This window comes from Mucilaginibacter paludis DSM 18603, assembly GCF_000166195.2.
Taxonomy (GTDB): domain Bacteria; phylum Bacteroidota; class Bacteroidia; order Sphingobacteriales; family Sphingobacteriaceae; genus Mucilaginibacter; species Mucilaginibacter paludis.
This window is the reverse complement of sequence record NZ_CM001403.1, coordinates 1,440,772-1,498,442: the sequence shown is the minus strand read 5'-3', so window position 1 is coordinate 1,498,442 and position 57,671 is coordinate 1,440,772. Positions and strand designations below refer to the sequence as shown.

Genomic DNA, 57,671 nt, shown 5'->3' with positions numbered 1-57,671 from the left:
AACAACAGCCGGGCCGGCGTTTTTAGTATAATACCAATCGCCAACGGAAAGCATTGCATTTAAATAAACGCCTTTAACCGGTTTTGATTTTACTTCTATTTCTACTCCCTGGTGCATCTCGTTAACACCGGAAACGCTGGCGCTGTAAAGTGCATTGCTAATCAGTACAGAATTGGTGTAAGCCTCGTTCATGTACATCGATCTGTAAAGGTTTACATTCGCGCTAAATAAGCGGCTCTTATAGCCGTAGCCTAACTCGTAGCTAAACAGTGCTTCGTTAATGTTAGAGGTGTTAATGGTATTGGTGAATCTTAAGAATACGTTATCGTAATACGGTGGTTTAGTAATATAACCTATGTTGGCAAAAATATTCGATTGGTTGTCGATGTTGTAGTTAGCGCCTGTTTTTGCCTGGAATGTAAAAAACTTAACATACGGGCTTGACTGGCGCGGATCGGTATTTAAGTAGTTGTAAAAATCCTTACGCTGATAGCCGGTTCCGTTTGCAGATAATGTTCCAAATACCGATAAATCATTTTTAGAGTATTCAACCTGTGTAAATCCGCCGCCTGATATAACGGCATCTTTATTATAAAAACCTATTTTATCACCAACTTTTGCCTGGTGGTTAGGGTTGTTGATATCGCCTGATGCCGAACCGGCTGCCGCCGCGCTCGGGTTACTTGTAAATTTATCTAATACGTAGCTGGCGCCTAAAAGGTCGGCAACTTGGTAGTAATGTATACCTTCGTAATACCTGCCATCCACGCCCGCAGAAAGGTTTACGCCGGAACTGAAATTTTTATTGTAAGTGCTTCTTATACCTGCCCAGTAATGATCGTTGCGAGAGGTGCGGATGTAATTCAGGGCTGAACCGTCGGCGCTTGACATGTTTGCTTTTTCGGCCGCGGTTAAATCAAGCGGAGAATATTGATTGCTGATTTTGTATCTTGTACCTACGTATGCGCCGGTACCCCCGCTTCCCGAGGTTGCGTACAAGATAGTTGAGATGTCGGATGTTTCGTTTAACGTCCAATGATGGGTTAACGATGCCAGGGGCTTGCTATAGTTATTCGTAACCGGATTAACGATTTGCCCGTCTTTGATACCCCAGTTGCCATTATAACGCGTTCCTTGCGGCGCATTTCTAAAGGTATCGATAGGAAGGTTATAGCGTTGCCCATGTGTTTGATTGGCGCCCATAAAATTTAACGATAACGAGTGGTTTTTATTGAAAACCTTGGTGATATTTGCAAAATAGCTATATACGTTAAACTGTAGGCCATCTGCATTTCCGTTACCTATAGTTTTTCCTCCCGAAAATGTTGCGGCCCATCCGTTTTTGTTTAACCCTGAAGAAACTGAAAATACTGTTTTTGAAAATCCATCGCTGCCAATAATTTGTTGGATACTGCCGCCTTTTTCAATATCTGTATTACGCGTAGTTATATTTATAGTACCGCCAAACGAAGGGACAACGATTTTGGATGCGCCTAAACCTCTTTGAATTTGCATTGAAGAAGTAACATCGCCAAGGCCCGACCAGTTTGACCAGAAAATTGAGCCGTTTTCCATATCATTAACCGGGATACCGTTAATAGTTAAAGCTACGTTACCATTTTTACTGCCGCTTTTAAAACCACGGATATTGATACGCGAATCGCCGTAACCGCCGCCCTGTTGCGTTACCTGCACACTTGGCGTGCCCGAAAGCAGCTCGGGCAAATCCTGGTTACCCAGATTTTCTTCAATAAACTGGGAGTTGATAGTGGTTACCGCTATGGGGGTTTTACGATCAATGGCTACGTCGCTGGTTACGGTAACCTCACCCAACGACGATGAATTTGCTTCGAGGTATACGGTTCCAATACTTTTAGTTTCAGAAACCGTGATTTCTTTGCTAACATACCCAATATACGTAAAAACCAATACACCAGTTCCGGGAGCTGGAATAGTGATTTTAAATGAACCATCTAAAGCAGCCGAAGCGGCAATAGTTGTCCCCTTAACCATAACGGTAGCCCCAATTAAAGACTCTTTAGTTTTAGAATCGAGTATTTTACCCATAATTCGGCTTTGGGCAAATAGTTGAGCCCCGTTGAACAGCAGAGCTAAAAAAAACAGTAGAATTATTCTCATATAAATATGTTTGGATAAAAAATAAAGATTTGCGAAAGTATGACAAGTTTTGGTTTAAATTATTGCGTCAATATTAGCTGTTTTTTAAGTGATTGTTAATTATCCGGTAAGTATATAAAAAAAAACAGATAGCTTAAATTTTTTTGTTTAAAATAGGGGTTAAAAACAACGAATAATGCATGTTTTTTGCTTTTTTGAAAAAAAATCGCACGAAAGGGCTATTGTTACCCTGTTTTTTTGTTAATTAGTACTTTATTTAAAATTTTAACGTGGAGTTAACATGTTAACTATTTATTTGTGAACAAATTATTTTCGATAGATGAAATTAAAACACTTACTCATTTTTGCTTTTTTTACTATTGTTGTTTCATCGTGTTCCAAGAACGCGGGCGACAACTTTACCTTCACACCACCGCCTGTTGTTGATACGGTTGGTTCGGGATCAGCTACGCCCCCGGCAACAGTTACACCAGGTTCCGATGCGCCACCATTAAGTGGTGACAATAGTAATTTGTTATTCGGCAACCCTTCAGGCGCGGGAACCAGCGTAGTTAATGATAAGGATAACTTTCTGATTAATACCGGCTATTATGTAGAGAGTTACAACTCAACTAAATTAGAGCCCAATTGGGTTAGTTGGCATTTAGACGCTACCAATACTACTAATGTAACCAAACGGCTTGATAATTTTGCAGCTTATGCCGGGTTAGCAGCCTGGGGTTTTACTGCAGTGCAAAGCAACAGTTATTCGCCTGCTACCACTTATGGGTTTGATAGGGGGCACAATTGCCCTTCAGCAGACCGTACAAGTTCAATCGCTGCCAACACGGCTACATTTTTTATGATTAATATGATACCGCAGGCACCTAACAATAATCAACAAACATGGGGTAACCTTGAAGATTATTTACGTGGGTTAACCGCAACAGGTTATGAAATATATATTGTAATGGGAAGTTACGGTACTGGCGGCACAGGTTCGCAAGGAGCAATGAATAAGATCGGTACCTTAGGTATCAATGTACCAAGTAATGTTTGGAAAATAGCCCTTATTTTGCCTGTCGGCGATGGAGACATTACCCGGGTAACCGCTTCTACAAGGCTTATTTGTGTAAATACCCCTAATATTAACAGCATCAACTCCAATTGGAAGTTATATATCACCAGTTTAGCTGATATAGAAGCCAAAACAGGTTATAAGTTGTTATCACAGCTACCTCAGTCGGTACATGATGCGTTGGCAACCAAGGTTGATTCGGGTATTTGATAAATCCAATTAAACGTAAGGATTAAAAGATGCTTAATTAATCCGCATAAACTCAATTTGCCCGAGTTTGTGTTTATTCAAAATTGAAAAATTTATTTAATAATAACAGTGTATGAAAAAAAGGCTACTCTATCTTATTTATTCTATATTATTCTTTCTTCCGGCAAGCGTGCTGGCGCAAACGCCGGTTACTCTGGGTACAAGCCCATATACTGAAAGTTTCGACAATATCGGTACTGCGCTACCGGATGGTTTTGGTGCTTTTTTAAGCGCCACGTCCAGCAGCATGGGGACGGCGGTTACTGCTCCTATATTAACACCGGGCACAACTACTTATTGGAGCGCGACTGGTGCCGGATTTAAAAATTTCGCCTCTGCTGATGGGCAGCCAACAGCCGGAACAACGTCCACCGCTGACCAAACAACGGCTACCAATCGTGCTTTTGGCGTACGGCAGACCTCGAGCGCCGGATATGATCCCGGTGCTTCGTTTGTTTTCCTGGTAGCAAATACAACCGGTAAAAAGAATTTTAAATTAAGTTTTGCCTTACAGTCGCTTGATATTTCAACCGTAGTAACACGAACTACAACATGGGTAGTTGATTATGGCTTTGGTGCTTCGCCAACCTCTTTTACAACAGTTACACCAACTGGTACCTTAACTACCGGGAATATGGTATTTAGCAACAACACTATCACCGTTGATTTTGGAAGTGCCCTGGATAATCAGTCCGGAGTGGTAACAATCAGGGTGAGCGCCTTAGCAGCATCAACTGGTGGGGGAAGCAGGGCATCAACCGCTATCGACGATTGGTCGTTGTCATGGACCAGCGCAACAGCTACACCCACATTTGTAGCAACCCCGACTTCTCTGGATTTTGGAACAAACCAAGCTGTTAACACAACGTCGGCCGCAAAAAGCTTTGTTTTGTCGGGTACCAACGTAACAGCCGCTACTACCTTAGCTGTTACCGGCCCTTACACCATATCTTCAACAAGTGGTGGGACTTATGGCACTTCACTTACGTTTACAGCCACAGACCTTGCCGCGTCGCCAAGTGTGTTTGTTAAATTTACGCCAACTGTCGCAAGCGCCTCGCCAGGCTCAATCGCTATTACATCCGGTACGGCAAGTACCAGCATTGCATTAACGGGCACGGGGGCTTCGGTTGCTAATCCAGCAACTTTAACGGTTACCCCGGCAACGTTAACATTTGCCAGCCAGGTTATCAACACATCGTCAGCTGCACAATTTTTCAATTTTTCTGCAACTAATTTGTCCGATGTGGTAACAGCTACTGCAACAGCTCAATATCTGGTTTCGAAAGATGGATTAGCATTTAGCCCCTCAGTATCATTTACAACTGCCGAAGCCGCTGCGAGTCCGAAGGTTTATGTACAGTTTACACCAACAACCATAGGCACGGCAACCGGAACGGTTACTATAGCCAGTACAACCGCAACATCAAAAACGGTAGCTTTAAGTGGCACCGCAGTAGCGGTACCGGCTCCGCCGACAGGTACAGCCAGCCACGTTGTAATTAGTGAAGTATATGGAGCAGGCGGCAACTCTGGCGCAACGTATACTAATGATTATGTGGAATTATACAACCCAACTACAACAGATGTAGTTATGACGGGCTGGTCGCTGCAATATCAATCAGCAGGTGGTACAGTCGCTTACTCTGGCTTATGTCCTCTTCCGGATGGGGCTACTATTAAGGCTCATGGCTATTATTTAGTCCAATTAGCTGGTGGCACCAATGGAACTGCTTTACCCGTAACTGCTGATTATATACCGCCTGCTGCCAACACCACTCAATCTTTCAATATGGCAGCAGGTGCTGGTAAAGTAGCTTTATGCAACACTGTTACTTCTCTGGCTGGTACACCCGCGAGTACAGCGGCCACACCTCCTGCACTTTTGGTTACGACAAGCATTGTTGACTTTGTAGCTTATGGAGCTGTAAATTACAGTTCGGGTTTTGCTCTTTTCAATCCGGCAACTCCGGCAACAACGTCGGTTACCTTGGGGGCACCTTCGCCAAGTGCGACAACTTCAATTGAAAGAAAAGCATTGTCAACCTCAACTGCTGCTACTATGGCAGCTGGCGGAGCCGACGATTTGAAGGGGAACGGGTATGACACAAACACCGATCCTACAGACTTTTTTGTAGCATCTGCACTTAATCCGCAGAATTCCGCTTCAACAGTTGAACCTGCACTTGTACCTGCTTATACAGTAACTCCTAATACTTTAACTTTTAGCCAAAATATTAACACTACATCAGGAATACAAACTTTTGCTATCACAGGCGTAGGAACCTTACCTGTTACCTCGGTAGGTACTACTGCTCCATACCTCATCTCAAAAAGCGGCGCTAACAATTTCAGTACTGCGCTATCTTTTTCGGCAGCCGAAATGGCATCGAACCCTAAAGTTGACGTGACGTTTGCACCAACTGCTCTTGGCGCGGCAAACAGCACCATTAATATTACCGGAGTTGGAGCAACCCAACAAACAGTAACTTTAACCGGCACCGGCACAGCGCAGCCTGTACCAACATTAACAGCTTCTCAAGCAAAGCTAACTTTCTTGTCTGCTGTCGGTGTGGCTTCTGATGTCCAATTCTATACGCTATCGGGTACAAATATCACTCAACCAACCCTTGTGTCTGTAACTGGGCCGTATACCATATCAACAGATGGTACCACCTTTACAACATCGGTTACTTTTGCGACAACTGATTTAAATGCAGGGCAAACGCCAAAGGTATATGTTAAGTTCACGCCAACTGCCATAGGATCAAACAGCGGCGCTGTAGTGCAAACTACCACCGGTGGCGGAACCGCCACGGCCACAGTTGCTTTAGACGGTACCGGCGCTAATTCGGCGCCTACTCTTGCCGCAATTGCCGATCAAACAGTTTGTTATACAACAACGCAACAAAGCATAGCGCTTAGCGGTATAACACCCGGAGCCGAAACTTCCCAGTCGGTTATTCTTTCGGTAACTACCAATAACTCGTCGTTATTCTCGTCAATTGGTTTACTGCCGGTAGTAAGCGGTGCCAGTACCCTTAATTATACGGTTGCCAACGGAAAAAGCGGGACAGCCTTAATCACCCTTAAAATAAAAGATAACGGAGGCATTGCCAACGGAGGTGTTGATACGCTTATCCGCACTTTTAACCTGACTATTGGCCCATTGGCTACCATCAGCATCGCTATTGACAGGCCTAACAATATTGTTGAAAAAGGAAGCACAGCTACTTTAACAGCTTCAGGAGGCGGCACAGGAGCGGTATATACCTGGACGGCTACAGTAGCAGCCAATGTTACCAGCTTATTAACCGGCCCAAGCATAACTATACGCCCAAGCTCGTTTGCCACTTATACGGTAACTGTAACCAATGCATGCGCTACCGCAACAAGCAAGGCCTCTTTGGGTGTTGAAGTAAGTAGCGCTTTTAAATTAGAAACCAGCAACGTTTTAACACCTAACGGTGATGGTAAAAATGATTACTGGGTTATAAGGAATATTGATCTATATCCCGGTAACACGGTTAAAGTGTTTAGTAAGGCTGGTAAACTGCTCTACTCAAAAACTGGTTATAATAACGATTGGAACGGGTACTATAACGGATCGCCATTAAGCCAGGGCACTTACTATTATGTAGTTGACCTTGGTACAGGTTTGCCGTACCGGGGTGTTATAAGCGTTGTTAGAGACTAATTCAAATTTCAGGAAAAACAGATGAGATCATATACATATTCAACTTATAAATTTAAAGCGTTAGCGGCCCTGGTAATCAGCATCGCCACTTGTGGTGTAAGTACCGTTAAGGCGCAGCTAAACCCATTGGCATCGCAATATTTTCAAAATCAATACTTATTTAACCCGGCTATGGCGGGGTTAAATAAAGGTTTAAATGTTAACCTGGCTTACAGTAAGCAAGGTTTCGGCATTGATGGCGCACAAAACACGCAATCTGCCTCGGCCGACTATCAGATGGATAAGGTGGGTTTGGGTGTTAATGTTTATAACCAGTATTCGGGCATTTTCAGGCAAACAAGGGCTATGGTAACTTATGCTTATCACTTGCCTTTAGCCGGCGATAACCAGAAATTAAATTTTGGCTTGTCGGCCGGGGTGATGAATAATCATATCAACATCGGTGATGTGTACGGCGATCAAAGCGATCAAACCCTGGCCAACTATAATGCTAACAAAGGAACATCATTTGATGGCGATTTTGGGGTAGCTTATACCGATAACAAATTAACCATACAAGGTGCTTTGCCTAATTTACGGTACCTGTTTAAAGACAATGGCAGCACTGTTGAACGCGAAGTGTTTTTTACAGCAGCGAGTTATAAATTTTTCGACCCGGCAGATGTTAGCGTTGAGCCCAAAGTTGCTTACCGCAAAGTAAAAGGGTACGATAATATTTTTGATGCTGGGGCAAACGTTGCATTCAATGATAGCCAGTTTAGCCTACAAGGCCTTTATCATAGCTCTAAAAGCGCTACGTTTGGTGCAGGTGTTAATTTGTCGGGATATTCTGTAATGGCTTTCTATACTACCAACACATCGTCATTAAACTCATACAGTAACGGCGATTTTGAGATCAGCCTCAAGTTTAACCTATCCAAAAAATAAACGCTGGTTTTTACTAAACTAAAATAGTTTTGCCAAATAAAAAAATCCCGGTTTCATTAAGTTACCGGGATTTTTTTATTTATGAATACTTAAATCAATGTCTTTTAGTTAAGCACCGTGTTGCAAAGTTCGTAGCGTGGTGAACACACCCCAGGCAGCCGCACTACCGAACCCGCCCCCTCGAGAGGAGAGTTAGGAAATGTGCTCATTATTAATATGTTGTAGAAGAAAAAAGCGGCGGCCCGTGCGATTCCCCTCTCGAGAGCAGGGCTGTTGCATTCTAAGTGAGTAATTGTTTCAATCTGCCGATGTCATTGCAAACGAGTCTTTGTGCTTGTGCTATATTTTGAAAGCCATGAGCTCTGAAAACGTTAATAGCGATGTTTCTAAACACCGATATATTTTCTGGTGCATGAGAAGTTCTAATGCGGGAGGCATCCTCTTTAAACGTGACATCCTTTACCCAATGTAGCTTATTCTCTATCCCCCAATGACTTCTGATTCCATAGCATAACAATTGTGCATTTTCCCTCACACTGCTGATATAGAATGCGCAATCCTCACTGATCTTATTTTTGTCTTTTACCCAACGCTCTACCTTGATTACCTGACTGGCGCCTATCCAGGCTTTACTGATTTCTTCTGGCGCCGGGCATATACATACCGATCTGCGCTCTGTACGTCCTTTATTTTTCTCCAATTCAACGAACTTGCTGCAAACCTTTGCTGTATCCGATGTCAGCGCCGCTATTTTTTCATAAAGGCCCTTTTGATTCTTTTTTACGCCTATCATATAATCATTATTCGTACCTATTATCAGCTCAACTGTTTTTTTTGGCAATGTAAGGCGTCAAGCGTAAACGTTACCCCTTCCAATCCCAGTTCAGCAATAAGCTTGCGTACCACCGGAATTTCACTTTCCTTTGAATTGTCTACAAGACCCTGGGCTAATACTTGACCACGGCTCCCATTATAGATACTCACCAAATTTACAAATCGCTGTTTTTCAAGCGCATAATCACTCATTGTCCCTTTGATCGCTTTGCCATCTATATTCATCCATTCATTTTTATTGATTTCTGTATACTGACTGGCCCATTGATAAAAAACTTCGCTTAAACTTTCAAAATCTAAATTCTGCAGTACACGCCTCACGGTATAAAACGTAGGCAAACGGGATTTTTTCGGAGTGAAATAAGTCAAAAGATCTTTTTGATTACGCTTTATAAAATCACCCAGAGCACGATAGCCGTAATAACCACTCATCGTCCCCATCACAAATAATAACAAAATAAACGTTTGGTCATGCCGCTGACCAGCCTTTCTACGCACGTCTGGCAACTTCTGCAAATAGGTTATGATGCCCTTGTCCATACTCTTTTTTCTGCAAATTTAAATCCTTCTTCTTTTAAATGCAACAGCCCTGCTCTTGAGAGGGGTGGAGGGGTGTGTTTTATGCGAGCGATTATAAATCGCAATCTTATTATTAAAGGGAGCGCTAATAACGCGGCTTTCGAGCCCCGGCCTTACTCTTTAATAGCTGCCTTAACCAAATACGGTAAAATTTCCTTTTGGAAGGATACGAAGTTTTTACGTACGTCCGAATCGCTTACAGATGTAAATGCAAAGCTGAATACGATGCTTTTACTCGATTTGATCAGGAAACGAAGACGTTGCGGATATGTATCGTCGCGGCGAAAATCACTTACTTTGGTGAACGAACTGATCAGCAGCTCTTCTAACTCGTTAGACAGGCTTTTTAAAAAATCCTGCGAATTGGTTGATTCACGGATGAAGTCCCAACCTATAAACTCATTACAAACCGTGTACGATAAACGGCTCGTTTTCATGATCAGGTTAGTTAAGTGCGTCTCCTCATCCATCTCATTGTTATAGTTATGGATGATCTCGTCAACGCTAACCTTGATATAATCCATCAGCAGGGCATGCAAAACATCCTCCTTGCTTTCAAAATATTTATAAATAGTAGCTTTTGCTATCTTGGCCCTTTTAGCAATTTCGTTTACGCTGGTTTTGTGGTATCCAAACTTACGGAACAGTTCCTGCGCGGCGCGCTTAATACTTTCTTTTATTTTATCAACTTCCATTTTTAGTTGGATACAAATATCTCATTATTACTAACATTTACGCTATACGATTTTAGCGAGCGGGTAGCAGGTGCTTTTACCGGCGAGCCATCGTTAAGCGAAAACTTTGAGCCGCTGCAAGGGTCGGTTACGGTTAAAGCTGGATCGTCTAACGTAACGGCGCATCTTTTTTCGGGTTGGTAACTGCTGCAACGGTCATAGGCTACATATCCGCTGGCGCTGCGGTAAATAATTAAGCCCGAAACGCCATAGCCGCTAATTAAAACGGCACCGCCAGCCGCGGTTAATTTACTTAAACGGGGATCAGATAGTGGGGCACTGAAATTAACGGCCACATCCGGAACATAGTCCGAGGATTTACCGCACGAAAAGCAGACGAAACATAAAATCAACAGGCAAAATCTTTTCATCATATCATGTTTATTCAACTACGTACCTTATCTGCATTTTCTGCTTTAAACAATCTCTGTTTGAAACTGATTTAAAAAGCGTACATCGTTCTCTGAGAACAAACGCAGATCACGGATAACATATTTTAAATTGGCAATACGCTCTATACCCATTCCGAAAGCAAATCCAGTGAATTTTTTACTGTCGATGCCGCAATTTTCAAGCACGTTAGGGTCAACCATACCGCAGCCTAAAATTTCAACCCAACCTGTATGTTTACACATATTGCAGCCTGCGCCTTTGCAAATGGTGCACGAGATATCCATCTCGGCCGAAGGCTCGGTGAAAGGGAAATAGGATGGGCGGAAACGCACCTGCGTACCATCGCCATAAAGCTCCTGCACAAAGTGGTAAAGCGTTTGTTTTAAATCGGAGAAAGATACATTCTCGTCGATATACAAACCTTCAACCTGGTGAAAAAAGCAATGTGCACGGGCTGAGATAGCCTCGTTGCGGTATACCCGGCCCGGCATAATAGCGCGGAAAGGCGGCTTGCCAGCTTCCATCATGCGGACTTGTACGGATGAGGTATGTGTGCGCAAAGCGATATCATCCTTACCCGAATTCTTTTTAATGAAAAAGGTATCCTGCATATCACGTGCCGGGTGCTCTTCGGGGAAGTTGAGCGCCGAGAAATTATGCCAGTCGTCTTCAATTTCCGGCCCTTCGGCAACTACAAAGCCTAAACGCTTAAAAATATCGATGATCTCGTTCCTGATCAGCGACAGCGGATGGCGCGAGCCAAGCTCAAAACCTTCGCCCGGAAGGGTAAGGTCGGCTTCTGATTTTGTGCTGCCGGTTTCGGTACCTAAACTTTCTTTAAGCTCGTTATATTTGGCTTCGGCTAATTGTTTAAACTCATTTAATACCTTGCCGAATACACGCTTTTCTTCGGGGCTAACGGTTTTAAAATCTTCAAACAGATCTTTAATAAGCCCTTTGGTGCCCAGGTATTTGATACGGAATGCTTCCAGTTCATCAGCCTGGGTTGTGATGAAAGCGTTGATATCGGCAGTGTATTGATTTATTTTATCTTGCATAACAACTACAATGTTCTTAAAAATTGTTCGGTGGTTAAAACCGGCAAATGTGATTTTTTATAATGTTTTAAATTGCGGCTAATAATAGCATCGCATTGAAATTTTTGAGCGATATAATATTGAATGGCATCTTCAAAATCTGTAAATTCGCTATTAACGGCCAGGTTAATGGCATCAATATCAAACGGTAAAACGTTCAGGTTATTAATTAATGATCTTACACTATCCCTTGCCAGTTCTTTACCGATGTTTCTTGCCAAAATATAGTGAATGTTAGCAATTACCAGGGATGATGTGCTGATCTTTATGGTTTTGTTTTTACTCTTAGCTAATAAAGTTTGGCTAAAGGTGAAAAAAGGTTCGCGCATCAATAATAAATCAAGCAAAACATCACTGTCTATAAAGGCATTTTTATAAATCATACTTCTCCTTCAGGTACTCATATTTGGCATCCCATACATCCAGGTCGCCGGGTACTTTTCCTTTTAAAATCCCTGTAAGTTTTAAAATATCATCAGGTATTTCATTTTCTGGAGTTACATAGCCAGTATTTTCTTTTTGATCTATTCCTTTCAAATAGTTCTGTACCAATTTAGATAAGCTGACGTGTTTTTCACGGGCATATTTTTTTGCCCTTTCAATCACCTCCGGTTCAATGCTTAAAGTTAATTTTGAAGCAGCCATGCTGTTTAATTTATACGTACAAATATAATCAAGTTATACGTATTAATACGTAACCTGCCTGATTAGCTTTTTATAGCTTCGCAAATTATTTTATTACGCCCAATTCTTTACCCACTTTGGTAAACGCGGCAATGGCCTTATCTAAATGTTGCTGGTTATGCGCTGCAGATATCTGTACCCTGATGCGTGCCTTGCCTTGCGGTACCACCGGGTAATAAAAGCCAATTACATAAATCCCTTCGGTTAGCAACCTGGCAGCAAACTCCTGCGATAGTTTGGCTTCATACAACATGATGGGCACAATGGGGTGTACGCCGGGCTTAATATCGAAACCAGCCTCAGTCATGGCCTTGCGGAAATACTGGGTATTGCTTTCCAGCTTGTCGCGCAGCTCGGTAGTTTCGCTCAGCATATCAATTACCGCGATGGATGCCCCGGTGATGGATGGAGCAAGGGTATTTGAAAACAGATATGGCCTTGAACGTTGCCTCAGCATATCAATAATTTCCTGCTTGCCCGATGTAAACCCGCCTGATGCGCCGCCCAACGCTTTGCCCAGGGTGCCGGTAATAATGTCTATCTTATCCATTACGCCGCAATGTTCGTGAGTACCGCGGCCGGTTTTGCCCATAAAACCCGAGCAGTGGCTTTCGTCTATCATGACCAGTGCATTATATTTTTCAGCAAGGGCGCAAATTTTATCTAACTGAGCAATGGTGCCATCCATCGAGAATGCTCCATCGGTAACGATAATACGGTGGCGCAAGTTGGCGCTGGCCTGTAGCTTCTCCTCCAGGTCGGCCATGTCATCGTGCTTGTAGCGGTAGCGCTGCGCCTTGCACAAACGCACCCCGTCTATAATAGAGGCATGGTTCAGTTCGTCGGAGATGATGGCGTCCTGCTCGTTAAATAAAGGTTCAAACACACCGCCGTTTGCATCAAATGCGGCCGCATATAAAATGGTATCCTCGGTACCTAAAAACTCCGAAATCTTTTTTTCCAGTTGTTTATGGATATCCTGTGTTCCACAAATAAAACGTACCGACGACATGCCGTAACCATGGCTATCAATAGCGGCCTTTGCAGCCTCAATTACTTTTGGATGCGATGAAAGCCCCAGGTAGTTGTTGGCGCAGAAATTGATTACTTCCTGCCCGCCTGCTACTTTAATATCAGCACCCTGCGGCGATATGATGACGCGTTCTTTTTTATATAATCCGGCTTTTTCAATTTCTGCCAATTCCTGCTGTAATACAGGCTGCAAAGTTTTATACATAGTTTTTAGTTTTATTTGTTGGCAAAATTACGCATTAGCCGCCATTTTGTTGTACGCTATTGCTATTTCCCAAATAATATCATGTTAAATTCAAACTTTTTAATCAAATACTTCTTTACAAAATAATTGTAAACTATGATGAGGTATCTTATTTTATTTTTTGCTGTTTTGTCGCTACATGCAGCTGGGCAGCAAGTGATACTGTCGGGAAAGATAACCGATAGTCAGGGCAATCCAATAGCATTTGCATCCCTTTATATACAGGGAACAACCATAGGTACCAGCGCTAACGAGTATGGTCAATATCAAATCAGGTTAAAGCCCGGAAAGTATGGCATTGATTTTCGTTCGGTTGGTTTTAAACAGCAAACCGAACAGGTTGAGCTTGTCGCCGATAGCTTTGCTCATAATGTTGAGTTAACTTATGAAGATTATCAGCTCAAACAAACAGCAGGGCAGGGGGAAGAAGATCCGGCTTTTGAGATTATCCGGAATGTGATCAAAAAGCGTCAATATCATTTAACCGAAATCAACCAGTATGCCTGCGATGTGTATATCCGTGGCATACAAAAATTAATAAGTGCTCCCAAGGGGCGTTTGATCAGGGGCGTGGCACATGAGCTTCAACTTAATCTGGATAATAATAGTATCCTTTACATGTCCGAATCTGAATCGCGCTTTAACTTTCAGCAGCCCAACAACTTTAAGGAAGTGATGATGTCGTCAAAAGTTACTGGTAACTACAATGCCTTTGATTTTAACAGGGCAGCTAAGTTACAGTTGAACTTTTATAGAAACATGCTCGACATTGAGGGGTTAAATCCCCGTGGATTTGTATCGCCCATTGCCGATAATGCCATGAAATACTATACCTATAAATTGTTGGGTAGCACCGTTGAAAGCGGGCAGGTGATTGATAAGATACAGGTAATTCCGCTGGATGATCGCGACCCGATTTTTAAGGGCAATATTTATATTATGGAGAACGACTGGCGCGTGTACAAAGCGCACTTGTATGTTACTAACCGGTCAAATCTCAACTTTGTTGATACTTTAAACATTAACCAGCAATACATCCCGGTTAACGATGGTAAATGGCAGCCTGCATCAGTATCGTTTACCTATAGTGGCAATGTTTTGGGTTTTAGATACAAAGGCTATATTTTAGGTAACTACAGTAACTATGATTTAGCTCCTCAGTTTCCGCCGCATTATTTTAATGGCGAAACGATGCTGATCACACAGCAAACCACCAAGAAAGATTCTGTTTATTGGCGAAAAAAACGTCCCGTACCGTTAACGCCACAAGAGCAACAAAACTACAACCTAAAGGATAGCATCCTTAAAAAACATGAAACGGCCGCATACCTCGATTCTACCGAAAGGGCGAATAATAAGTTTAGCCCCGCCAGCTATGCGTTTTTTGGAGATACAGTTAAGCACCGCTATAAAAATGAGGTGCTTACGCTCAACCCCTTGTATGAGACTATCATTTATAATACTGTTGAAGGTTGGGCCGTTGATTTAAAACCAACCTACACAAAAAAATTTGGCTTCGGAAGGCAATATACCATATCGCCCGAAGTTCGGTATGGTTTTGAAAACAAAATATTCAGTATAAACACTGGTTTTAATTACGCTTACGACCCTACTAACCAAGGTGTTTTTTATGGCCGGGTAGGCACTGGCATAGTAGACCTGAACAGCGAAGGTTCTGTAGGTATATTTTTAAACGGCTTATCGAGCTTGTTTTTTAAAGATAATTTTTTAAAGTTATACAGGTCAAAGTATTTGATGGCCGGTATGCAGCGGGAGGTAGCGCGAGGCTTATTGTTAGATGGAAGCATGGAGTATGCCCGGCGAAATGCTTTGCAAAATACCTCCAACCGAACCGTTTGGAAATTTCCTAACAAGGAATATACGTCAAACAACCCTTTAAACAGCAATTTAAATGCCCCGCTGTTATTCCCCGAGAGTAACGCGTTAACGTTTAAGATATCGGCCATTTATACTTTCGATGAGGAATATACCACTCGCCCTGAAGGGAGGGTTTACGATCAGTCTAAGTATCCTAAAATACGGCTTAGTTACCGCAAAGGCATCAAAAACTGGTTAGGGTCTGATGTGGATTACGATTATGCCGATATACAGGTATTTCACAATCACATTAACTTGGGTATGTATGGTTATTCATCGTTTTTAATTACGGCTGGTAATTTTTTTAACGATAAGGCGGTTTCTTATCCCGATTACAAATGGTTTAAAGGCAACCAGGGAATTACTTTTACCCCTGGCATAAGCCAGTACCACTTTCTTCCGTATTATACTTACAGCCCTGCCTCGTTTTTTGAGGCCCATTACGAACATAATTTCTCGGGGTTTTTGTTCAATAAAATCCCCGGTTTGCGCAAGCTCAAATTAGAAGAAATTGTAGGTGGCAACTATTTAACGCAGAAGCTTAACCCGGCTTACACTGAGTTTTACATCGGCGTGCAACGCTTTTTCTTTAGGTTTGATTACGGCTTTGTTTACCGCGGCGCCGGACATTTTGACCAGGGGATTAAGTTGTATTACGGGATTTGACAGGCGTGTTGTTGGTTTGTTGAGTGATGTAGTTTTAATGGTTTTGGGTGATGAGTAAAATTAACTGGTGCTTGCCATAATTAGACATTCGTCGTCAAATATGATCCCCCAACTGCGCAATCCATGGGCATGATTTCTTAATGGACTATAGGTAACCAACTACGACCAACTTGCGATCAATCATCCAAAAAAAATAATTATCTTTGCGGCTCATTAAACGCTGTTTGCAGCAGTATCAATGCCATCATGACAAAGTATCAAACATTACTGTATTATTGTTATTCAACAATAACCGATGCGGAGCAATTCACCGCAGATCATCTTAAATTTTGTAAATCTTTAAACCTGGTTGGGCGTATTATTGTAGCCGATGAGGGCCTGAACGGTACGGTATCTGGTACGGTTGAATCTTGCCAGGCGTACATGGACACGCTTCACGCGGACCCACGATTTGCCGGGATCGATTTTAAAGTTGACGATGTGGAAGAGCCATCATTTGTAAAAATGCACGTGCGCTATAAGACAGAGATCGTCCATTCGGGCCTGCGCGACCCCAATATCATCAACCCCCAGCAAAAAACGGGTATCCACCTGGAAGCGAAAGATTTTTTGGCGATGAAGGATCGTGATGATGTGGTGGTTTTGGATGTACGGTCTAACTACGAGCACTCGGTAGGTAAATTTAAAAATGCTATTACTTTAGATATTGAAAACTTTCGCGATTTTCCGTCCAAAATCAATGAGCTGGCCCAATACAAGGATAAAAAAATAATTACCTATTGCACCGGTGGCATTAAGTGCGAAAAGGCATCCGCTTTGTTGCTTCACGAAGGTTTTAGCGATGTATACCAGTTGCATGGCGGCATTATTAAGTACGGGAAGGAGGCCGGAGGTGAGGATTTTGAAGGTAAGTGTTATGTATTTGATAACCGCTTAACGGTTGATGTAAACGCTGTTAACCCCGTAGTGATATCTACCTGTTATAACTGTGGCACTACAACGGCAAAAATGATTAACTGCGCCAACCCCGAGTGCAACGAACACTTTACCCAATGTGATGCCTGCGGCGAGGCCCTGGAGGGATGTTGCTCCGAGGAATGTAAACAACACCCGCGTAAGCGTGTATATGATGGTACAGGGTATTATGTAAAGGTTCCTCAACCCGTTAGCGCCCTTAAATTATCCCGTAAGGTTACAGAAACAACGAACTTAGAAAACGCTGGCTAAGCTATATGCCCAAGCCCAAAGCCATTGTGATAGGTGCCGGTATTGCCGGGATAGCCGCAGCCATCCGCTTAGCGGTTAAAGGCTATGAAGTGGAAGTTTTTGAGGCCAACAGCTACCCCGGAGGCAAACTTTCGGAAATTACTTTGGGCGCTTACCGTTTTGATGCCGGGCCAAGCTTGTTTACCATGCCGCAGTACGTGGACGAGTTGTTTGAGCTTGCCGGGAAAACTAAAGGCTTGAGTTACCAAAATTTGGATGTTGTTTGCAAGTATTTTTATGAAGACGGCACCAAACTGAGCGCCTATGCCGACGAGGATAGGTTTGCAGGGGAAGTAGCCGGTTTAACCGGCGAAGATCCGGCAAACGTTAAACGCTATTTTAAAAACAGCCGCAACATTTATCAAATCACCAATCATGTTTTTTTAGAACGATCACTACATCGCCTGAAAACGTTTTTGCGTTGGGATACACTGAAGTCGGTATTTCGCTTTCCGCAGATTGACGCTTTCAGAACGATGCACCGGGCTAACAAGGGCTTTTTTAGGGATAAGCGCCTGATTCAGTTTTTCGACCGGTATGCTACATACAACGGCTCCAACCCTTACCAGGCACCGGCTACCTTAAATGTTATCCCACATTTGGAGCAATATTTCGGTGCGTATTTCCCCGATGGGGGGATGTATAGCATCACCACCAGTTTAGTTAAGCTGGGAGAGAAACTGGGCGTGAAATTTAACTACACCTGTGTGGTTGATGAAATAGTTTTGCAGAAGCAGGAAGTTAAAGGTATCAGAGTTAAGGGTGAGTTACAAGCTGCCGATGTGGTGATATCCAACATGGATGTTTATTTTACGTATAGCAAGTTGCTCAAATCGCATCCAGAACTTCAACCCGCAAAATTATTAAAGCAGGAGCGGAGCAGTTCGGCACTGATATTTTATTGGGGTATAAAAAAGAGCTTTCAGGAGCTTGATCTGCACAATGTATTTTTCAGCGGCGATTATGAGGCTGAGTTTAAAGCCATCTGGGAAAAACAAGGCCTATACCATGACCCTACCGTATACATCAACATCAGCTCGAAATATAAGCCGGATGATGCGCCAATGGACTGCGAAAACTGGTTTGTGATGATTAACGTTCCGGCAAATAAGGGCCAGGATTGGGATGAGCTGATTGCTGAAGCGCGCAAAAATATCATAGCCAAATTGTCACGCATCCTGGGCGAAGACGTAAGCAGCCTGATCACATGCGAGTCAATTTTAGATCCGCGAAGCATCGAAAGCAAAACCTCATCTTACCAGGGCTCGCTATATGGTACCAGTTCCAACAACCAGTTTGCCGCGTTTTTACGGCAGGCTAACCGTTCATCAAAAATTAAAGGCTTGTACTTTTGCGGCGGCAGCGTACACCCTGGCGGGGGTATTCCGCTGGCCCTGCTTTCCGCCAAGATTGTAAGCGACTGGATGTGATTTGGTGTATTGGTTATTTGTGTTTTAGTTATTGGGTGTATTAAGTTATTGGGTTATTGAGTGTATTAAGTTATTGAGTTTGTCTCAGGTTATTGATCGCTTTATGTAGCCAATTCAATTTGATAGACTAAAAAGTAACTTACCTCGATAATCAAGTAAATCAACAATCAAGTAACCAGTAGCTTAATAATCAAGTAAATAATAACTAAGTATCCAATATCCAGGTAACCAACAACTCAATAACGAAGTAACCCAATAACAAATAACCAATACACCAATAACCACCAACCAAATGGGCTTTCTGCATCTACCTGATCTTGGAACTGTACATTACCATGAATATGGTACAGGTAATAAGCCGCTATTGGCTTTTCATGGTTACGGCATGACGGGGAAACAATTCCATGTGCTCCAAAAATCCTTGTTAGGCAAATATCATGTTTATGGATTCGATCATTTTTTTCATGGAGAAAGTAAATTGGAGGGCTGGACTGAGCAACAGATACTGGCCGGGATGAATAAAACTATGGTGCGTGCCTATTTGGAAGCCTGGTTTAAAGTATTCGGGCGGCAGCGTATCTCGTTGATGGCTTATTCCATCGGGGCCAATTTTGCGTTGATATTGCTTGAAGATTATGCCGATATGGTTGACGAAGTGATACTGATGGCACCCGATGGCTTGGCCGGATACGAGGGATTTAAATTTTTACAGCACCATAGCATAGGGCGCGCGATATTTAAAACCATTAGCAAAAGTAACTGGCTGGCGCCGAAGCTGCTAAAAGCCTTGAAAAAAATCAGGGTGATCGACCAAAGTTTATACACCATTGCTTATAACGAAGTAGATACGCCCAAAAAGCGCGAAGATGTATTTTATACGCTCAACCTGATACGGCATTTGAAACCCGATATAAAAAAAGTGGCCGAACAGGTTAACCGTTACAACATAAAATGTGTATTGATATTTGGCCGGGATGATTTGCTTTTCCCCAAAAAGCCCGCTATGCAGGCGATTGAATTGCTGGACGGGCTTGAAGTACACGAAGTACCGATGGGGCATTGGCTGGTAACAGCCGCCCTGGATGCTTATCTGTGCGATGCTGCGCAAAAGCTTGCCAATAATCAAAGTCGACATAAGTAAAGGCTCAATAATTTTCTTGCTGCACTAACTTTAACTCTTCAATTACGTTATTATATATTTGCCAGCATGATACCCGCACGCCGAAATAAAACCCTGAGCAACCTTTTTGCTTTATACATGCGTTACCGCATGCGCAAGGCATTTAAAGTGATAGAGGTGATGCCCTTTGAGGTTAAGCCGGGGCACTCCATATTATTGCTTTGCAACCATTTTAGCTGGTGGGACGGCTTTTTTGGCAACTACCTGGCCTATTGGACATTTAAGCGAAAGTTGTTTATTATGATGCAGCACGATCACCTGGAGAAACGGATGCTGTTTAATTTGTTCGGCGGTTTTTCCATTGAAAGGGGCACGCGCGAAATGCTCAAGTCGTTGTGGTACGCTGCCGATTTGCTCAATGACCCGGAAAATCTGGTGGTTGTTTTCCCGCAGGGCGAGCTGATCTCGAATCATACGACCAATATCAGTATCGAGAAAGGTATTGAACGGATGATCAAACACATTAAAGGCCCCTGCCAGGTTGTTTATTGTGCCACCCTGATTGATTACTTTGAAAGTTTAAAGCCGTCGGCTTACATCCATTTGTTTGATTGCGGGATAGCTAACCAGATGCCATTTGATGAGTTGGTTAAAAATATCAATACCTTCCATCAAAAAGCGCTTAAAGATCAGGTAGATGTTGCTCATTAAAGTGTTTAAAATTGCCGCCGGATGGTAGCGACTTTCAATCTCAATACTTATCTTGCGTTTGGATGTTAAAGCCAAAAAAAAACTTATTAATTACGGGTTTCTTTAATCTGTACATCAACTGGATCATCAAACGCCATTTTCAGCAAGTGCAGTTTAATCGCCCTGATTTTAAATCAGATCGTTCGGTTTTACTAATTGCCAATCATTTTAGCTGGTGGGATGGCTTTTTGCTTTATCATGTTAACCAATTGGTGTTCAACAAAAAGTTCCACATTATGGTGTTGGAAGATACGATGCAAAAATTAAGTTTTTTAAAGTACTTGGGCTCGTTTTCGGTCGCTAAAAATTCCCGGCAAATACTTCAGTCGCTGGATTATGCTGCAGATCTGTTAAATGATCCAGATAATATGGTGGTTATTTTCCCGCAAGGTAAATTGTATTCTAATTTTGTTGACGACGTTCATTTTGAAAAAGGAGTAACACACATAGCGCGGAAGGCAAAGGCTAACTTTCAGTATGTTTTAGCAGCCACCTTTATAGAAAACTTTCAATATAAAAAGCCGGCCGTAAATGTTTATTTAAAGGTTTTTAACGTTGATAATATAGCACCTGATCAGCTGCAACAGCAATATCAGCAACATTATCAAAAATCCAAGCAGCAACAAACCGCAATTACAGTATAAATGATTCTTATTATCTATTTTGTGTTATTCTTTTTGATACTGCGGTTTGTAGTAACGCTGTTCAACTTCTTATCCGATCCTAAGCTAAGGCGGGTAGCAAAACACTATCATGATTTTGTTTCTATCCTAATCCCCGTAAGGGATGAAGAGGATAATATCATTCATTTGTTAAAATCTATTCAAGGGCAGGATTATAGCAACTACGAAGTGATTGTATTAGACGATCAATCCAAAGACGGAACCTTGAAAATTTGTACTGATTTTTGTAATACAGATAAGCGATTCAAAGTATTAAAAGGTAATAACCTTCCTAACGACTGGTTAGGTAAAAACTATGCCTGCCATCAATTGGCGCTGGAGGCTAAGGGGCAATACCTGATGTTTGTAGATGCCGATGAACAAATTAATAACGGGCTCATTAATAGTTCGGTTCACCGGATGAAAGCGAATAATCTAACCTTGTTAAGCCTTTTTACCAACCAGGTGATGATCACATTAGGCGAGAAGCTGGTTATACCCTTGATGCATTTTATTCTGCTTAATTTGCTGCCGCTCAAGCTTGTTTTGTTGGTGAAAAATCCATCGGTGGCTGCAGCGAGCGGCCAGTTTATGTTTTTTAATGCGGATGACTACCGGCGCTATCACTGGCACCAGTTGGTAAAGAGCCGCGTTGTTGAGGATGTTGAAATTATGCGCCAGGTAAAAGCCAGCAACCTGAATGGTGAAACCCTGCTGGCCAACGGGATGATTAGTTGCCGGATGTATACTTCATTTGAAGAATGCTTAAATGGCTTTAGCAAAAATTTTTTAGCGGCATTTAATTACAGCATCCCCGGGTTTTTGTTTTTCTTGTTGCTGCTCATCGCCGGGCCTATGATGGTTGTATTAACCACCAATTTTTCGTTAATATTTTTCACTATCGGCCTTATTGTTCTAACCCGCGTTATGATATCATTGTCGTCGGGCCAAAATGTGCTTCATAATGTGGTGCTCCATCCTCTTCAAATGCTGAGCCTTACTGTTATCTCGTTTATGGCTATTCAAAAACATCTTACCAAAACCAATGTGTGGAAAGGCAGAAAGGTTTGAAACTTAATAAAATTACTATAGCCATCCTTATTATTGTGGTATTCCACATCGTTGGCCTTATTGGTTTTTTTATCCCGGCGCTGCAACCTTTGTTTTTAAAAATAGTACCATTCCATTTGTTGTTGATGTTGGCGGTGATTATTTACAGTCATGAGGCACGTAGTTTTAAATTTTTAATTTTTTTCATTGTTGTTTTCGTATTGGGCTTGTTAGTGGAGTGGGTAGGGGTGCATGAGCATGTTATTTTTGGGCGATATGTTTATGGTAAAACGCTTGGTATCAAGTTAAGTGATATTCCGTTGATGATAGGCGTTAACTGGTTCTTGCTTGTCTATTCGGCAGGGGTTTTAGTACAGTGGTCGCCGTTTAAAAATCCCTTCATCAAAGTGGTATTGGGGGCCGCAGTTCTGGTTCTGCTTGATATGGTTATTGAGCCTGTAGCGGTTAGGTTTGATTATTGGGCCTGGCTAAGCGCGGGCTCCTATTTAACGGCGCCGCTTAAAAATTATGTTGACTGGTTTTTAGTTAGCCTGGCTATGTTGGTCGTATTTGAACTATTTCAATTTAAAAAGCAAAGCCAGGTAGCCGCCGTGTTAATGCTAACGCAGTTTGTTTTTTTTATATTGATGCGATGGGCTTAACGCAGAGCAAGGCAATTTTCTATAATACATTATTCACCTTTTATCTATAAATTTGCAATATGGGAGCGCATCAGTTACAGGTAACTATTGACCAGGATTCGGGCTTTTGCTTCGGTGTTGTTTACGCTATTGATATGGCCGAGGAAATTTTGGCCGAGGATGGCTATTTGTATTGCCTGGGCGATATAGTGCATAACGACGAAGAGGTTGACCGTTTAAAAGCTAAAGGTTTACGTATTATATCACACGATGAACTTGCCGGTTTAGCTAACGAAAAAGTACTGATACGCGCACATGGTGAAGCGCCGGAAACATACAAAACTGCCCTCGAGAATAATATTACCCTGATAGATGCCTCATGTCCGGTAGTATTAAAACTACAAAACCGGATTAAAACATCATTTGATGCCGACGAAAAGATTGTGATTTTTGGCAAGCACGGGCATGCAGAAGTAATAGGTTTACAAGGACAGACTAATGGAGATGCACTTGTTTTTCAGGATATTGCCGAACTGGATGATGTGCAGCTGCCAGAGCGGTTTACACTTTACAGCCAAACCACCAAAAGCACCGCCAAATTTTACCAGATTAAGGAAGAGTTGATTAATCGTGGTTACGATGTTAAGGCTAACGATACCATTTGCCGCCAGGTTTCAAACCGGGATAAAGATCTGCATAAGTTTGTAGTCAACTTTGATAAAATATTGTTTGTATCGGGCAAAAAATCGTCAAACGGAAAGGTGCTTTACGAGGTTTGTAAAAAGTATAACCCCAATACTTATTTCATTTCCTCCACAGACGAATTGGATATGTCTATCTTTCAGCCGGGCGATAAAATAGGCATAGCCGGTGCAACATCAACCCCGATGTGGCTGATGCAGGAATTTAAAACTGAATTGGAGAAATATTGATCCCCGCAGAGCGTTAATTAAGTATGCACAAACCCGCGCCTTATACCGGTACACTGATATCCCTGGTAGTTTTAGGCAGCTGGTTAACAGCCATCATATTCTTAATGCGTTGGCAGGTTAACTGGGCAAATCCATTATTATATCTTTTTGTTTTAGTGCAAATGCATTTGTACACTGGCTTGTTTATTACCGCGCATGATGCTATGCACGGAACTATTTCATCAAACAAAACCATTAACAATGCTTTAGGCTATACGGCAACTTTTTTTTACGCCGCATTCTGGTATCCGCAATTGTATACTAAACATCACCGGCATCATAGCCACGTACATACAGATGAAGATCCCGACTATCACCTGGGAAGCTTCCTGGCATGGTATTATACTTTTATCCGTAACTATTTGTCTATCTGGCAAATTGTGGTTATGGCCCTTGTTTTTAATGTATTGAAAATTTGGATACCGCAGGTCAATCTTCTTTTATTCTGGGTATTGCCCTCGTTGTTAAGTACACTGCAATTGTTTTACTTCGGCACATATTTGCCTCACAAAGGCGAACATGATAATAAACATCAATCGCGCAGCTTAGCTAAAAATCATTTCCTGGCTTTTATTTCGTGCTACTTTTTTGGCTACCACTATGAACACCATAATTCGCCCGGGACACCCTGGTGGTTGTTATGGAAAATGAAATAAGTTTGAATGATTACAAATAACACCCTGCTGACATTTTAAATTTAGTTAGCCCAAACTTCCATATTATCTTTGCGACCGCAAGTGCGGTTATCTATTTGAGCAGATAAAGCCGTTTGTAAACTGAATATGAGCAAAAAAGGAGTTTTACTAATTAACCTGGGTACGCCCGATAGCCCATCGGTAAGCGATGTGCGTAAATATCTTGATGAGTTTTTAATGGACCCAAGGGTGATTGACGTAAACCCCGTGTTGCGTACTTTTTTGGTTAAAGGGATTATTGTACCCTTCCGCAGCCCCAAATCGGCCAAATTATATCAACATATATGGGATGATAAAACGGGTTCTCCTTTATTGCACTATAGCATTTTGCAGCACCAGCAGCTGAAGGATGAGTTAGGCGACGAATACCAGGTTGAACTGGCTATGCGCTACCAAAGCCCTTCTATCGAGTCGGCATTAAACAGGTTGAAAGAAGCATTGGTGCAAAGTATCCTGGTGATAGCATTGTTTCCGCAATATGCATCGGCCAGTAGCGGCTCCGTGCACGAGAAGGTGATGGATATTGTAGGCAATTGGCAAACCATCCCCGATATTTCGTTTATAAACTCCTTCCATGATAACGAGCTGATGATTGAAACCTTTGCCGACAATGGCCGAAAATACCAGCCCGAAACTTACGATCATATTTTATTCAGTTTCCACGGTTTGCCACAACGCCAGCTAATTAAGTGCGACCATACGGGTCAGTACTGCCTTAAAGTAAATGGCTGTTGCGATACTTTAAACGATACCAACAAACTTTGCTACTCTGCCCAATCGCATCATACTGCTCAGCTCATCGCTCAAAAATTGAATATTCCGGCAGATCGATATACCATTTGTTTTCAATCCCGTTTAGGCAGCGACCCATGGGTACAGCCCTATACCAGCGAGGTGATTAAAAAGCTCGCTAACGAGGGTAAAAAGCGCTTATTGGTATTTTGCCCGGCCTTTGTTGCCGATTGCCTGGAAACCGTTTACGAAGTAAGTGTTGAGTATCACGAAGAGTTTATTGCCGCCGGGGGCGAGCATGTGCAGCTGGTAGAAAGTCTGAACGATTCGCCAAAATGGATCCGCGCGCTTAAAGAAATGGTATTGAATAATTAGTTTTCGGTTCGCATTAACTCTTTTAAATGGGTTGTTTTTAATATGGTATCTGTGGCTCCGGTGTTATTGGCAACATAAGCCTTAATAGCGGCGCTGGTTTTTTGCCTGTAATTTAAATCGCTTATCAGTTGATGGGCAATTAATTTCAGGTCGTCAACGTTGGATACTGTAAACCCTAATTGCATACTTACCATATCTCTGGCTTCGCGAAATTTTTGATAATTAGGGCCAAATATAACCGGCAGCCCAAATGCAGCCGCTTCCAGCGTATTATGAATACCTACCCCAAACCCGCCACCTATAAAAACGATATCTCCATATTGATAAAGTGAGGATAGCATCCCGATGTTATCGATGATCAGAACTTTAAAATCATTTAGCGGCATAGCCAAATCTTTAATCTCAGAGAAGCGGATGGTTTGGCCATGGGGTAATGAGCTTTTTAATTTCAGTATTTTTTCTTCGCTAATTTCATGCGGTGCAAAGATGAATTTCCAATCAGGGTACAGCGGTATCAGCGCCGTTATTAATCGTTCATCCTCGGGCCAGGTACTGCCGCCAAAAAAAACAGGTTTGCCGTTTTTAAACTGTTCAATAACCGGGAGGTGTTTGGGCTGGCTGGCGTTGGCCCAAACCCTGTCAAACCGTGTATCGCCGCTTACCGTGACATGATTGATGCCGATGTTTTGCAACAAACCCTTTGATTCCTCATCCTGCACAAAAAAATGTGTAACAAAGGATAGCATTTTACGATGCAGGCCACCGTACCATTTAAAGAATATTTGCCCGGGCCTGAATATTCCTGAGATTACATAGAGCGGGATTTGGCGCTTGTTCAGTTCGTTAAAATAATGATACCAATATTCGTATTTGGTGAATATTGCAACAACTGGGTTTATTTTTTCAATAAATTGCATTGCGTTTGTTGCAGAATCCAAAGGAAGATAATAGATTTGGTCTGCCAGAGGCGTGTTTTTTCGCACCTCATATCCTGAAGGTGAAAAAAAAGTAATAACGATGGGAAGGTTTGTAGATGAGCGTATTTGTTCTAAAACCGGCCTGCCTTGTTCAAATTCGCCCAGGGATGCAAAATGAAACCAAACGCTTTTTGGAGTATAGGCTATATTGTTATTTTTTCGGCCAATGGTCCATAATTTTGCCTTTTTGTTAAAGAATTGAGCAAAAAATACTAATAATGCATAAAGCTTGATAAAAAAATTGTAAATTAATAACATACTAAAGGTCGGAATTATTATCTTCGTTGGTCGAAGGTAAACATTAAAAAATATTAAAACCCACAAAAAACGATGAAAATAGCAGTAGTAGGCACAGGTTATGTAGGCCTTGTAACAGGTACATGTTTAGCGGAAACCGGCAACCAGGTAATATGCGTTGACATTAATGCTGAAAAAGTAAAGATGATGCAAGACGGCAAATTGCCGATCTATGAACCTGGCCTTGATATTTTGTTTCATCGTAACATTGGACAGGGCAGGTTGCATTTTACAACAAACCTGGGCGAAGCAATCGAAGAAGCGCAGATCATCTTTTTGGCTTTACCTACCCCTCCGGGTGGAGATGGTTCTGCCGACCTGAGTTATGTATTAGGTGCAGCTAAAGATATAGGCAAGCTAATTAAAGATTATAAAGTTGTTGTAACCAAATCAACAGTGCCGGTAGGTACAGCGGATAAGGTAAGGGCTGCTATGGATAGCCAAACAAAGGTACCCTTCGACGTGGTATCTAACCCCGAATTTTTGAGGGAAGGTGTAGCGGTGGAAGATTTTATGAAACCTGACCGTGTGGTAATTGGCACAACAAGTGAAAGAGCCCGCAAAATAATGGGCGAGCTGTATGCGCCTTATGTGCGCCAGGGTAACCCTGTGATCTTTATGGATGAGAGATCATCCGAGTTAACCAAATATGCCGCTAATTCATTCCTTGCTACCAAAATTACCTTTATGAACGAGGTTGCTAATCTGTGCGAACTGGTAGGTGCGGATGTTGACATGGTAAGAAAGGGTATCGGGTCCGACGAGCGTATTGGTCGCAGGTTTTTGTTCCCCGGTGTAGGTTACGGTGGCAGTTGTTTCCCTAAAGATGTGCAGGCCCTGGTTAAATCTGCCGACGAAAATCAATATAATTTTAAGATCCTCAACTCGGTTATCGAGGTAAACGAAACCCAGAAGAAAATACTTTTTGAGAAAGTGAAGAAATATTTTGATGGGGAACTTGCAGGAAAGAAATTTGCACTATGGGGCTTAGCCTTTAAGCCGGAAACTGACGACGTGCGCGAGGCACCGGCTTTATACATTATTGACGAATTGATTAACGCGGGAGCAACGGTTACCGCTTTTGACCCGGAAGGCATGGATAATGTACGCAAAATGATAGGTACAAAAATAAGCTATGCGGCAGATCCTTATAGTGCTTTACATAATGCGGATGCTTTACTAATTGTTACAGAGTGGTCGTTATTCCGTAACCCGGATTTTGATCAGGTAGCCAAATTATTAAAAAACAAAGTGATTTTTGACGGACGTAACCTTTACGATCTGCAAAAAATGCTTGATTGCGGTTTTTATTATAACAGTATCGGCAGAAAAATTGTCACTAAGGAAGGTGCAGACGAAAATGTTGCATCTGGAAGTTAAGAAAGGCAAAGCCAACAGAAAATTGTAATTTAGTGGTAGCAAATATTAGTAAAGCTAATTTTAAAAAAGTCATCCCCTCATAAATATAATACATGGAAAGAAAGCGAATACTCATCACCGGAGCGGCAGGGTTCTTAGGATCACACCTGTGCGACAGGTTTATTAAAGAAGATTTCCACGTGATTGGAATGGACAACCTGATCACCGGTGACCTGAGAAATATAGAGCATTTGTTTAAGCTCGAAAATTTTGAGTTTTATAACCATGATGTATCCAAATTTGTACATGTATCCGGAGATTTGCATTATATCCTGCACTTTGCTTCTCCAGCAAGCCCGATAGATTATTTAAAAATTCCGATCCAAACGCTGAAAGTGGGTTCGTTAGGAACTCATAATTTGCTTGGCTTGGCTAAGGCGAAGGGCGCCCGTATGTTGATTGCATCTACATCAGAAGTATACGGCGACCCGAGCGTAAACCCACAACCAGAAGAATACTGGGGCAATGTAAACCCCGTAGGGCCAAGGGGAGTATATGATGAAGCCAAACGTTTCCAGGAGGCCATCACGATGGCTTACCACACCTTTCATGGTGTAGAAACCCGCATTGTGAGGATATTTAATACATACGGCCCAAGGATGCGCCTTAATGATGGGCGTGTATTGCCTGCATTTATTGGCCAGGCATTGCGCGGTGAGCCGCTAACTGTATTTGGTGACGGATCGCAAACGCGTGCGTTTTGTTATGTAGATGATTTGGTTGAGGGCATATACCGGTTGCTGTTTAGCGATTATGTGCAACCCATGAATATCGGTAACCCCGATGAGATCACCATCCGGGAGTTTGGCGAAGAGATTATCAAGCTAACCGGAACCGATCAGGAACTGGTATGCCACCCGCTGCCAACAGACGATCCTAAACAACGGCGCCCTGATATTACTAAGGCAAAGGCTATTTTAGGGTGGGAGCCCAAAGTATCCCGCCAGGAAGGTTTGAAAATTACTTATGAATATTTCAAATCACTTCCTGATAAAGAAATTCAGCATAAAGACTTTACTTACTATAATAAATAACAGATGTCAAAAATATTGGTTACCGGTGGCTTAGGCTACATCGGATCGCACACGGTAGTTGAATTGGTAAATGCAGGTTATGAGCCGGTTATCGTTGATAATCTTTCTAACTCTAACATCAAGATTTTGGATCAGATAACGCATATTATCGGTTTTACCCCGGTTTTTTACGAACTTGATCTGAGTGACGAACAAGCGGTTAAAAGCCTTGCGCTAACGGAGCCTGATGTTACCGGTATCATCCACTTTGCAGCTTACAAAGCCGTAGGCGAATCAGTGGCTTTGCCTTTAAAGTATTATCAAAATAATTTTTACTCTCTCATTAACATATTGCAGGCATACTACGGCAAAGCCATAAACCTGGTGTTTTCTTCAAGCTGCACCGTTTATGGGCAGCCTGATGTTTTACCTGTTACCGAAGATGCACCTGTAAAGCCTGCACAATCTCCATACGGCAATACCAAACAGATTGCTGAAGAAATTTTGCAGGATATGGTTAATGCCGGAAGCAATTATAAAGTGATAGCCCTGCGGTATTTTAATCCGGTAGGTGCTCACGATTCGGCATTGATAGGTGAGCTTCCTATCGGTGTGCCTCAAAACCTGGTACCTTTTATCACACAATCGGCCATCGGTAAAAGAGGAGCTATTACTGTTTATGGCAACGATTATGATACGCCTGATGGCAGCTGCATCCGCGATTATATTCATGTAGTTGACTTGGGCAAGGCACATGTTGCAGCTTTGAAACTGATGGAAGGTGCTGGTTATGCTACCGGTTATGATATGTTTAACCTTGGCACTGGTAACGGAACATCTGTATTGCAGGTTATCAAGGCCTTTGAGGAATCTACAGGCGAAAAATTAACCTATCAGATAGGCCCGCGCCGTCCCGGCGATGTTGAAAAGGTTTGGGGTGATGTAACTAAATCAAAAAAAGTATTAAATTGGCAGGCTGAACTGGGCGTAGAGGCGATGATGTCTTCTGCCTGGAATTGGGAGAAGTATTTATCCCAAAGCCCGTTTTAATGAATAGCTAAATGAAAAAGATTATCATCACCGGTGGAGCCGGTTTTATAGGTTCGCATGTTGTAAGGCGTTTTGTTACGCAGTATCCGGAGTATCAAATTATTAACCTGGATAAATTAACCTATGCCGGTAATTTAGCTAACCTGAGTGATATTGATCAATTGCCAAATTACAGGTTTGTTAAAGGCGATATTGTTGACGCAGCCTTTATTGAAGAACTTTTTAAAACAGAACAACCTGACGCAGTGATCCACTTAGCCGCCGAATCACACGTGGACCGCTCAATCAGCAACCCGCTGGAATTTGTGATGGCGAATGTAATTGGCACGGTTAACTTGCTGAATGCTGCACGCGAAAACTGGAAGGGCCGTTATGATGAAACCCGTTTTTATCATGTATCAACCGATGAGGTATATGGAACATTAGGCGACGAAGGTATGTTTACCGAAGAAACCGCGTATGATCCTCATTCGCCCTATTCGGCATCAAAAGCCAGTTCAGATCATTTTGTGCGTGCTTACCAGGATACCTACGGCATGAACGTGGTGCTGTCAAATTGCTCCAATAATTATGGGTCGTTCCATTTCCCAGAAAAGTTAATCCCGCTTGCCATCCATAACATCAAGCAAAATAAACCTATCCCGGTATATGGAAAAGGCGAAAACATTCGCGATTGGCTTTGGGTGGAAGACCATGCTCGCGCTATTGATCTGATTTTTCACAAGGCAAAATCAGGGAAAACCTATAACATCGGCGGCCATAACGAATGGAAAAATATTGATCTGATCCGTTTGTTATGCAGTATTTTGGATAAAAAACTGGGTAGGGAAGAAGGCGAATCAGAAAAACTGATCACCTTTGTAACAGACAGGGCCGGGCACGATTTACGCTACGCCATTGATGCCACAAAACTAAAGGACGAATTAGGCTGGACACCGAGCATCACGTTTGAACAAGGTCTTGAAAAAACAGTTGACTGGTACTTAGCCAACCAGGCGTGGCTGGATGATGTAACATCGGGCCACTACAAGCAGTACTACCAGGAACAATATTCTGCAAGATAAGTATTTGATGATTTTTATACCCTACGGGGATAAGGATGGATGGGTAGAATAAATTCTGCTCATCCATTTTTTATGGGTTGTTATGCCGTTTTAATGCTGAGATTAATTAAGGCAGATATATCAAACTTGGTTGACAATCAAAAATTACTCATACCTCAGCGCCTCCACCGGATCAAGTTTAGAAGCCTTGCTGGCCGGGTAAAACCCTGACATTAGCCCTATACCAGAGCATAATACAATAGCCAAGGCCAGCCACAACCATGGCACCACAAAGGTACCGCTGATTTGTATCGCTATCATGTTGCCAATGGCCATTCCTAAAATAATGCCGCCTATACCGCCTATCAGGCAAATCACAATCGATTCAATTAAAAATTGTTTCCGGATAACCGAAGGGGTAGCGCCAATTGCTTTACGGATGCCTATTTCACGTGTACGTTCCGTTACCGATACCAGCATAATATTCATCAAACCAATAGAGGCGCCAATCAATGTGATCAGGCCAACGGCCAACCCGGCAGCGGTTATACCCGCCAGTTGTCCCGATAACTGTTGCTGTATAGAGTCGCTCCGCGTAATCTCAAAATTATCTTCGCGGCTGATGGGCAGCCTGCGTATATTTCTAAAAAGGGAAGTAGCCTCGCCGGTTGTAGCTTCCAATGCCGATGCATTGCTCACCATCACACCGATGGTAAACGACGGGTTTGGGTTAGTGGTAATTTGCTTAGCCTTAAATACGGGGATGATGCAAACTTTATCGCCGCCAAAGCCCGCGCTTGACCCTTTTGAGGCTGTTAAACCGATAATCTTAAATTTGTTTGCACCAATGGTAAGGGTTTTATTAATTGGATCCTCGTTTTTAAAAAGTTTGGTTTTAATCTCGTCGCCAATAATAACCACGTTGGCGCCATGTTCCAGTTCTGCGGGAGAGAAATTTCTGCCTGCGGCCAGCTTATAGCCGCCTGTTGTTAAATAATTATCATCCGCTCCTAAAACTGAAATATTAGGATTGGTTTTAAGATCAATATATTTGGCTGTAGCTGCGTAAGATGCATAGGTGTTTATGGAAATGATTGACGGTACGCTGAAGGTCTTTTTAAAGTGTACGGCATCTTCATACCTGATGGCCGGATAGGTTTTTCCACGGCCCCCGCCAAACCTGATTCCGCCTCCCCGGTTACGTATGGTAAACGAGTTAGCCCCCATACTCGAAAACGCGTCGTTTGTATATTGCTTAATGCCCTCTATGGCAGTTAAAATACCAACCAATGCCATGATGCCTATCGCGATGATCAAAGACGTTAACGATGTCCGCAGCCTGTTACCGCCTATTGACTGCAAGGCAACCGCGATATTTTCTTTATAATTCATCTGTACAGACATGGGCGTAATTTTAGCTGATCCGAGGATAAGACACCGGGCCTGTATAATTTGTTACACGTAATTGTTTAATTATTAATTTTCAGATGTAGAAATGTAGGATTGTGCACATCTCTTCTGAAAGGATAATGTAGATAGGTGGAGGGGCGAATATGCAGACGCTCGGGTTTACAGATCTCTACGTCTGCATATAGTATACCAGCATTTGGAATACAAATGCCGGTGTGGCTCAACTTGAAATCAATTACATCAACGGCACTTTAACAATTGACTTGTAATATCAACCAGCAAAGGCTAAACTTTTTACATAAAGTCTACCTTGTCGGGGATTCAGAGGGGGTGCTTTTGTTTATACCGAGAATGATGTTCCGCAACCGCAGGTACTTGCGGCATTAGGATTATTGAAGGTAAATCCGCGTGCATTTAAACCATCCTGAAAGTCTATTTGCATACCAACCAGGTATAAACCATGAGCCTTATGCATGTAAACTTTAATATCATCAATCATATAAATCTGATCGCCGTCTTTTTGCTGATCAAATCCAAGTATATAGCTCATGCCAGAGCAGCCTCCGCCTTCAACGCCTATGCGCAAGCCAAAATCATCGCCCAGTTCTTGCTGGTCTTTTAACTTTAACAATTCTTTTACGGCACCCGGTGTAAAAGAAACAGGTGCAAGGGTGGTTTCAACAGCAGTACTCATGATATTTTTAATTTGATATGCAAATATAAGCCAAAATGTGGAGTTTTGTTTCCGGGTGAATGTTTATGACACCTGACTAACATTTTGAAAATTATGAATATATATCCTTATTTGTTGGACATTTTAAAATATTTTATAGCAGGCATCGGTGTTGTATCGGCCACCTACTATATCATCAAGCCTCATATTGAGCGGTCGGAAAAGGTTCAACTTCTGGAATTTAAACGGACATTAAACGCCCAAACCCTACCATTGCGTTTACAGGCTTATGAGCGCCTGGTTTTATTTATCGAGCGGGTGAACCCATCGAGCATGCTGATCCGCTTAAATGGCTCAGATTATTCGGCAGGCGAGCTACATAGTATTGTAGTAAACGAGATCCGTAACGAGTACCAGCATAATGTAACCCAACAAATTTACGTAAGCCCACGCGCATGGGGAGTAATGCGCCGGGTGAAGGATGATACCATGAGTATTGTTACCAACGCCATTAAGGGCTTGCCCGAAGAGGCATCCGGTATGGACCTGAGCCGCACCGTGCTGATGCATTTAAGTAAACTGGAAGACAATCCTTATGATATTGCGCTGGCCATGATCCGCAGGGATTTGGAAGATCTTTTTTAAATCAAAATCATGGCAGAAAAAAAGATTACTACCTCATCAGGTATCGAAATTAAGGAGGTTTATACCCAGGCGCCATCTCCGCAAAACGAGTTACCGGGCGAGTTTCCATTTACCCGGGGCATCCAAAAAGATATGTACCGCGGCAAGCCATGGACGATGCGCCAATACGCCGGTTTTTCAACTGCCGAAGAATCTAATAAGCGTTATCATTATTTGTTGAACCAGGGCACCATGGGCCTTTCGGTAGCCTTTGATCTGCCTACTCAGATAGGTTATGATTCGGATCATGACCTGGCCGAAGGCGAAGTGGGTAAAGTGGGCGTAGCCATCGACTCGTTGAAGGATATGGAGATTTTGTTTGAGGGGATTGACCTGCAAAAGATTACCACTTCCATGACTATCAATGCTACCGCTGCCACTCTTTTGGCAATGTACATAGCGCTGGCAAAAAAACAAGGTGCAGATCTGAAACAGATATCCGGAACCATTCAGAATGATATTTTAAAAGAGTACGCGGCCAGGGGTACCTATATCTATCCCCCGCGGCAATCCATGCGGCTCATTACCGATGTTTTTGAGTATTGCAGCAAGGAAGTGCCGAAATGGAATACGATATCCATATCCGGATATCACATCCGCGAAGCGGGATCAACAGCTGTTCAGGAGCTGGCATTTACATTGGCCAACGGAAAAGCTTATTTAATGGCTGCCCTGCAAAAAGGATTGGATATTAATGTGTTCTCAAAGCGACTATCTTTTTTTTTTAACTGCCACAATAATTTTTTTGAAGAGATAGCCAAATTCCGCGCGGCCCGCCGCATGTGGGCCCACATTACCCAGGAGCTCGGCGCAACAGATGCCGGTGCTCAAAAGCTCCGTTTTCATACACAAACCGGTGGTTCAACTTTAACCGCACAGCAACCATTGAACAACATTGTGCGTATAACTAACCAAGCTATGGCGGCCGTTCTGGGTGGAACACAATCGCTACATACAAACGGGTACGATGAGGCTTTATCGTTACCGACTGAGGCCGCCGCGAAGGTGGCTTTGCGTACCCAGCAGATTATCGCTTTTGAAAGCGGCGTAACCGATACCGTTGACCCTTTGGCAGGATCATACTTTGTGGAGAGTTTGACAGACGAGATGCAGGCCGCGGCTCAATTATACATCGATAAGATTGATGCGATGGGTGGATCGGTTAAGGCCATTGAGCAAGACTACATTCAACAGGAGATTGCCAAGGCTGCTTACCAGTACCAGAGCAATATTGAAAATGGCGAGCAGGTAGTAGTAGGAGTTAATCGTTTTACCCAACAGGAAGAAAAAGAAATTGAACTTTTTCGGGTAGATGATTCCATCAGGTTAAAACAAATGGAGCGTTTAAAGGTTTTGAAAGCCGGGCGTAACCAGGCAGCCGTTGATGAAGCCTTGAGCAATTTAAGGCTGGCCGCAATGGGCGACGATAACCTGATGCCGCGCATTTTAGATGCCGTGGAAAATTATGCCACTCTGGGCGAAATTGCCGACACTTTGAGGAACGTGTTTGGCGAATATTAAAATTGTGCCTCACGGGAATTTAACTGTCTGTAAACAATGTTATTAAAATTCGGGTGCTTTTTTAGGCGATTATTAAAACGACATTGAGAATTATTTTGTTTAGATTTATCGTAGTTCAACCTATTCGCTAATTCTCGCACTTAATAGCTTAATGATAAAAAACAGCATTCGTTTTTGGGTAATATAGGCTCTGAAATGCAAATAAGGCGTCTTTTAAGCCTAAGAAAGTATTTTAGAGTGCTTTATAAATTAATCGTCCGAATAATGAAAATTTAATTTTTTTATAAGCTTATTTTTTCAATATTCGATGTTCCGAAGCCGGCCCTGCGAAACTTTCACAGGAGGTTTGTAATCAATAAATTAGTAAAATATCAATGGAAAAAACTTGTACTAACGTTTGGAATAGCTGCTTGCAGATCATCAAGGACAATATACCGGCCCAAAGTTTTAAAACCTGGTTCGAGCCTATAAAAGCCTTAAGAATTGAAGGTAGTGTTCTGACTATACAGGTTCCAAGTTTGTTTTTCTTTGAGTGGCTTGAAGAACATTACGTTGGCTTATTGCGTAAAACAATAAAAAAACAATTAGGCGAGGACGGACGTTTGGAGTATAACATTGTTGTTGAGCAATCATCATCAAGCAAACCTTATACAACCAATATGCCATCAAACGGAAACGGTGCCGAAGGTAAAAATCAATCCATGCCAATACCAATATCAATTAATAAGGATATTAAGAATCCTTTTGTGATTCCGGGTCTTAAAAAGCTGCAGGTTGATCCACAATTAAATCAAAACTACACTTTTGAAAGTTTTATTGAAGGGGATTGTAACCGTTTGGCCCGCTCTGCTGGTTATGCGGTGGCTGCTAAACCGGGTGGTACATCGTTTAACCCTTTAATGATATATGGTGGTGTTGGTTTAGGTAAAACACACCTGGCGCAGGCTATAGGTAACGAGATTAAGCGTACCCTGCCCGATAAATTGGTGCTCTATGTATCGTGCGAAAAGTTTACCCAGCAGTTTGTTGACGCCCTTAAGCATAATAACATTAACGATTTTGTTAATTTTTACCAGGCTATAGATGTACTGATTATGGATGATGTACACAACTTTGCCGGTAAAGAAAAAACACAGGATTTCTTTTTCCATATTTTTAACCACCTGCATCAGTCGGGCAAACAACTGATCATCACTTCTGATAAAGCGCCAAAAGATCTGGCCGGTTTGGAAGAAAGGTTGTTATCGCGTTTTAAATGGGGCCTTTCTGCCGATCTGCAGATCCCAGATCTGGAAACGCGTATGGCTATCCTGAAAACTAAAATATACCAAGATGGTATCGACTTGCCTTACGAGGTAATAGAATATGTAGCCCACAATATCGATAACAATGTGCGCGAACTTGAAGGTGCCATGGTATCGTTACTGGCTCAATCAACATTAAACCGCAAGGAAATCGATTTAAACCTGGCAAAATCGATGCTGAAAAACTTCATCAAAAACTCCACCAAAGAGATTTCGATGGAATACATCCAAAGCCTGGTTTGCGAATATTTTGAGGTTCCCATCGAGATGGTGAAGTCACAAACCCGCAAACGCGAAATTGTACAGGCCCGCCAAATCTCCATGTACCTGGCCAAGGCCCATACTAAAAGCTCACTAAAATCAATCGGCAACTTCTTTGGCGGCCGCGATCACTCTACGGTAATCTATGCCTGCCAAACCGTAGAAGATTTAATTGATACCGATAAAAAATTTAAAGGCTACGTTGCCGATATACAGAAGAAGTTGAAGATGTCGTAAACGGATTTGTTTGCATTATAATATATCGGAAGCGCTTTAATAGGCGCTTTTTTCGTTATATTAGTGGATAACCTTTCAGCCTATGTCGCTAAAATTAAAATATTGGCAATTGCCTGTGCTTTTTATACCGTTTATAGCAGGCAGCATAATTGAAGATTGGCCGCAGTCTGATAATGAGGCTTATCTAAGAACTTCAGCTACAGCCAATTTCTTGTTTGTACTCAATACGTGCGTCCTGATTTACTATCAAACCTATTTTGCTTTGGGGTTTAACCGGGTTTCAACTAAAAAATCAAACATATTTAAATGGAATGCCCTGGTACCTGTTTTTTTCTTTACTGCTTATTTGTTGATGGTTGTTTATTCAACATTTATAAAAGCTGTAGTTCATCAAAACAAGCATTTTCGCGGGCCTATACAAAAAGCAGACTTCAATCCAACCACCTGGGTAATATTTGTATTTATAATTCATGCGCTCATTACCTTTTTTTTAATCAATAATCAATTTGTAGCAAGGCAAATTAAAAAGGTACCTAATGCGGATGAGCAATTAATTTTAAAAGAGAATTTTTTGGAGCCAATGAAGAAGTTGTTGTCCGTAACAATAGGGTTGCTTCTTGCAGCCATATTAATAAGCTTTATTACGGATATTGTCAAGCTAACATGAAGGAATCACCTTGTTAAAAGCTAAATTGCGCATTTAATGCGCTGACAACCAGTCTCCCTTTTTCTGATGCAATTTGTTCGTATCTGCCATCCTCACCTAATAAGTACTGCCAAACTTCTTTAGTTTCAGGGTCGATAATAATATATTCAGGGATGAGATTTCGCTGGTAAAGGTCAAACTTCTTTTTCGTATCGTAGCTTTTGTTAGATGATAATAACTCGATCACTAAATCAGGAACACCATGAATGCCATTTTTTTGAATAATCGAATTGTGTTGATCTTTAACAAAAATTAAATCAGGCTGTACAACGTCAGCCTCGCCACTTAGATAAACATCAAAGGGTGCAATAAAAACCTTGCCCCATTGGTTTTTAGTGGTGGCTTCTTTCAGCATTACAAAAATGTCACCCAATAAATCCTGGTGATCATAATTAGGTGATGGCGACATGTATAATGTATTATCAATTACCTCACAGCGTGTTCCTTCCGGAAGCATGTTAAAAACTTCCATGGCCGTACGTGGTATGTCAATTACATGCTTCATGTTACAGCTAATTTAGCAACAAACTGGTAAAAATAAAAGTCGTTTTTTATTAATATATTACAATTTGCCCAACTTCATCAGGGCATAAAACAAATTAGTACAATGCAGGGCCTGCGCTATTTTATTTTCGGCAAGTAACTGTTTTACCTCATCAATGGTATATTCTTCAACAACAATCTCCTCATGGTCGTCCAAATTTTGCAGCTGTGTTTTTTTGCCGTTCCTGGCCAGGTAACAGTAGGTATGGTTGTCGCCGGTAGCCGGGTTGGCATAGATGGTGCTGATCAGTTCAACCTCGTCAAAGCTATAGCCGGTCTCTTCCAGTATTTCGCGTTTAATGGCATCTTCTGGCGCTTCACCATCTTCAATAACACCTCCCGGCAGCTCAAGCGATACAATTTGTGCCGCGTGGCGATACTGCCTAACCATTAAGATCTTCCCATCTTCGGTAATAGCTACTGCATTACTCCAGTTAGGATATTCTAAAACAAAATAAGCCGGTACTATCCTGCCATCGGGCATTTCGCATCGGTCTGCACGTAAGGTAGCCCAGGGGCCTTTGTGTATATAAGTTGAAGAAAGTATTTTCCAAACCAGGTTTTTCATGTATCTGCAAAAAATAATATTAAAACAACCAGCCAAATGAGTCCGAAACTAAATAGCCACAGACTAATAACTAAATGACAATAACCAGTAACTAAATAACCAGTATCAATCTCCCTACCAGCTCCCGCTTGCGCCGCCGCCGCCCGAACTTCCGCCACCAAAGCCTCCAAATCCACCGCCACCGCCAGAATCTCCGCCTGACCCACCACCAAAAAAGCCGCCGCCATCATTACTGCCCCGGCCCAGGGCCGATCCCATCAAGAACCACCAAAACGGACTTGAGCCGCCCCTTCGCCCTATAATATGGCCACCACCGCCGCCAATATTTCTGAATATCAATATCAGCACCACAATAACAATGAAAATGATGATGCCTATGCTGCCACCATTGCTGTCGTCGGTACCTTGTTGGGCTTTAGCATCGGCCTTGTACTCACCCTTCATTTGCTTTATCAACGAGTTTGTACCCGCATCAAGCCCTTCGTAATACTGTCCCTGTTTAAAATAAGGTTTAATGTCGTTCTCAATAATGTTATGAGCAACAATATCGGGCACAGCGCCTTCGGCACCATAGCCTGTCTGTATACTAACCTTTCGGTCGCCCAGGGCAACCAATACCAGTATACCGTTGTTTTTGCCTTTAACGCCAATACCCCAGGCCCTGATTAATGCTGTACCATACTGGTTAATATCATAACCGCCCACCGATTTCAACATAACTATGGCAATTTGCGTGGAAGTAGAGTCCGCAAAGGCTACGAGTTTATTTTCAAGCCCGGATTTTTGATCTGCCGAAAGTGTATTGGTATAATCGGTAACCAGCGTATTTGACTTGGGCGGTAAATCTTGTGCAAACACCAGGCAAACTGATAAGATCAGCAGACAAAGTATAAAGAGTTTTTTTAACATGGATTTAGATTTTAGTTGCCGTTCATAAAAGCAATATCGTCCGGCAATTGGTTATGCTTACCATCTTCTTGATACGGAAAATATTTTTCCAGTTGTTCACCAGCTATTTTTAAACCCGTTAGTATGCCTTCCACAAGGTCGCCATATTTAAAATGTTGCTGCATGGCATCCTTGGTGGTATCCCAAAAATCGATAGGTACTACTTTATTAATTCCCTTATCGCCAATAATAGCAAACTTACGGTCAACAGTTGCCAGGTAAATCAATACCCCGTGGCGGTGTCGGGTATGCTGCATTCCTAACTGTCCAAAATATTTAGCGGCGCGTATTAGTACATCTTCGCTACAGTTTTTTTCTATACAAACACGTACTTCGCCCGAGGTGTGTTTTTCAACATCCTCAATAGCCTTACGCACGCGCTGTTGTTCATCATCATTAAATAAAGCCATAATTGTTGATCACTGATTATAAATGATTTATATGATTACACTGATTAGTACCACTGATTCAAAATGATTTATTTGATTACGCTGATTATTACCATTGATTTAAATGATTGTTTTTGATTACACTGATTCCTGGCGCTGTTTCGATTTAAACCTTTATCGTGCCGATGTTAAGCAATTGATTACATAGATAAAATGATACCGATCAAAACGGCTAAATAACACTAATCAAACCATTATATCAGATATAACATCAATAACATTAACCAGCTTAACCCACATTCAATCAATCAAAATCGGTGTAATCAAAAAAGAATCAGTGTAATCAAATAAATCATTTATAATCAGTGGTCAAAATTGCACCTTCGGCGCTTTCTCGCTACCCGGCTCAGCCTGAAAATACCCCTTCTCGGTAAAGCCAAACATTTTAGCTGTTAAATTAGCCGGAAACGAGCGGATCTTACTATTATATTCCTGTACAGCCAGGTTAAAGTCGCGGCGAGCTACCGTAATCCGGTTTTCAGTACCTTCTAATTGAGCCTGTAATGCCAGAAAATTCTGATTGCTTTTTAAGTCAGGATAATTTTCGGTAACTACCAATAGCCTGCCTAAGGCGCTGCTCAGCTCTCCCTGCGCGGCCTGGAATTTTTGGATCGATTCGGGTGTTAGTTTGGTTGGGTCAACCTGTACCGATGTGGCTTTGGCGCGGGCGTTAATCACGTCAGTCAACGTGCTTTTTTCAAAATTTGCCGCACCTTTAACGGTGGCTACCAAATTTGGTATAAGGTCAGCCCGTCGCTGATAGTCGTTTTCTACCTGTCCCCATTTAGCTTTAACATTTTCATCCATGCTGGTCATGGTATTATAACTGCACGAACTTAATGATAGGGCTACCATTGCAATGAGCAAGGCCGATAATATTTTTTTCATGATACTGTAGATTTGAGGTGAATTTAAGCTTTACTATGCAAATTACATACCTTTGTTGTTATTCGGGATAATAACCCGACATGATTATGACCAAAGAACTTGAAATTGTATGCCTTCCTGAAGAGCATGAAGATGAAAATGCTTTAAAAAAAATAGCTTCGGCACAGCTTAAAATGCCTTTAAACAGAATATCTGCACTGAAAATATTAAAACGTTCTATCGATGCGCGTGGCCGTAAGGTGGTATACCGCTTACAAATAATTATTTTTACAGATGAGCAGCCCCTGGCAGATATTTATGATATACAGTACCAAAATGTCAGTAATGCTAAACAGGTGATTATCATCGGCGCTGGCCCGGCGGGATTATTTGCCGCCTTGCGTTGCATTGAACTGGGTTTGAAGCCTGTAATATTGGAGCGAGGTAAGGATGTTAAACAGCGCCGTAGGGATCTGGCCGATATCAACAAACAAGGTATTGTAAACCCAGAGTCCAATTATTGTTTCGGAGAAGGCGGGGCAGGCACTTATTCGGATGGTAAACTATACACACGGTCAACCAAGCGGGGCGATGTTAACCAGGTTTTAAAAAGCTTTGTTGCTCACGGAGCTTCTGCGGATATTTTAATAGATGCCCGGCCGCACATCGGTACCAATAAATTGCCCCAGATTATTACTGCCATCCGCGAGACGATCCAGAATGCCGGTGGCGAAATTCATTTCGACTATAAAGTGACACAACTCGACATTCAGTTCGATAAAATTCAGGGCGTCAAAACGGCATCAGGCAATCACATCAGCGCTGTCGCCGTTATTTTGGCAACCGGCCATTCGGCCAGGGATGTGTTTGAAATGCTGCACCGGCAAAATATACTGATTGAAGCCAAAGCCTTTGCCTTAGGCGTGCGGATTGAACATCCGCAGTACATTATAGATAAGGCGCAGTATCATTGCGAAAACAGGGGTGAGCATTTGCCGCCATCGTATTATAACCTGGTAGAGCAGGTTGACTATAGGGGAGTATTCTCCTTTTGTATGTGCCCCGGTGGTATCATTGCGCCTTGCGCTACCGATTATAACGAAATTGTGGTGAACGGCTGGAGCCCCTCAAAACGGAATAATCCATTTGCCAATTCAGGCACGGTAGTGCAGGTTAACCTGGAAGATGTTGCTGGCAAAGCCGATGATCCTTTCCGTATGCTCAACTTTCAGCACGGAATAGAGCAGTTGGCCTTTACTGCAGGTGGAGGAAAGTTGGTAGCACCCGGCCAGCGTATGGTTGATTTTGTAGAAGGACGCCAGTCTGCCAGTTTGCCTGTAAACTCTTACCTGCCCGGTACAAAAAGCGTAGAACTGCAAAACGTATTGCCTCAAAGAATCACGGAGCGCTTACAAAAAGCCTTGCCCGCGTTTGGACGTAAAATGAAAGGCTATTATACCAACGAAGCTATATTGGTTGGGGTAGAGTCCAGAACGTCGTCGCCTATCAAGATACCCAGGGATAAAGAGACCTTACAGCATCCTCAAATTTCGGGACTATTTCCTTGCGGGGAGGGTGCGGGGTATGCAGGTGGCATAATTTCTGCTGCTATAGATGGAATCAATTGTGCTTCGGCAGCATTTAAAATAATGTATGGATAAATCAGCAAAATTAAAAATTCAACTGGAAACTATACTTTATGGTAAAGCATGGTATGGTAAACCTATATATGATATCATTGAACTGGTGAGTTTTGAGGCGGCCTACGAAAAACCTACCGGAGCGTCGCATAACATTGCTGATATCATCATGCACATGCTGGCCTGGACAGAAGAGGTGAGTACGCGAATGCAAGGCAAGCCCGCAGGCGCACCTATACGTGGCAATTGGCCCGGTGCGGGTAAACCTGATGAACAAAAGTGGCAACAGTTATTATCCTTTTTTAAATTGGCTAATACAGAGCTAACCCAGCTGATAGCCAATTTTCCGGTGGAAAGCTGGACCGATGCTACTAACGATGGCCGCGGCGAATATTCGGAATATGGATTAACCTACGAAGCCATGATTACAGGTTTGATGCAACATCATGTTTACCATGCGGGACAAATTTCACTATTAAATAAAATGATCAATGGCTAATAAAAAAACTTTGGTATTAGGGGCTACGCCCGATGCCAGCAGATATGCATACCTGGCTGCAAACAGGCTGGTACAAAACGGACACGATATTATTAACGTAGGCATTAAAGCAGGAGAAGTTGCGGGTGTGCCCATTGAGAAACCCGAAGCCGTGCATACCGATGTAGATACGGTTACCTTATATATAGGTACAAAAAATCAGCCGCCGCTTTATCAGTATATTTTAGATACTAAGCCCAAACGCATTATCTTTAATCCAGGTACCGAAAATCCGGAACTGGAAAATTTGGCAAGTGAGCATGGGATAGAAACCTTGGAAGCTTGTACCCTGGTGTTACTTTCTATAGGACAATATTAACAGAATACTAAAAAAACACTCTTGGTCCGGCTTTCAAGCCGGACTTTTTTATTAAAATATTGATGATGAAAACTTGGATTTTAGATTTAAGAAGTTATTCTCAGGGGTGTTTACAAAGGTTTTATGAATAATAACCATTGACTGACTGCTTTTACGCAGATTGTTTTGTATTGTAACACAAGTGTTTAATTGCGATATACAAAAAAGAAGCTAATTAGTTTTGCGGGATGGTAAATTTCTCCATACATTTGCAATCCCAATCGAAAAAAGAGGGTCGTTTTTTGAAATTGCAAGGTTAATAAAAAGTAAAAATTAAGTTAAAAAATTACTTTGGCAATCTAAAAAGATTGCTACCTTTGCAACCCGCAAACGAGGTGATTACCGAGAGGTAAAAAGCTAAGAAAAAGGGGAGAGCGGGAAGAAAAAAAATAAAACATTTTTCTTTGAAAGAATAAAAGGTTTGCTACCTTTGCAGTCCCAAAAGAAAGGGGCAAAAAATCCTGAAAAGGAAAAGGTTCCTGGAGCGATTCCAGGACTAACAAAACAAGAAGATTTGAGCTGGGAGACTGGTGAAAAATATAAAAAGAGAAGCGAGATGCGGATCCGAGAAAGTTCTTTAAAAAGAAGTAACATGTAGCGTAGCGGGGAGAATCACCTAAGGGAGATTCGAACCGTGAGAAGAAGAGAGTATCTGTATAAAGATATATAATACAGATTCTACAAATAATAAAGTAGGGTCAGAGATTTAAAAACTTAAAATTTACAATGGAGAGTTTGATCCTGGCTCAGGATGAACGCTAGCGGCAGGCCTAATACATGCAAGTCGGACGGGATAGGAGAGCTTGCTTTCCTTGAGAGTGGCGCACGGGTGCGTAACACGTATGTAACCTACCTTATCCAGGGGGATAGCCTCTCGAAAGAGAGATTAAGACCGCATAACATTATTGAACAGCATTGTTTAATAATCAAATATTTATAGGGATAAGATGGGCATGCGGGACATTAGCTAGTTGGTGTGGGTAACGGCCCACCAAGGCGACGATGTCTAGGGGATCTGAGAGGATGACCCCCCACACTGGTACTGAGACACGGACCAGACTCCTACGGGAGGCAGCAGTAAGGAATATTGGTCAATGGGCGGAAGCCTGAACCAGCCATGCCGCGTGCAGGAAGACGGCCCTACGGGTTGTAAACTGCTTTTGCAGGGGAATAAACCCTGGTATGTATACCAGGTTGAATGTACTCTGAGAATAAGGATCGGCTAACTCCGTGCCAGCAGCCGCGGTAATACGGAGGATCCAAGCGTTATCCGGATTTATTGGGTTTAAAGGGTGCGTAGGCGGCTTTTTAAGTCAGGGGTGAAAGACGGTAGCTTAACTATCGCAGTGCCTTTGATACTGAAGAGCTTGAATGAACTAGAGGTAGGCGGAATGTGACAAGTAGCGGTGAAATGCATAGATATGTCACAGAACACCAATTGCGAAGGCAGCTTACTATAGTTCGATTGACGCTGAGGCACGAAAGCGTGGGGATCAAACAGGATTAGATACCCTGGTAGTCCACGCCCTAAACGATGAACACTCGATGTTAGCGATATACAGTTAGCGTCTAAGCGAAAGCGTTAAGTGTTCCACCTGGGGAGTACGCCCGCAAGGGTGAAACTCAAAGGAATTGACGGGGGCCCGCACAGGCGGAGGAGCATGTGGTTTAATTCGATGATACGCGAGGAACCTTACCCGGGCTTGAAAGTTAGTGAACGATTCAGAGACGGATCAGTCCTTCGGGACACGAAACTAGGTGCTGCATGGCTGTCGTCAGCTCGTGCCGTGAGGTGTTGGGTTAAGTCCCGCAACGAGCGCAACCCCTATGTTTAGTTGCCAGCACGTCAAGGTGGGGACTCTAAACAGACTGCCTACGCAAGTAGAGAGGAAGGAGGGGACGACGTCAAGTCATCATGGCCCTTACGTCCGGGGCTACACACGTGCTACAATGGTCAGTACAGAGGGCTGCTACCTGGCAACAGGATGCCAATCTCTTAAAGCTGATCACAGTTCGGATCGGGGTCTGCAACTCGACCCCGTGAAGTTGGATTCGCTAGTAATCGCGTATCAGCAATGACGCGGTGAATACGTTCCCGGGCCTTGTACACACCGCCCGTCAAGCCATGGAAGCTGGAAGTACCTGAAGTGCGTAACCGCAAGGAGCGTCCTAGGGTAAAGTCGGTAACTGGGGCTAAGTCGTAACAAGGTAGCCGTACCGGAAGGTGCGGCTGGAATACCTCCTTTCTGGAGCAGATACACAAGCTCGACGATCACAACAAAAGAACCGCTACGCACATGTTTATTTCTTTTTATAAAAAAACACCCAAAAGACAAGCCAATCAGTGGCTGTAACTAATAATAGGTACAGGACCAACAGTTGGCAGTTCAAGGAAGTCTGAAGTCATCAGTCGCAAGTCAGAAGTTAGCAGTTAGCAAAACAGCTAACGGAGAACAAGCCGACTCAAGACTAATTACTCAGGACTGCAGACTAAAAAGTCCGGTAGCTCAGTTTGGTTAGAGCACTACACTGATAATGTAGGGGTCAGCAGTTCAAATCTGCTCCGGACTACAAGGTGAAGCAAGAGCAGGAAGTAAGAGGCAAGAAGCAAGAACAAAAAGCTTCGGGCCAGAAACTTCAAGCTTAAAAGCTGTCTTAAGGGGGATTAGCTCAGCTGGCTAGAGCACCTGCCTTGCACGCAGGGGGTCAACGGTTCGAATCCGTTATTCTCCACGATACCCACCAGTTTACCTAACAAGGTAAGGATATTGAAAAAGGCGATCCGCAACGGAAGACCGGGGTAAAAGTTCTTTGACATATTGGAAGAAGTAAATTAAAGAGAAAACAACAGTAGAGACGTTGTCAGGCTTTAGAAGTACGGAAATAGTAAATAAAGAGGAAAGGGGTTTAAATCTCAATACTCAATACGCACTACTCCATACTAATAAACAGGCAACCATCAAAAAAGCATACATACCGAGCAAAAGGCGGTATAGTAGAAGAAAGTAAGAAAGGGTACCACGGGGGATGCCTTGGCTCTCAGAGGCGATGAAGGACGTGATAAGCTGCGATAAGCCGCGGGGATTAGCAAATATGAATTAATCCGCGGATTTCCGAATGGGGAAACCTATCCATTTGAAGAGTGGATGCATAATATGCGCAAACCTGCTGAACTGAAACATCTAAGTAAGCAGAGGAAGAGAAAACAATAGTGATTTCCTGAGTAGTGGCGAGCGAAAGGGAAGAAGCCCAAACCAGGTATGTTACGGCATACCTGGGGTTATAGGACCACAACATGAATAACTGAATGAAACTGAACAGGGTGGGAAACCTGGCCATAGAGCATGAGAGCTGCGTAAGTGTAAGTTAGGTTAGGATAGTGGAATCCTGAGTACCGCGAGGTCGGAGACGCCTTGTGGGAATTTGCCGGCACCATCCGGTAAGGCTAAATACTCCTGAGAGACCGATAGTGAACCAGTACCGTGAGGGAAAGGTGAAAAGAACCCCGAACAGGGGAGTGAAATAGAACCTGAAACCGTGTACTTACAAGCGGTCGGAGCAGCGCAAGCTGTGACGGCGTGCCTTTTGCATAATGAGCCTACGAGTTACTCCTCTCTGGCAAGGTTAAGTGGTTCAGCCACGCAGCCGAAGCGAAAGCGAGTCTGAATAGGGCGTGCAGTCAGAGGGGGTAGACGCGAAACCTTGTGATCTACCCATGGACAGGTTGAAGGTGCCGTAACAGGTACTGGAGGACCGAACCGATAAACGTTGAAAAGTTTCCGGATGATCTGTGGGTAGGGGTGAAAGGCTAATCAAACTGGGAAATAGCTCGTACTCCCCGAAATGTTTTTAGGAACAGCCTGGCGGTTGAGTTATATAGAGGTAGAGCTACTAATTGGGTGCGGGGGAGTCAAATCCTACCAAATCCAGATAAACTCCGAATGCTATATAATATACGCTGGAGTGAGGCTCTGGGTGCTAAGGTCCAGGGCCGAGAGGGAAAGAACCCAGACCATCAGCTAAGGTCCCTAAATTACCACTAAGTTGAACTAACGAGGTCCGATTGCACAGACAGCTAGGATGTTGGCTTGGAAGCAGCCATTCATTTAAAGAGTGCGTAACAGCTCACTAGTCGAGCGATCGGGCATGGATAATAAACGGGCATCAAGTGGTATACCGAAGCTATGGATTTGCAGCAATGCATCTGGTAGGGGAGCATTCTAACACCGGTGAAGCAGATACGTAAGTTACTGTGGAGGTTTTAGAAAAGCAAATGTAGGCATAAGTAACGATAAGGCGGGAGAGAAACCCGCCCACCGAAAGACTAAGGTTTCCTGATCAACGCTAATCGGATCAGGGTTAGTCGGGGCCTAAGGTGAAGCCGAAGGGCGTAGCCGATGGATAACAGGTTAATAATCCTGTACTTTTTGTAACTGCGATGCGGTGACGGAGTAGTGAAACTGCCGCGATCTGACGGAATAGATCGTTAAAAGGCGTAGGTATAGAGCATGTAGGTAAGTCCGCAAGCTTTGCTGAAACCCAATAGTACTGCGAGCCTTCGGGTAAGCAGATAGAGCAGGTAACCAGACTTCCAAGAAAACCCGCTAAGCTTCAGGTTATAAAAACCCGTACCGTAAACCGACACAGGTAGTCGAGGAGAGAATCCTAAGGTGCTCGAGTGAATCATGGCTAAGGAACTCGGCAAAATGGCCCTGTAACTTCGGGAGAAGGGGCGCTGGCAGTAATGTCAGCCGCAGTGAGAAGGCCCAGGCGACTGTTTAACAAAAACACATGGCTTTGCAAAATCGAAAGATGAAGTATAAGGCCTGACACCTGCCCGGTGCTGGAAGGTTAAAAGGGGATGTTAGTCGCAAGGCGAAGCATTGAATTGAAGCCCCAGTAAACGGCGGCCGTAACTATAACGGTCCTAAGGTAGCGAAATTCCTTGTCGGGTAAGTTCCGACCTGCACGAATGGTGTAACGATCTGGGCGCTGTCTCAGCCATGAGCTCGGTGAAATTGTGGTATCGGTGAAGACGCCGGTTACCCGCAACGGGACGGAAAGACCCCATGCACCTTCACTATAGCTTAACATTGATATCGGGTACAGGATGTGTAGGATAGGTGGGAGACTGTGATCTGGCTTCGCTAGGAGTCAGTTAGTCAACGTTGAAATACCACCCTTTCTGTATTTGGTGTCTAACTCGATAATGTCGAGGACATTGTTTGGCGGGTAGTTTGACTGGGGTGGTCGCCTCCAAAAAGGTAACGGAGGCTTTCAAAGGTAAGCTCAGTACGCTTGGTAACCGTACGTGGAGTGCAATAGCATAAGCTTGCTTGACAGTGAGACAGACAAGTCGAGCTGGGTCGAAAGACGGATATAGTGATCCGGTGGTTCTGCATGGAAGGGCCATCGCTCAAAGGATAAAAGGTACGCTGGGGATAACAGGCTGATCTCCCCCAAGAGCTCATATCGACGGGGAGGTTTGGCACCTCGATGTCGGCTCGTCACATCCTGGGGCTGGAGAAGGTCCCAAGGGTTGAGCTGTTCGCTCATTAAAGTGGCACGCGAGCTGGGTTCAGAACGTCGCGAGACAGTTCGGTCCCTATCTGTTGTGGGCGTTGGAAGTTTGAGTGGGGCTGACCTTAGTACGAGAGGACCGGGTTGGACGAACCTCTAGTGAATCTGTTATGGCGCCAGCTGTACTGCAGAGTAGCTACGTTCGGAATAGATAAGCGCTGAAAGCATCTAAGTGCGAAACTAGCCACAAGATGAGACTTCCATAGAGGGTCGTAGCAGACTACTACGTTGATAGGTTACCGGTGTAAAGGTGGTGACATCATAGCCAAGTAATACTAATAACCCGAAGCTTTCTCATAGCAGGTAATTACGGTGAACAGAGGAAAGAAGCAAGAAAAAAGAAACAAGACTTCGGTCGTGCTTCCTGACTCTTAACTCCTGATTCTGTTCACTCAACACAAAGCTGTTGTTTTCTCTGGAACTTACTTCTTTCAATAATATGTCATTGTTTACAGGAGATGTGAGCTGATAGCTATGAGATCTGAGACGAAAGTCGAGGAAAGGTAGATCAATCAGGTAACATCATTCTTAAAACAAATAAAATATCAGATGACGGTATCAAGCAGAAAAGAGTCTCAAATCTCAGATCTCAATACTGAAATCTACAAGAAATTCAGGTGCCTATATCGGCGGTGTCTACCTCTTCCCATTCCGAACAGAGAAGTCAAGCCCGCCAGAGCCGATGGTACTGCGGTAAAACGTGGGAGAGTAGGTCGGTGCCCAATCTTAAATTAACCTCGCTAACTTTGTTAGTGGGGTTTTTTTATGCGTGGGAGTTTTTTCCGCTCTTATAGCTTTCATCTTGTTGACTGTTCTTAGCCAAATGCATGCCGACGGACTTCATTGGCTGTTTCCTTTCTAAAATCAATATTTTTGAGCCCGTTTAAGGTGCCCCAAACTACATTTATTGGCATGTACTGAATGCGTTTCGAATGAACTCTAATCAATGGGTAAGGATCGGCGATGTTGTTGGTATCCCAGGTACCATTAACTCGCTTTCTAATTACTTCGCCAACGTAAGCTACCAAGTTGTCGTAAAGGTTATTGAATAGTTCTTCGATTTCATATTGCATACAGCCGTTTGTAACCAAATCCAAACTTTCATAGGTGCAATCAAGTATTGCGCCGTCGACTCCTAATTGTTTTGCTAAACTAACGATGTGTTCTTTAATGTGTCCGATAAAATCGTTTTTATATTTAGAGTAAAATCTCCAATGATCAACTGAATTACGCCTGTCGTTAGCATAATCTTCACGAACCCGCTTATGCCATCTTACACGCCTATTAAAATCATCTTTTGAAAAAATATCCCCTTTGCCTCCTATCGAAAGTTCTTTTTCATCAAATACATACAAATATCGCTCTCCCGGTAATTCATAAACTTTGTCTTGCTGTACAAATCCGCTGGTATATTTTTCCTCAAAAAACTTGGTATATTCATCGTGAAACTTACCTTCGGTTTTAATGATTTCTAAAACTTGTCTTTTGGTTAGACGCTTGTCATTAATTTTATTTGTTTGAGCCATCAGTACATGGATTAAGAATGAAAATATGATTTTTACCGGGGAGATGTAATCATATCTTCCTATCGGCCATAGCTATTTTTAGCAAACCTTACCAAGGTAAATTTCGGTTTCATATCTCATCTCAATCTGTCCATTAACGTGGTATTGGTTAAATAGCTCTTTTAACAAGCGGGCAAATTCAATCCCGGCATCGGTATGCTCCGCAGGAACGTAGGATGAGGAAAACGCCCTGCCTGATAAACCTTCGTAATCGAAAGTTTGCTTGTTGGCAAACTTGCTAAGCGTGTATTCCCCATATTTAAAAAAGCTTTGAAAATTTACTCCCTTTAAATGTTGGTGGTTTACCTCTTTATAATCTGTGCCTTTGTCTTGTAAAAGTTGATCATAGGATTTGGCGAAGGGATCGACATGGGTAAGGCGGTTATTCCAGATCAGGGCCACGTACTTGCTGTCGTCTTTGAGTATTCGCTTAAACTCTTTTTGAGTTTCTTCCGCATTAAACCAATGAAAAGCCTGGGCGCAAATAATCAGATCCATGCTATGCGTCGTCAAGGTGGTATCTTCCGCTGTTCCGGTAACAGAAATAAAGTTTTTGTTTTCGCTGAACAAGCTCTCCGCCGAAAGGCGCATATCCTCATTCGGTTCCACCCCGTAAACAGTATAGCCTTTATCCAGTAACAGCGCTGAGAATATCCCCGTTCCGGAGCCTACATCAGCAATTTTGGAACCGGGATTTAATTCGCATTCTGATATCAGGTAATTAATAGCCTCTTTTGGGTATGAGGGCCGGTATTTTACGTAATTGCTCACCCGGTCTGTAAAACGCTGGGTTGAATCTGTTTTCATATCATTATTTGAATAAAAAAGGTGCCCTCATTAAGCACCTTTAATTAATGGTTTAATGGCTTGCTTAATAACTGGTAGAAATGAAAAAATCAACTTCAAACACGTGCCCGTATTCAAGTCGCTGTATAGCTTCCTTTCGTTTGATATCGGTAACTATCCCTTCGGTATCCGAGTATCCCAGCCAAGGTTCAATACAAACAAAATCTGCCCCCCGTTTAGCCCAAATGCCCATATGTGCAAAATGCGGATATTGTACCGATAAAAACTTATCGTGCTTATCACTTCTGATGGTTATTTCTTTTGATTTGATATTTTTAAAAACCAGGGCATCGTTAGCAAAAAGCTCTTTGGTTAAGCGGAGCTTTCTATCATGCAGAACAACGGGCTCTGTTAAGCCGGAAAGATTTCCATCCGGGGATATGGTATGAGTTATCAGTGGTTCTTGTTGCTCAAATTCAAGATAATAATCTTCATAATTCTCACCCGGATAAAAAGGAACGTTAAAAGCCGGGTGGCCGCCAACAGAAAAATAAATAGGCTTATCATCCTGGTTTATTACCTTGTAACAAACTCTTAACGCATTATCTATCAAGGTATAAATAATTTGAAACTCAAATTTGTAAGGATAAATGGCCAGTGTTTTTTCGCTGAAAGGTAACGAAAACTTAGCGTGCTTATCGCTTGCTTCTACCAGCTGAAAAGTTGAAGTACGGGTAAAGCCATGCCTGGTTGTTGGGTAAGCTACACCATCAACATGTAATTGATTATTCACTGTACCGCCAACTATCGGAAACAAGTTTGGCGCATGCCAGGGCCATATTGCCGGGTCGGCTTGCCATAAGTGCTCCGTCTGATCTGTTTTGTTAAAAACCGAGGTTAGTTGCGCCCCCTGCGGGCTGATCGATACCTTGAAATATTTATTCTCAATTGTAGTCATAACAGTATAGTTTATATGTCCGTTAAATATACAATCTGTTTGATAAAAAGGTTCCTTTTTTATTAAAAATGGAGCGCTCTTTATTCCAGAAACTTTTGATGGATTAGGCATCATCCGAGGAAATTACAGTTTTAATATAAATTTAGTCAATAATGTAACTTAGTAACCGTATTTTCGTATACTTAGTTCTACCTGTTAATTTTATGGTTATGGTTTTAGAGTTGAACGAGATCGATAATTCGATTCACCTTTCAAAAAAGGCGTTAACCTGCCCCAAATGCCATTCTATGCTTAATTATAGAGTGCCCCGGGGTTTCTTTTACAAAGTGTTTTTATTTTGGCTACCGGGTAAAATGTATAAGTGTTTTAAATGTAACTGCAGAAGGTACATACGGGATTAATTTTAGCAAATCAAAGCAATGGATAATCTGTGATTTTTTAACTCGAAGTCAATTCGAGATGCTTATTGTTCGCTAATGGATATCATTTACTTTAATTTCACTTTATACCCAAAGCGTATTGATTAGATAAAGCTTGATGTTAGTTTCACAGGATTTATTGAGTGATGAAAGGTTTGCAGCATTGAATAACCTCGGAACACGTTGGCTGACCATATTTTATATAACGCTTTGAGCAAAAGTGGCCATGCTGTACAATCGGCAATTTAATGGCCATGTTATACTTGATTGCGCGCGACGGCTTTCAACTCCGGCTTCTTCCAAACAATAATACGCCATAAAACTTCGGCGGAAAGCATAATGCCGAATGCGAACAAAAGTGGCCTGAGTGTTTCTTCCGACTCGGAAAATGCGCCAGCCACTGCTATGCCGTAAACGGCTACCGGAAGCAGGATCATCAGGCATAAGCCAGGCACTTTAAAGGGGATTTTAAACGGGCGATGTTCGTTGGGAGCTTTAATACGCAGTACGATGAGCGAAATAAACTCAAGAGATAAACCCGCGCCGTACAAGGTGACATCAATAATGAGCAGGTCGGTGAACGAGAGTATAATCATCAGGCTCACTACAATTGAACAGACGATGATGGAGACGTAAGGTGATTGATAACGCAGATGGAGTGCTTCGAGCCTTTTGGGCATCAGCCCATCGTCGGCCATTACTTTGGGTACCCTGGATACGGATAGCAATACAGCAGAATACAAACCTAATGTGCAGGCCATTCCACCAGCGGCAAGCAGCCCGCCTAACCAGTTACCGCCAAGATAAGCACCCAGCGCAGGGAATCCGTTCGCGGTAATGGCTTTAAGATCCATGCCGGATTGCACCGCTGTAAGCACCGTGAACGAGTAAATGATGATGACGGCTAAAAAGGCTATCCCGGTAGAGGCAAGATATGTTTTGATGGGGTTTTTAACTTCTTCGGCATAGGTGGTGGCGTTGTCCCAGCCTAAAAAGTTCCACATAACGGTGTACAAGCCCATGCCAATAGATGAAAAGCTCACACCTTTCAGCGACATAGCTGGTATATGAAACGTACCTGCATGACGCGTAAAACCCACAATACAAAGCAACAAAAACGGCATTATAACCAATGCGCTCAATAATAACGAAACGCGCCCAACCGGCACTATTCCCAGGATGTTAATAATTGCCGACAACCAGATGATGAACAAACAAATGGGAATTTTATAAGTTGCCGCCGCCGGGAAAAAATAGGTAGCATAGGTGATAAATAAAACCGGGTAAATGGCCAGATCGACAAAAGTGTAGAGCCAGGTCCACCAGCCTTCGTAAAGGGCCATGCGTAAGCCCAGTGCGCGTTTAACCCACTGGTAATAGCCGCCGGTAACGGGCATCATGCTGTTGAGTTCCAACACGGTAAATATGGTGGGAATGTCCCATAGCAGCGGCGTAATCAGCAGTAGCAACAGGGCCCCGTTTTTGCCTCCGTAGGTTAACAAGGGCTCAAGGCCGTATGGACCCCCGGATACTGTAAAGAAAATAACAGCTGCAAGGGGTATGAGCCTGAGTTTTTTTAAGGATGGATTGGCAGCGGGCATATCAGCCTAAAATACTGTTTTTTTAAATAAAACATGCCCCCGTTTTACTGATTACCATTTTTTGCAGGCGTGGGGTAGCCTTAATAGGATATTATTTATCCATATACGGTTATTTTGAAACCAGTAGGTCAATTGGTTCAATAAGCGGGGGCTTAATTAGCAAGTCGTTTGCTTTGGCCATCAAAGCGGCTGCAATAGGGCCTTTTAAGTGAGCCTGCCTGCCCTGTTCGTCAATAAAGGTATCGAATATACCAAAGGTGTTGGCGTTGATTTTGGTGGCGTACCAGTTAATGGTATCGGGCTCGTTTTGGGCTAAAGGGAGTGCGCTTTTTAAAAAGGCTTCTACCTCGGCTTCCTTCCCGGGTTTGGCTTCCAGGGTAATTAATAATCCTAACTTGATCATGGTTTCTGCAGGTTTAATAATTATACAATCGGGTAAGTGCATTGTTTGCTATTTATATTTTGACAGCCCTACTCCATGCTGGTAAATATTATACGGGTACAACAACTTATCGTATCCTCATATTGTGCCCGGAAGTTATAAATTGAGCGTCGTACTTTCCGTTTTTATTTTTTTTCTTAACTTTCATTATTCTAATCACTTAATAATCAAAGCTATGCCTAATCATTTATCAATCCTTGGAATTATTCACACTGCTATTAGTGTGCTTGCCGTTTTAGTAGCAGTTTATGCACTGCCCAGGTACGGAAAACTTAACCCTATGGAGGGTGCCGGTAGGTTATATACCGTATTAACCGTTATTGCCTGCCTTACCGCATTACCTATCATGAAAACCGGCCATCTTACACCCGGTCATCCCCTTGCTATTATCATTTTGCTGTTATTGCCCATTGCCATCTACGCTTATGCCATTAAGCCGCTAAAAAAGTTTGCCGATTACGTGCAAACTATCATCATGTCGTTTACACTGTTCTTGTCTATGATTCCGGCCACGGTGGAAACACTTACCCGCTTACCTCTTAGTCAACCCTTGGCGACAGATCCGGCTTCGTCAATTGTAAAAATCAATTTAACTATCATTTTCTTTTTTTTTATCGCCGGCACAAGCTATCAGGTAATCAAAATTAAAGCAAAGAAAAAATCCTTGCCAATGCCCGAGCTCGGAATTCAGTGATAACGGGTTGGATTTAGGGATTTCAATGCGGTGATTGAATGTTCGGCGGGGCAATTTCCACCGCTGTGTTTTCGCCTCGTAGCAAGTATGGGAGTGCCTATATTCAGTTACATCTCAGCTGATTGATCATTTATTGCAAAATAGTTTCATTTCAGTTACCGCAGTTTTCTATACGGCAGCCTATCTTTCATTTTAAGTGCAAGGTTCTTCAATAGTTCGTAATAATTTATTTCGCCGCAAACTGTAGGCATTTTAATTGTTATATAACCGGATGCCTTATAAAACAATAAATCAGGAATGAAATCGAGAACGTTTCTTTACGTTTCATTAGGTGTAGATATTATAATAGCCGCCTCAAAGTTTATAGCGGCTATGATAACAGGAAGTTCATCTATGATTTCGGAAGGGATCCACTCGGTTATCGATGCCTTCAGTCAACTCATGTTGATATGGGGCGTACGGTCAAGCCGGAAATCGCCAGACGATGAAAGGCCCTTTGGTTATGGCAGGGAGTTGTATTTCTGGTCGTTTATGGTATCGCTGGTGATATTTATTTTAGGAGGCTGTATATCGTTTTATCAAGGTGTGCTGCGATTGAGGCGTCCGGAAATCAGCGGAAGCCCTACACTTACTTACATTATCCTGGGCATTGCCTTTCTATTTACTTGCGTGTCGTTATACACCGCTTTAAAGGAATTCAACAAACAGCGTGGCCATACATCATTTTTTAAGGCGGTAACCGAAAGTAAAGACCCGCCCACTTTTATTGTATTATTAGGCGATGTGGGTGATCTGTTTGGCCTGGTGATAGCTTTTGGTGGGGTATACCTGGGGCGCTTGTTTCATAGTCCATACTGTGATGGCGGGGCATCGATGCTGATCGGGATCATTATGATTGTGATATCTTTGTTGCTGGTGCGCGAAAGCAAGAGTTTGTTGATGGGGGAACCTACCAGTAAAAAAAATATGCGTACAATAGTGGCGCTAACGGAAGCCGATGAAGCTGTGATTAAGGTGAAAAAACATTTCTCTACTTATATGGGCCCCGAAGAGGTATTAATGCAGCTCAATACCATTTTTAAGCCCGACCTGAACACCGGGCAGATTACCGATGCCATAGAACGTATTAGCAAAAATATCCAGTCGCAGTTTCCACGCATCAAACAAATTTTTATTGAACCGGTAAGGTGATTGATTTAAATGTGCAGATGCGGATAG

The 57,671-nt window shown here is 42.8% G+C and carries 47 protein-coding genes, 2 tRNA genes, 3 rRNA genes and 1 pseudogene (1 of these 53 running past the window's edge); 32 read left to right on the top strand and 21 right to left on the bottom strand.

Annotated elements, in window-relative coordinates; translation table 11 throughout:
* Positions 1–2,139, bottom strand: the 5' portion of a protein-coding gene (locus tag MUCPA_RS06285) for a TonB-dependent receptor (protein ID WP_008505143.1). Its footprint begins 429 nt before the window's first position; the window shows 2,139 of its 2,568 coding nt (coding positions 1–2,139); its start codon is at positions 2,137–2,139; its stop codon lies beyond the left edge, outside the window.
* Between the two features lie 319 nt (positions 2,140–2,458).
* Between MUCPA_RS06285 and MUCPA_RS06280 the strand changes: the two genes are divergently transcribed.
* From MUCPA_RS06280 to MUCPA_RS06270, 3 genes are all read left to right on the top strand, one after another.
* Positions 2,459–3,406, top strand: coding sequence for a DNA/RNA non-specific endonuclease (locus MUCPA_RS06280; protein WP_008505142.1), 948 nt, complete (start codon positions 2,459–2,461; stop codon positions 3,404–3,406).
* A 112-nt stretch (positions 3,407–3,518) separates the two neighbouring features.
* Positions 3,519–7,142, top strand: coding sequence for a T9SS type B sorting domain-containing protein (locus MUCPA_RS06275; protein ID WP_008505141.1), 3,624 nt, complete (start codon positions 3,519–3,521; stop codon positions 7,140–7,142).
* 21 nt (positions 7,143–7,163) lie between these two features.
* A complete protein-coding gene (locus MUCPA_RS06270) occupies positions 7,164–8,069 on the top strand; it encodes a PorP/SprF family type IX secretion system membrane protein (RefSeq protein WP_008505140.1) in 906 nt (301 codons plus the stop codon).
* 280 nt (positions 8,070–8,349) lie between these two features.
* Here MUCPA_RS06270 and MUCPA_RS38150 read toward each other — a convergent pair.
* The 7 genes and pseudogenes from MUCPA_RS38150 to kbl all read right to left on the bottom strand — a co-directional run bounded on the left by MUCPA_RS38150 (position 8,350) and on the right by kbl (position 13,627).
* Positions 8,350–9,443, bottom strand: a pseudogene (locus MUCPA_RS38150) (ISAs1 family transposase).
* A gap of 152 nt (positions 9,444–9,595) precedes the next feature.
* On the bottom strand, positions 9,596–10,177 hold the full coding sequence (locus tag MUCPA_RS06255; protein ID WP_008505139.1) for a TetR/AcrR family transcriptional regulator: 582 nt from the start codon (positions 10,175–10,177) through the stop codon (positions 9,596–9,598).
* A 2-nt stretch (positions 10,178–10,179) separates the two neighbouring features.
* Positions 10,180–10,590, bottom strand: coding sequence for a Rieske (2Fe-2S) protein (locus MUCPA_RS06250; protein ID WP_008505138.1), 411 nt, complete (start codon positions 10,588–10,590; stop codon positions 10,180–10,182).
* A 42-nt stretch (positions 10,591–10,632) separates the two neighbouring features.
* Entirely contained in the window at positions 10,633–11,667 is a 1,035-nt protein-coding gene (gene pheS / locus MUCPA_RS06245) for a phenylalanine--tRNA ligase subunit alpha (protein WP_008505137.1), read from the bottom strand.
* Between the two features lie 5 nt (positions 11,668–11,672).
* Positions 11,673–12,089: a type II toxin-antitoxin system VapC family toxin gene (locus tag MUCPA_RS06240; protein ID WP_008505136.1), complete on the bottom strand. Its 417-nt coding sequence runs from the start codon at positions 12,087–12,089 to the stop codon at positions 11,673–11,675.
* Positions 12,079–12,351: a DUF6364 family protein gene (locus MUCPA_RS06235; RefSeq protein ID WP_008505135.1), complete on the bottom strand. Its 273-nt coding sequence runs from the start codon at positions 12,349–12,351 to the stop codon at positions 12,079–12,081. Before MUCPA_RS06235 ends, MUCPA_RS06240 begins: the two co-directional genes overlap by 11 nt.
* An 85-nt stretch (positions 12,352–12,436) precedes the next feature.
* The gene (kbl, locus tag MUCPA_RS06230; protein ID WP_008505134.1) at positions 12,437–13,627 is read right to left on the bottom strand and encodes a glycine C-acetyltransferase; all 1,191 of its coding nucleotides are present in this window, start codon (positions 13,625–13,627) and stop codon (positions 12,437–12,439) included.
* A gap of 135 nt (positions 13,628–13,762) precedes the next feature.
* Between kbl and MUCPA_RS06225 the strand changes: the two genes are divergently transcribed.
* The 11 genes from MUCPA_RS06225 (at position 13,763) to hemH (ending at position 25,902) form a co-directional block, all read left to right on the top strand.
* A complete protein-coding gene (locus MUCPA_RS06225) occupies positions 13,763–16,210 on the top strand; it encodes a DUF5686 and carboxypeptidase regulatory-like domain-containing protein (protein ID WP_040625748.1) in 2,448 nt (815 codons plus the stop codon).
* Between the two features lie 246 nt (positions 16,211–16,456).
* The gene (gene trhO, locus MUCPA_RS06220) at positions 16,457–17,437 is read left to right on the top strand and encodes an oxygen-dependent tRNA uridine(34) hydroxylase TrhO (protein WP_008505132.1); all 981 of its coding nucleotides are present in this window, start codon (positions 16,457–16,459) and stop codon (positions 17,435–17,437) included.
* 5 nt (positions 17,438–17,442) lie between these two features.
* Positions 17,443–18,906 (top strand): 1-hydroxycarotenoid 3,4-desaturase CrtD, encoded by a 1,464-nt coding sequence (gene crtD / locus MUCPA_RS06215; RefSeq protein WP_008505131.1) that lies wholly within the window; start codon positions 17,443–17,445, stop codon positions 18,904–18,906.
* Positions 18,907–19,198: 292 nt separating this feature from the next.
* Positions 19,199–20,047 (top strand): alpha/beta fold hydrolase, encoded by an 849-nt coding sequence (locus MUCPA_RS06210; RefSeq protein WP_008505130.1) that lies wholly within the window; start codon positions 19,199–19,201, stop codon positions 20,045–20,047.
* A gap of 66 nt (positions 20,048–20,113) precedes the next feature.
* The gene (locus MUCPA_RS06205) at positions 20,114–20,737 is read left to right on the top strand and encodes a lysophospholipid acyltransferase family protein (protein WP_008505129.1); all 624 of its coding nucleotides are present in this window, start codon (positions 20,114–20,116) and stop codon (positions 20,735–20,737) included.
* 62 nt (positions 20,738–20,799) lie between these two features.
* Entirely contained in the window at positions 20,800–21,420 is a 621-nt protein-coding gene (locus MUCPA_RS06200; RefSeq protein ID WP_040625747.1) for a lysophospholipid acyltransferase family protein, read from the top strand.
* Positions 21,421–22,509: a glycosyltransferase gene (locus MUCPA_RS06195; RefSeq protein WP_008505126.1), complete on the top strand. Its 1,089-nt coding sequence runs from the start codon at positions 21,421–21,423 to the stop codon at positions 22,507–22,509.
* On the top strand, positions 22,488–23,150 hold the full coding sequence (locus MUCPA_RS06190; RefSeq protein WP_008505124.1) for a carotenoid biosynthesis protein: 663 nt from the start codon (positions 22,488–22,490) through the stop codon (positions 23,148–23,150). The genes MUCPA_RS06195 and MUCPA_RS06190 overlap by 22 nt, the downstream gene beginning before the upstream one ends.
* A 59-nt stretch (positions 23,151–23,209) precedes the next feature.
* The gene (locus MUCPA_RS06185) at positions 23,210–24,061 is read left to right on the top strand and encodes a 4-hydroxy-3-methylbut-2-enyl diphosphate reductase (RefSeq protein ID WP_008505123.1); all 852 of its coding nucleotides are present in this window, start codon (positions 23,210–23,212) and stop codon (positions 24,059–24,061) included.
* A 23-nt stretch (positions 24,062–24,084) separates the two neighbouring features.
* The gene (locus tag MUCPA_RS06180) at positions 24,085–24,756 is read left to right on the top strand and encodes a fatty acid desaturase (protein ID WP_008505122.1); all 672 of its coding nucleotides are present in this window, start codon (positions 24,085–24,087) and stop codon (positions 24,754–24,756) included.
* A 126-nt stretch (positions 24,757–24,882) separates the two neighbouring features.
* A complete protein-coding gene (hemH, locus tag MUCPA_RS06175; RefSeq protein WP_008505120.1) occupies positions 24,883–25,902 on the top strand; it encodes a ferrochelatase in 1,020 nt (339 codons plus the stop codon).
* On the opposite strand, the gene MUCPA_RS06170 is transcribed toward hemH, so the two are convergent.
* Positions 25,899–27,137: a 3-deoxy-D-manno-octulosonic acid transferase gene (locus tag MUCPA_RS06170; RefSeq protein ID WP_008505119.1), complete on the bottom strand. Its 1,239-nt coding sequence runs from the start codon at positions 27,135–27,137 to the stop codon at positions 25,899–25,901. The two genes, hemH and MUCPA_RS06170, sit on opposite strands and share 4 nt — an antisense overlap.
* A 72-nt stretch (positions 27,138–27,209) precedes the next feature.
* Here MUCPA_RS06170 and MUCPA_RS06165 point away from each other — a divergent pair, with 72 nt between their 5' ends.
* From MUCPA_RS06165 to rfbB, 4 genes are all read left to right on the top strand, one after another.
* On the top strand, positions 27,210–28,556 hold the full coding sequence (locus MUCPA_RS06165) for a UDP-glucose dehydrogenase family protein (RefSeq protein WP_008505118.1): 1,347 nt from the start codon (positions 27,210–27,212) through the stop codon (positions 28,554–28,556).
* A gap of 92 nt (positions 28,557–28,648) precedes the next feature.
* Positions 28,649–29,629, top strand: a complete 981-nt coding sequence (locus MUCPA_RS06160; RefSeq protein WP_008505117.1) for a UDP-glucuronic acid decarboxylase family protein — start codon at positions 28,649–28,651, stop codon at positions 29,627–29,629.
* 3 nt (positions 29,630–29,632) lie between these two features.
* The gene (gene galE, locus MUCPA_RS06155; RefSeq protein ID WP_008505116.1) at positions 29,633–30,658 is read left to right on the top strand and encodes a UDP-glucose 4-epimerase GalE; all 1,026 of its coding nucleotides are present in this window, start codon (positions 29,633–29,635) and stop codon (positions 30,656–30,658) included.
* 11 nt (positions 30,659–30,669) lie between these two features.
* Complete coding sequence (gene rfbB / locus MUCPA_RS06150; protein ID WP_008505115.1) at positions 30,670–31,722, top strand: dTDP-glucose 4,6-dehydratase; 1,053 nt, start codon at positions 30,670–30,672, stop codon at positions 31,720–31,722.
* Between the two features lie 144 nt (positions 31,723–31,866).
* Here the strand turns inward: rfbB and MUCPA_RS06145 are convergent, their stop codons facing one another.
* Both MUCPA_RS06145 and MUCPA_RS06140 read right to left on the bottom strand, forming a co-directional pair.
* On the bottom strand, positions 31,867–33,105 hold the full coding sequence (locus MUCPA_RS06145; protein WP_008505114.1) for an ABC transporter permease: 1,239 nt from the start codon (positions 33,103–33,105) through the stop codon (positions 31,867–31,869).
* A gap of 346 nt (positions 33,106–33,451) precedes the next feature.
* Positions 33,452–33,805: a HesB/IscA family protein gene (locus MUCPA_RS06140; RefSeq protein WP_008505113.1), complete on the bottom strand. Its 354-nt coding sequence runs from the start codon at positions 33,803–33,805 to the stop codon at positions 33,452–33,454.
* A gap of 93 nt (positions 33,806–33,898) precedes the next feature.
* Between MUCPA_RS06140 and MUCPA_RS06135 the strand changes: the two genes are divergently transcribed.
* From MUCPA_RS06135 to MUCPA_RS06120, 4 genes are all read left to right on the top strand, one after another.
* Positions 33,899–34,429 (top strand): DUF7935 family protein, encoded by a 531-nt coding sequence (locus MUCPA_RS06135; RefSeq protein ID WP_008505112.1) that lies wholly within the window; start codon positions 33,899–33,901, stop codon positions 34,427–34,429.
* 9 nt (positions 34,430–34,438) lie between these two features.
* Complete coding sequence (locus tag MUCPA_RS06130; RefSeq protein WP_008505111.1) at positions 34,439–35,989, top strand: acyl-CoA mutase large subunit family protein; 1,551 nt, start codon at positions 34,439–34,441, stop codon at positions 35,987–35,989.
* Between the two features lie 374 nt (positions 35,990–36,363).
* Positions 36,364–37,791 (top strand): chromosomal replication initiator protein DnaA, encoded by a 1,428-nt coding sequence (gene dnaA, locus MUCPA_RS06125; RefSeq protein WP_008505110.1) that lies wholly within the window; start codon positions 36,364–36,366, stop codon positions 37,789–37,791.
* A gap of 82 nt (positions 37,792–37,873) precedes the next feature.
* On the top strand, positions 37,874–38,458 hold the full coding sequence (locus tag MUCPA_RS06120) for a hypothetical protein (RefSeq protein ID WP_008505109.1): 585 nt from the start codon (positions 37,874–37,876) through the stop codon (positions 38,456–38,458).
* 13 nt (positions 38,459–38,471) lie between these two features.
* Here the strand turns inward: MUCPA_RS06120 and MUCPA_RS06115 are convergent, their stop codons facing one another.
* The 5 genes from MUCPA_RS06115 to MUCPA_RS06095 form a co-directional block, all read right to left on the bottom strand.
* Entirely contained in the window at positions 38,472–39,002 is a 531-nt protein-coding gene (locus MUCPA_RS06115) for a Uma2 family endonuclease (RefSeq protein ID WP_008505108.1), read from the bottom strand.
* A gap of 57 nt (positions 39,003–39,059) precedes the next feature.
* Positions 39,060–39,608, bottom strand: a complete 549-nt coding sequence (locus MUCPA_RS06110; RefSeq protein WP_008505107.1) for an NUDIX hydrolase — start codon at positions 39,606–39,608, stop codon at positions 39,060–39,062.
* Between the two features lie 114 nt (positions 39,609–39,722).
* Entirely contained in the window at positions 39,723–40,517 is a 795-nt protein-coding gene (locus MUCPA_RS06105) for a TPM domain-containing protein (RefSeq protein ID WP_008505105.1), read from the bottom strand.
* A gap of 11 nt (positions 40,518–40,528) precedes the next feature.
* A complete protein-coding gene (locus MUCPA_RS06100; RefSeq protein ID WP_008505104.1) occupies positions 40,529–40,966 on the bottom strand; it encodes a TPM domain-containing protein in 438 nt (145 codons plus the stop codon).
* Positions 40,967–41,314: 348 nt separating this feature from the next.
* Entirely contained in the window at positions 41,315–41,893 is a 579-nt protein-coding gene (locus tag MUCPA_RS06095) for a LemA family protein (RefSeq protein WP_008505103.1), read from the bottom strand.
* Positions 41,894–41,979: 86 nt separating this feature from the next.
* Between MUCPA_RS06095 and MUCPA_RS06090 the strand changes: the two genes are divergently transcribed.
* From MUCPA_RS06090 to rrf, 8 genes are all read left to right on the top strand, one after another.
* Positions 41,980–43,533, top strand: coding sequence for an NAD(P)/FAD-dependent oxidoreductase (locus MUCPA_RS06090; RefSeq protein WP_008505102.1), 1,554 nt, complete (start codon positions 41,980–41,982; stop codon positions 43,531–43,533).
* A complete protein-coding gene (locus tag MUCPA_RS06085) occupies positions 43,526–44,011 on the top strand; it encodes a DinB family protein (protein WP_008505101.1) in 486 nt (161 codons plus the stop codon). The genes MUCPA_RS06090 and MUCPA_RS06085 overlap by 8 nt, the downstream gene beginning before the upstream one ends.
* Complete coding sequence (locus MUCPA_RS06080; protein ID WP_008505100.1) at positions 44,004–44,369, top strand: CoA-binding protein; 366 nt, start codon at positions 44,004–44,006, stop codon at positions 44,367–44,369. The genes MUCPA_RS06085 and MUCPA_RS06080 overlap by 8 nt, the downstream gene beginning before the upstream one ends.
* A gap of 762 nt (positions 44,370–45,131) precedes the next feature.
* A 16S ribosomal RNA gene (locus MUCPA_RS06075) occupies positions 45,132–46,654 on the top strand.
* Positions 46,655–46,904: 250 nt separating this feature from the next.
* Positions 46,905–46,979 (top strand) — tRNA-Ile (locus tag MUCPA_RS06070).
* 88 nt (positions 46,980–47,067) lie between these two features.
* Positions 47,068–47,141, top strand: a tRNA-Ala gene (locus tag MUCPA_RS06065).
* A 266-nt stretch (positions 47,142–47,407) separates the two neighbouring features.
* Positions 47,408–50,286, top strand: a 23S ribosomal RNA gene (locus MUCPA_RS06060).
* Positions 50,287–50,601: 315 nt separating this feature from the next.
* Positions 50,602–50,713: ribosomal RNA gene (gene rrf / locus MUCPA_RS06055) — 5S ribosomal RNA — on the top strand.
* Together the 16S, 23S and 5S rRNA genes with 2 tRNA genes alongside form the textbook arrangement of a ribosomal RNA operon.
* A 90-nt stretch (positions 50,714–50,803) precedes the next feature.
* Here the strand turns inward: rrf and MUCPA_RS06050 are convergent.
* The 5 genes from MUCPA_RS06050 to MUCPA_RS06030 form a co-directional block, all read right to left on the bottom strand.
* Entirely contained in the window at positions 50,804–51,514 is a 711-nt protein-coding gene (locus MUCPA_RS06050; RefSeq protein WP_008505099.1) for a hypothetical protein, read from the bottom strand.
* Between the two features lie 78 nt (positions 51,515–51,592).
* Positions 51,593–52,360, bottom strand: a complete 768-nt coding sequence (locus MUCPA_RS06045; RefSeq protein ID WP_008505096.1) for a class I SAM-dependent methyltransferase — start codon at positions 52,358–52,360, stop codon at positions 51,593–51,595.
* A gap of 64 nt (positions 52,361–52,424) precedes the next feature.
* The gene (locus MUCPA_RS06040) at positions 52,425–53,297 is read right to left on the bottom strand and encodes an aldose 1-epimerase family protein (protein WP_040627096.1); all 873 of its coding nucleotides are present in this window, start codon (positions 53,295–53,297) and stop codon (positions 52,425–52,427) included.
* A gap of 676 nt (positions 53,298–53,973) precedes the next feature.
* Positions 53,974–55,317, bottom strand: a complete 1,344-nt coding sequence (locus MUCPA_RS06035; protein ID WP_008505093.1) for an APC family permease — start codon at positions 55,315–55,317, stop codon at positions 53,974–53,976.
* A gap of 109 nt (positions 55,318–55,426) precedes the next feature.
* Positions 55,427–55,720 carry a putative quinol monooxygenase gene (locus MUCPA_RS06030; RefSeq protein ID WP_040625746.1) on the bottom strand — a complete coding sequence of 98 codons (294 nt, stop codon included), beginning with the start codon at positions 55,718–55,720 and terminating at the stop codon, positions 55,427–55,429.
* Positions 55,721–55,934: 214 nt separating this feature from the next.
* On the opposite strand from MUCPA_RS06030, the gene MUCPA_RS06025 reads away from it, so the two are divergent.
* On the top strand, positions 55,935–56,453 hold the full coding sequence (locus MUCPA_RS06025; protein WP_008505091.1) for a hypothetical protein: 519 nt from the start codon (positions 55,935–55,937) through the stop codon (positions 56,451–56,453).
* Between the two features lie 297 nt (positions 56,454–56,750).
* Positions 56,751–57,644 carry a cation diffusion facilitator family transporter gene (locus tag MUCPA_RS06020; protein ID WP_008505090.1) on the top strand — a complete coding sequence of 298 codons (894 nt, stop codon included), beginning with the start codon at positions 56,751–56,753 and terminating at the stop codon, positions 57,642–57,644.
* Positions 57,645–57,671 lie beyond the last annotated feature (27 nt).

Excerpts from the sequence above, each read along its gene's own strand:
- MUCPA_RS06110 (WP_008505107.1), bottom strand. The coding sequence starts at position 39,608 with ATGAAAAACCTGGTTTGGAAAATACTTTCTTCAACTTATATACACAAA.
- MUCPA_RS06200 (WP_040625747.1), top strand. The coding sequence starts at position 20,800 with ATGTTAAAGCCAAAAAAAAACTTATTAATTACGGGTTTCTTTAATCTG.
- MUCPA_RS06225 (WP_040625748.1), top strand. The coding sequence starts at position 13,763 with ATGATGAGGTATCTTATTTTATTTTTTGCTGTTTTGTCGCTACATGCA.
- MUCPA_RS06030 (WP_040625746.1), bottom strand. The coding sequence starts at position 55,720 with ATGATCAAGTTAGGATTATTAATTACCCTGGAAGCCAAACCCGGGAAG.
- MUCPA_RS06140 (WP_008505113.1), bottom strand. The coding sequence starts at position 33,805 with ATGAGTACTGCTGTTGAAACCACCCTTGCACCTGTTTCTTTTACACCG.
- MUCPA_RS06250 (WP_008505138.1), bottom strand. The coding sequence starts at position 10,590 with ATGATGAAAAGATTTTGCCTGTTGATTTTATGTTTCGTCTGCTTTTCG.
- dnaA (WP_008505110.1), top strand. The coding sequence starts at position 36,364 with ATGGAAAAAACTTGTACTAACGTTTGGAATAGCTGCTTGCAGATCATC.
- MUCPA_RS06080 (WP_008505100.1), top strand. The coding sequence starts at position 44,004 with ATGGCTAATAAAAAAACTTTGGTATTAGGGGCTACGCCCGATGCCAGC.
- MUCPA_RS06275 (WP_008505141.1), top strand. The coding sequence starts at position 3,519 with ATGAAAAAAAGGCTACTCTATCTTATTTATTCTATATTATTCTTTCTT.
- MUCPA_RS06095 (WP_008505103.1), bottom strand. The coding sequence starts at position 41,893 with ATGAAAAAAATATTATCGGCCTTGCTCATTGCAATGGTAGCCCTATCA.
- crtD (WP_008505131.1), top strand. The coding sequence starts at position 17,443 with ATGCCCAAGCCCAAAGCCATTGTGATAGGTGCCGGTATTGCCGGGATA.
- MUCPA_RS06145 (WP_008505114.1), bottom strand. The coding sequence starts at position 33,105 with ATGTCTGTACAGATGAATTATAAAGAAAATATCGCGGTTGCCTTGCAG.
- kbl (WP_008505134.1), bottom strand. The coding sequence starts at position 13,627 with ATGTATAAAACTTTGCAGCCTGTATTACAGCAGGAATTGGCAGAAATT.
- MUCPA_RS06085 (WP_008505101.1), top strand. The coding sequence starts at position 43,526 with ATGGATAAATCAGCAAAATTAAAAATTCAACTGGAAACTATACTTTAT.
- MUCPA_RS06040 (WP_040627096.1), bottom strand. The coding sequence starts at position 53,297 with ATGACTACAATTGAGAATAAATATTTCAAGGTATCGATCAGCCCGCAG.
- MUCPA_RS06130 (WP_008505111.1), top strand. The coding sequence starts at position 34,439 with ATGGCAGAAAAAAAGATTACTACCTCATCAGGTATCGAAATTAAGGAG.
- hemH (WP_008505120.1), top strand. The coding sequence starts at position 24,883 with ATGAGCAAAAAAGGAGTTTTACTAATTAACCTGGGTACGCCCGATAGC.
- MUCPA_RS06120 (WP_008505109.1), top strand. The coding sequence starts at position 37,874 with ATGTCGCTAAAATTAAAATATTGGCAATTGCCTGTGCTTTTTATACCG.
- MUCPA_RS06180 (WP_008505122.1), top strand. The coding sequence starts at position 24,085 with ATGCACAAACCCGCGCCTTATACCGGTACACTGATATCCCTGGTAGTT.
- MUCPA_RS06170 (WP_008505119.1), bottom strand. The coding sequence starts at position 27,137 with ATGTTATTAATTTACAATTTTTTTATCAAGCTTTATGCATTATTAGTA.
- MUCPA_RS06235 (WP_008505135.1), bottom strand. The coding sequence starts at position 12,351 with ATGGCTGCTTCAAAATTAACTTTAAGCATTGAACCGGAGGTGATTGAA.
- MUCPA_RS06020 (WP_008505090.1), top strand. The coding sequence starts at position 56,751 with ATGAAATCGAGAACGTTTCTTTACGTTTCATTAGGTGTAGATATTATA.
- MUCPA_RS06160 (WP_008505117.1), top strand. The coding sequence starts at position 28,649 with ATGGAAAGAAAGCGAATACTCATCACCGGAGCGGCAGGGTTCTTAGGA.
- MUCPA_RS06090 (WP_008505102.1), top strand. The coding sequence starts at position 41,980 with ATGACCAAAGAACTTGAAATTGTATGCCTTCCTGAAGAGCATGAAGAT.
- MUCPA_RS06100 (WP_008505104.1), bottom strand. The coding sequence starts at position 40,966 with ATGGCTTTATTTAATGATGATGAACAACAGCGCGTGCGTAAGGCTATT.
- MUCPA_RS06255 (WP_008505139.1), bottom strand. The coding sequence starts at position 10,177 with ATGGAAGTTGATAAAATAAAAGAAAGTATTAAGCGCGCCGCGCAGGAA.
- MUCPA_RS06050 (WP_008505099.1), bottom strand. The coding sequence starts at position 51,514 with ATGGCTCAAACAAATAAAATTAATGACAAGCGTCTAACCAAAAGACAA.
- MUCPA_RS06115 (WP_008505108.1), bottom strand. The coding sequence starts at position 39,002 with ATGAAGCATGTAATTGACATACCACGTACGGCCATGGAAGTTTTTAAC.
- trhO (WP_008505132.1), top strand. The coding sequence starts at position 16,457 with ATGACAAAGTATCAAACATTACTGTATTATTGTTATTCAACAATAACC.
- MUCPA_RS06270 (WP_008505140.1), top strand. The coding sequence starts at position 7,164 with ATGAGATCATATACATATTCAACTTATAAATTTAAAGCGTTAGCGGCC.
- MUCPA_RS06045 (WP_008505096.1), bottom strand. The coding sequence starts at position 52,360 with ATGAAAACAGATTCAACCCAGCGTTTTACAGACCGGGTGAGCAATTAC.
- MUCPA_RS06210 (WP_008505130.1), top strand. The coding sequence starts at position 19,199 with ATGGGCTTTCTGCATCTACCTGATCTTGGAACTGTACATTACCATGAA.
- MUCPA_RS06135 (WP_008505112.1), top strand. The coding sequence starts at position 33,899 with ATGAATATATATCCTTATTTGTTGGACATTTTAAAATATTTTATAGCA.
- MUCPA_RS06240 (WP_008505136.1), bottom strand. The coding sequence starts at position 12,089 with ATGATTTATAAAAATGCCTTTATAGACAGTGATGTTTTGCTTGATTTA.
- rfbB (WP_008505115.1), top strand. The coding sequence starts at position 30,670 with ATGAAAAAGATTATCATCACCGGTGGAGCCGGTTTTATAGGTTCGCAT.
- MUCPA_RS06185 (WP_008505123.1), top strand. The coding sequence starts at position 23,210 with ATGGGAGCGCATCAGTTACAGGTAACTATTGACCAGGATTCGGGCTTT.
- MUCPA_RS06205 (WP_008505129.1), top strand. The coding sequence starts at position 20,114 with ATGATACCCGCACGCCGAAATAAAACCCTGAGCAACCTTTTTGCTTTA.
- MUCPA_RS06105 (WP_008505105.1), bottom strand. The coding sequence starts at position 40,517 with ATGTTAAAAAAACTCTTTATACTTTGTCTGCTGATCTTATCAGTTTGC.
- MUCPA_RS06035 (WP_008505093.1), bottom strand. The coding sequence starts at position 55,317 with ATGCCCGCTGCCAATCCATCCTTAAAAAAACTCAGGCTCATACCCCTT.
- galE (WP_008505116.1), top strand. The coding sequence starts at position 29,633 with ATGTCAAAAATATTGGTTACCGGTGGCTTAGGCTACATCGGATCGCAC.
- MUCPA_RS06025 (WP_008505091.1), top strand. The coding sequence starts at position 55,935 with ATGCCTAATCATTTATCAATCCTTGGAATTATTCACACTGCTATTAGT.
- MUCPA_RS06280 (WP_008505142.1), top strand. The coding sequence starts at position 2,459 with ATGAAATTAAAACACTTACTCATTTTTGCTTTTTTTACTATTGTTGTT.
- MUCPA_RS06195 (WP_008505126.1), top strand. The coding sequence starts at position 21,421 with ATGATTCTTATTATCTATTTTGTGTTATTCTTTTTGATACTGCGGTTT.
- pheS (WP_008505137.1), bottom strand. The coding sequence starts at position 11,667 with ATGCAAGATAAAATAAATCAATACACTGCCGATATCAACGCTTTCATC.
- MUCPA_RS06165 (WP_008505118.1), top strand. The coding sequence starts at position 27,210 with ATGAAAATAGCAGTAGTAGGCACAGGTTATGTAGGCCTTGTAACAGGT.